This window comes from Allobosea spartocytisi, assembly GCF_014764685.1.
Lineage (GTDB): Bacteria > Pseudomonadota > Alphaproteobacteria > Rhizobiales > Beijerinckiaceae > Allobosea > Allobosea spartocytisi.
The window spans coordinates 112,093-168,552 of record NZ_JACXWY010000011.1 but is presented as its reverse complement, the minus strand read 5'-3'; the positions used below and the strand labels follow the sequence as shown (position 1 = coordinate 168,552).

The window sequence follows — 56,460 nt, the reverse complement described above, 5'->3', positions numbered from 1 at the left end:
GGGACGGGCCGTCGGCGTTCATCAGGGGTCCAGGTCAAGGGCTGGCCTCGTCAAGCGTCCCGAAGCCAGTCGTTTCGTCGATATCTCTGCCGTTCGCATACTCATACAGACAAGCAGGAGAATATGAAAATGAGCGCTGGCAAGGAAGCGATCGGCTTTATCGGCGTCGGGCTGATGGGCCAGGGCATGGCCGCCAATCTGGTCGCGAAGGGCTTCTCCCTGACCGTGATGGGTCACCGCAACCGCAAGCCGGTCGAGGATCTCGTTGCGGCCGGCGCCGTCGAGGCGAAGACGCCGGCGGAGCTGGCGGCGCGCTCCGGCATCATCTTCCTGTGCGTCACCGGCTCGGCGCAGGTCGAGGAGGTGCTCAAGGGCGAGAGCGGCATCATCGCCGGGGCGAAGCCCGGCACGATCGTGGTCGATTGCTCGACCTCCGATCCGACCGTCACGGTCCGGCTCGCCGCCGAGCTCGAGGCCAAGGGGTTGCACCTTGCCGATGCGCCGCTCGGCGGCACGCCGGCCCAGGCCGCGCAGGGCCAGCTTTCGGCGATGATCGGCGCCGCGCCCGAGGTGTTCGCCCGGATCAGGCCGGCCTGCGAGGCCTGGGCGCAGAAGATCGTCCATCTCGGTCCCGTCGGCGACGGGCACAAGATGAAGCTGATCAACAACTTCCTCTCGATGGGCTATGCCGCGATCTATGCCGAAGCGCTGACGCTCAGTCAGAAGATCGGCATCACGCCGCAGACCTTCGACAGTGTGATCCGGGGCAGCCGGATGGATTGCGGCTTCTACCAGACCTTCATGCAATATGTGCTGGAGCGTGACCGCGACGCGCACAAATTCACCCTCGTCAACGCGTTGAAGGATGTGCGCTATCTGGAAGGCGTCGCCAACGCGGCCGGCGTCGCGAACCCGATCGGCAATGCCGTGAAGAACAGCTACGCCACCGCCGTCGCCAGCGGGCGGGGCGGGGATTACGTGCCGATGATCTCGGACTGGATCGCGGAACTCAACGGCGTCTCGCTCGCCGCGAAGGGGTGACGCTTCAGGGGTTTGCCAGCAGCCGCGAGAGGCTGTCGGAGAGGCCGGTGCTGCCGACGGGAGCGGGGAGGGCGAAATCGCCGCTCTGCGGTTTCGCCGGCGGCTCTCGCAGCGTTTCGAGCAGCATCGTCACTCCGGCCTCGGCCGAGCAGATCACCGGCACGGAGACATGCGGCTGGACGCGCGCGGCAAGGCCGGCGAGCCCGGCTCCGCCGAGGATGACGGCGCCAGCACCGTCACGCGCCACGGTCCGGTTGCAGGCTTCCGCGAGCAGGGTGACAGAGCCGTCGGGATCGCGCGCGATGTCGGCGCCGGTCGGCGCTACGGTCTCGACAGCGGCGAGCCGGCCAGCAAGCCCGAGCGAGCCGAGGAACTCCCGCAACATCGGCCCCCAGCGCTCGCCGCCGGTCACGATCGAGAAGCGTTCGGCCTGCCGCGCCGCGAGCCGGCTCGAGGCCTCCGCCATGCCGATCACAGGCACGCGCGCCAGCTCCTTGAGGGCGAGGAGGCCGGGATCGCCGAAGCAGGCGAGATAGACGCCGTCGCAATCCGCGCCGTGCTCGGCGAAGGCGTCGAGCGCCGCATGGGCCGCGATGGCGGCGGCGCTGCGGCTGGCGATGTATTGCGCGCCGAAGCGGCCCGTGACCGGGACGAGCATCGTCTCCGGCGGCAGATGCGGCTGGATAGCCCGCACGACCAGCGCCGTCATCTCCGGCATCGTATTCGGGTTGATGAGGAGGAGGCGCATCTGGGCTTTCGGGGAAGCGTCGAGAGGAGGCAGGGCGGGCTGCTCGCAGCCCCGGTGAGCTCAAGCGCCGGCACCATAATGCGGATCCAGGCGGCCGTCAGCTCAGCCGTGGCCGTGGCCTGCCCCTTGGGGCGATGATGCGCCTAGAAGCGATCGGCCGCGAAGGGCTTGAGATCGCAGAAGGGTGGGGTGCCGGTCATCGCTTCCGCCAGAAGCCGACCGGTGGCCGGACCCAAGGTGAAGCCGTGATGAGCGTGGCCGAATGCAAACCACAGGCTGCGATGCCGGGGAGCCCGGCCGATGATCGGCAGCATGTCGGGCAGGCAAGGGCGCGCGCCGCGCCAGGGCTCGGCATCGAGACGCTGGCCGAGCGGCATGATCCGTCGTGCGATCTTCTCTGCGCGGTCGAGCTGCCAAGTATCCGACGGCTCGTCGCGGCCGGCCAGTTCGATGCCGGTGGTCAGGCGAATGCCGCGCTGCATCCGGCTCAGCACGAAACCCGCCTGCGCATCGCAGAGCGGATATTGCGGCGTCGATTCGTCCGCGGCGGCGTAATGCATATGATAGCCGCGCTTGAAGCCGAGCGGGAAACGGTAGCCGAAGCCTTTACAGACATCGCCTGACCAGGGCCCAAGCGCGACGACGACCTCCGAGCCCCGCCAGGTTCCGGCATTGGTCGGGAGGTGCCATTCCGCGCCTTCCTGACGCAAGGCGAACGCATCCGCCTTCGCCAGCGCGCCGCCGCGCGCGGAGAAGAGTTCGGCATAGGCGCGCGTCACCGCGCCGGGATCGCGGACTGTCACCGGATCGCGCCAATGCACGGCGCCGGCTGTGGCATCGGGCAGCAAGGCAGGCTCCAGGCTGCGCAGGGCCTCAGGCTGGAGCACGTCATAAGCAAGCCCGTAGCCACTCAGCTCTGCCGCCGTTCGAACCGCCTGGGCGAGGGCGCGCGGGTCGCGATAGAGCTCGATCCAGCCCCCGCTCCGCATCAGCGCCTCCGTGCCGGCGGCTTTCGTCCAGTGCCGGTGCTCGTCGATGCTGCGCTCGATCAGAGGCAGGACGGCGCGGCCCAGCCTGTCGAGGCGGTCCGGTGCCGAGTTCCACCAGTAGCGCGCCAGCCAGGGCGCCATCCGCAGCAATGTCGCCGGCCGGTAGCGCACGGCGATGGAGCGGTTCGAGGCGAAGGCGGCGAGTGTCGCGAGATCGCGGGGAAAGGCATAGGGAACGACGGAAGAGCGCTCGATCAGCCCGGCATTGCCATGGCTGGTTTCGGCTCCCGGCTCGCCGCGATCGACCAGCAGGACGGTGCGGCCGCGCTCCTGCAGATGCAGGGCGGTGCTGACGCCGATGATGCCGGCCCCGAGCACGATGACATCCGCCTGTCCTGTCGCCATCGCCATCGCCAGTCGAATCCGTCCCCGAAAGCCCATGTTCGGGGCATAGCCGAGCCCTAATTGAATCGTCTTTGCAAGCCGTTCACCGACATCAAGATGCGCGAGGCGACCGCCTTCGCCGTCAACCGGAAGGAGATCCTGACCAGCCTCTCTGGCGGCAATCTCCTCGCGGCTAATATGTGGGGGGCGTGATGGCGCTGACGATCTCGCTCGGCTCGTCGGCTGCATTGCGGAAGCGGTGCGGTTCGCGGCTGTCGAAATAATAACCATCGCCGGGGTGCAGGATCGCCGTCCGGCCCGAGACGGTCACCTCGACCGCGCCGCGGATGACGAGGCCGCCCTCCTGGGCCGAATGAAAGAAGGCCTCGCCCGTATCGGCCCCGGGAGCGTAGGTTTCATGCAGCATCAGCATCGAGCGATTGGGAAATCCGGTCCCGATCACGCGGTAGGAAATGGCGTCCGCACGACCGATTTCCGCCATCTCCGCAGCTCGGCAGAACGGATTTGGCGGCGATACCGCATTAAAGTCCAGAAAAAAGCCCGATAGGGTCGTGCCGAGCGCGTCGAGCACTGCATGCAGCGTGTCGAGGGACGGGCTGATCAGGTCCCGCTCGATCAGCGAAATCGAAGAGTGGGACACGCCCGAGCGCAGGGCGACGGCGCGCACGCTGAGCTTGCGGCGTTGGCGCAGCTCCCTCAACCGGTCGCCGATCTTCATGGAAGGCCTCCTTCACGCGGGCGCCGCATCTGAGCGCAATTGGTGATTATCTTCAACACACCCAGGTGCCCTCCTTGCGTCGCTGCCATGCGGCGGGGAAGCTTGCCGCCCATTCCCGCCCACTGGAACACGCCGCATGCCCAACTCCGCCCCCGCCCTGGACGCCCGGATCACGCGCATCAAGGCCCCCCAGCGCAGCGCCTGGAGCGACAATACTCCCGTCGAGACCACGGTGAAGGCCGTTCTGGATCGTGTGCGGCGCGATGGCGACGACGCTCTGCGGCATTATTCACGCGAGTTCGACAAGCTCGATATCGAGGCTTTCGAGATCACGCCGGCGGAGCGCGCCGCTGCGCTCGACGGGCTCGAGAAGCAGACCCGTGCCGATACCGAATTCGCCATCGAGCGTGTGCGGGCCTTCGCCGAGGCGCAGCGCAAGACGCTGCTTCCCCTGGAGATCGAAGCGCTGCCGGGGCTGCATCTCGGCCATCGCATCATTCCGATCGCGCGCATCGGCGCCTATGTGCCGGGCGGACGCTATCCGCTGCTCTCGGCGCCGATCATGACGATCGTGCCGGCCAAGGTCGCCGGCTGCGACGAGGTCGTCGCCTGCCTGCCCCCGGGAGCGCATCCGGCGATGATCGCGGGCTGTCACCTTTCAGGCGCCGACCGGATCTTCCGCGTCGGCGGCGCGCAGGCGATCGCCGCCATGGCCTTCGGCACCGAAAGTATCCCCGCGGTCGACAAGATCGTCGGCCCGGGAAACGCCTATGTGAACGAGGCCAAGCGGCAGGTCTTCGGCCTGGTCGGCATCGATCAGCTCGCCGGGCCGAGCGAGATCTTTGTCGTCGCTGACGAGACCGGCGATGCGGTGACGATCGCGGTCGATCTGCTGGCACAGGCGGAGCATGACGTGCGCACCCGCGTCGGCCTGATCACCACGGATCGCAGCCTGGCGGAGAAGGTGCTCGTCGAGATCGAGCGCCAGCTCGGCAACCTCTCGACGGCGCCGGTCGCCGCCGCGGCCTGGCGCGACTATGGCGAGATCGCCGTCTGTGCCGACGAGGCGACGATGCTGGCCTATTCGGACCAGATCGCCGCCGAGCATCTGGAGGTGCATACGCGCGATGCGCATGCAACGGCCGCGAAGCTGCGCAATTACGGATCGATCTTCATCGGCGTCGCCGCGAGCGTGGTCTATTCGGACAAATGCTGCGGCACGAACCACACGCTGCCGACCATGGCGGCCGGGCGCTATACCGGCGGCCTCTGGGTCGGCTCCTACCTCAAGACCTGCACGCATCAATGGCTGGACGAGCGTGGCGTCGCGGCCGTGGCCCCGCCGGCCATGCGCCAGAGCGCCAGCGAGGGGCTCGAAGGGCACCGCCGCGCGGCGGCGCTGCGTCTGGCGCCCGCGCAATTGTTGAGCGAGATCGGCGCCTGATCAGCAAGAAGATTTCCGTAGCGTGATGCTGCGAAGCGAGGTCCAATACGGGCAAGGTAGCCGGCATTCCGCGAGGGGCGGAGCAGCCGGATCAGAACGGGAGAAGACCATGACATCGTTGAAGGCCCTATTCGCAGGCTCGACGCTCGCGGCTGGACTGATGCTCGCCGGCCTCGGCACGGCGGCTGCCCGCGACCTCACCGTCGTCTCCTGGGGCGGCAACTACCAGGACGCGCAGCGCAAGATCTACTTCAAGCCCTTCGCCGAGAAGACCGGCAAGCCGGTGCTCGACGAATCCTGGGATGGCGGCGTCGGCGTCGTCCAGGCGAAGGTGAAGGCGGGGACGCCGAACTGGGACGCCGTGCAGGTCGAGGCCGACGAGCTCGCCATCGGCTGCGCCGACGGCCTCTACGAAAAGCTCGACTGGAACAAGCTCGGCGGCAAGGACAAGTTCCTGCCGAGCGCCGTCAGCGATTGTGGCGTCGGGGCGATCGTCTGGTCGACGCTCTTGTCCTACGATTCCGAGAAGCTGAAGACCGCGCCGACCTCCTGGGCGGATTTCTGGGACACCAAGAAGTTCCCGGGCAAGCGGGCCCTGCGTCGCGGACCGAAATATGCGCTCGAATTCGCGCTGATCGCCGATGGCGTCGCGCCGAAGGACGTCTACAAGGTGCTGCGCGACAAGGGCGGCGTCGACCGCGCCTTCAAGAAGCTCGACGAGATCAAGTCCGATATCGTCTGGTGGGAGTCGGGCGCGCAGCCGCTGCAGCTGCTGAAATCCGGGCAGGTCGTGATGACCTCGGCCTATAACGGCCGCATCAGCGGCATCAACAAGACCGAGGGCACCAAGTTCAAGACCGTCTGGCCGGGCAGCATCTACGCCGTCGACAGCTGGGTGATCCTGAAGGGCAGCCCGAACAAGGACCAGGCGATGGATTTCATCGCTTTCGCCAGCCTGCCGGAAAACCAGTCCAAGCTGCCGCAGGACATCGCCTACGGCCTGCCCAACAAGGCCGCCGCGGCCGCCGTCCCGGCCGACCTCGCCGCGGACCTGCCGACCGCGCCGCAGAATCTCGAGAATGCGATCGCGATCGACGTCGACTACTGGAACGACAACATCGAAGACCTGACCAAGCGCTTCAACGCCTGGGTCGGCAAGTAGGTCGGCAAGCGGATCGGCGAGCGGGGCGGCCAGCAGCCGTCTCCGCTTCGCCGTGCTTCATGCAGAGAGCCCCGGGCGCGCCACGTGCGTCCGAGGCCGCTCCAGCCGATCGCCCGGTGTGGCATCGTCCTTGCGAAGGGCTCCTCGCCGCGGCCAAGACGGCTTCGCCTCATCCGTCACGAGAAGATTGATCCTTTGCGAGATTCGAATCCGTTCATTCATTTCGAGGCCATCAGCAAGGTATTCGGCACGGTCACGGTGGTCGACTCGCTCGACTTCCATGTCGCGCAGGGCGAGTTCGTCAGCCTTCTCGGCCCTTCGGGCTCGGGCAAGACGACACTTCTGATGATGCTCGCCGGCTTCGAGACCCCCACCGGCGGGAGCATCCATGTCGACGGGCGGCGCGTCGAGCATCTGCCGCCCCACAAGCGCGAGATGGGCGTGGTCTTCCAGAACTACGCCCTGTTCCCGCATATGACGATCGCCGAGAATGTCGGCTTTCCGCTCAAGATGCGCGGCGTCGCCCGGGCCGAGCGCGAGGCGAGGGTGAAGCGCGCGCTCGAGCTGGTGCGCCTCGGCCATCTCGCCGACCGCAAGCCCTCGCAGCTCTCCGGCGGCCAGCAGCAGCGCATCGCTTTGTCCCGCGCCCTCGTCTACGAGCCCAAGGTCGTGCTGATGGACGAGCCGCTGAGCGCGCTCGACAAGCAATTGCGCGAGCATATGCAGCTTGAGATCCGCGCCTTGCATCGTGAACTCGGGCTGACGGTCATCTTCGTCACGCATGATCAGGGTGAGGCGCTGACCATGTCGGACCGTGTCGCCGTGCTCAATCGCGGCAAGATCGAGCAGTTCGATACGCCGTCGGGCCTCTATGACAGGCCGCGCACACGCTTCGTCGCCGAGTTCATCGGGGAGACGAATCTGCTCGCCGGCCGCGTCTCGCAGCGTCAGGGCGAGACCGCGACGATCCTGCTCGCATCCGGCGCGAGCGTGATCTGCGACAGTGCGGTGGCCTTCGAGACCGGCCACGACGTGATGATCTCGGTTCGTCCGGAAATGCTGCATCTCGTGCAGGATGCCGCCGCTGCCAACGCCTTGCCGGTGACGATCGAGGACCATGTCTATCATGGCGATCACATCCGCCTGCACCTCGCCTGCGGCGAGAGCCGGCTCGTCGCCCGGGCCGGGCGTCGCGATGCGGCGCCGCCGATCGGCAGCAAGGCATTCGCCAGCTTCGCCCAGGGCGATTGCTCCCTGGTGGCGCCATGAGCGCGCGCCTTAAAGCCCTGCTCCTGATCCTGCCGCTGGTGATCTTCCTCGGCCTGTTCTTCCTCTGGCCGCTCTGGATGATGGTTTCAACTGCGGTTCAGGGCGGCACCGTGCGCCTGGCTTTCCCCCAGACGGCGATCGCGATCGCGAGCTGGGCCGGCAGCGGCCCGCCGCCGGCCCCGCTGCAGGCGGCGCTCGTCCGGGATTTGCGGGCCGATACGCCGCAGGAGCGCTTCGGCGATGCCGTGCGGACCCTCAACAGCCAGCAGGCCGGCTTCCGCACGCTTCTCCCGCGCACGGCGCGTGCGGTGCGGGAGAGCGGCGAAACCGATGCGATCGATCTTCAGGCCGTCGATCCGCGCTGGAGCGATCAGGGTTATTGGCTGGCGCTGAAGCGCAGCATGCCGGCCTATACCGACGCCAACCTGCTGGCGGCGGTCGACCTCAAGCGCAATGACGAGGCGCGGATCGAGCCGGTCGAGCCCGATTTCGCCGTCAACCGCGCGATCATGCTGCGCACCTTCACCATCGCGACACAGGTCACGCTGCTTTGCGCCGCGATCGGGCTGCCCTTCGCGATGCTGGCGGCGAGCGTGACGGGCTGGAAGCGCAATGCGCTGCTCATCGCCGTGCTGCTGCCGCTATGGACCTCGTTGCTGGTGCGCACGGCGGCCTGGCTGATCCTGCTGCAGGATAACGGGCTCATCAACCAGATGCTGCGGGCGATCGGGTTGATCGATTCTCCGCTTGCGCTCATCTACAACCGCACCGGCGTGCTGATCGCGATGACGCATGTGCTACTGCCGCTGATGGTGCTGCCGATCTATGCCAGCCTGATCGCGATCCCGCGCAATCTGATGCCAGCCGCCGCCGCGCTGGGCGCCGCGCCGCTGCAGGCCTTTCGCCACATCCTGCTGCCGCTCGCCATGCCGGGCCTGCTCTCGGGCTCGCTGCTCGTCTTCATGGTGGCGCTCGGCTACTACATCACCCCGGCCCTGACCGGCGGAGCGGGCGACCAGATGATCAGCTCGGTCATCGCCTTCTACGCCACCGGAACGGCGAATTGGGGGATGGCGGGTGCGCTCGGCCTGTTCCTGCTGGTGCCGACGACCGTGCTCTACATCGTCTACAACCGGCTCTCGCGCACGCCGCTGGTGCCGGCATGAGCGTCGCGGCGGTTCGTCCGGGCGGCGCGGCCTTCAACGCGCTGCGGCTCGCCTTCGGGGCTCTGGCGGTCGCCTTCCTGCTGCTGCCGCTGGTCGCGATCCTTCCGCTGGCCTTCACCGACAGCGTCTTCCTCGTCTACCCGATCAGCGGCCCCTCGATGCGCTGGTTCGGGGCGCTGGCGGAAAGCCAGGCCTGGACCCGCGCGATCGTCAATTCGCTGATCATCGGTACGGGCGCGACCGTCGTCGCGACGGTGATCGGGACGTTGGCGGCGCTCGGCCTGAGGCGTGAGCTCGTGCCCTTTTCGGGGCTGCTGCGCTCGATCTTCCTGCTGCCGATGGTGGTGCCGGCGGTCGTGCTCGGCGTCGGCATGCAGATCCTCTATGCCCGCATGGGGCTGGCCTCGAGCTATCTCGGGGTGATCATCGCGCATGCCGTGCTTTGCGTGCCCTTCGTCCTCGTCAATGTCTCGGGCTCGCTCGCCAGCATGGACCCGGCGCTGGAGCGCGCGGCGGCCAGTCTCGGCGCCTCCCCGGTGAATGTTTTCCGGAATGTGACCCTGCCGCTGGCCATGCCGGGCATCCTCACCGGCGCGGTCTTCGCCTTCGCCACCTCGCTCGACGAGGTGGTGATCACGCTGTTCGTCGCCGGCCCCAACCAGACGACGCTCGCCCGACAGATGTTCTCCTCCCTGCGCGAGAACATCAGCCCGGCCATCGCCGCAGCCGCCTTCATCATCATGATCCTCACCTTCCTCCTCCTCCTCGCCGTGAAGGGGGCTGCGCTTGTCCAGGCACTGCGCCGGAAGCGGGGGATCGAGGGCAGCTAGGAGTGTCGTCCCGCAGCGTGATGGTGCGGATGCGGCTTGCGAACCGGGTTCACGCTTTTCAGCGGCGAAGCCAGGTGCGGGATCGTGGAGAGCCGAACTCCACAAGCTCCGTGAAGGAGATGGTGCCCCTGGCCGGGATCGAACCAGCACTCCTTGCGGAACTCGATTTTGAGTCGAGCGCGTCTACCAATTCCGCCACAGGGGCCCCGACGGGCCGGCGGACTATAGCGATCGATCGATACCGGTCAATCGCCGCGGCGACGCAGCCGAGAGGTTTTTCGGTCCCGGCGCAGGATGGCGACGTTTCGGCCTGCCGAAGCCGTTGCGCCACCGGCCGACGCATGCTCTAGAGCCGGATGATTTCAGACGGGATCACAAGGCGACCCCATCCGAAATCTGAATCCGTCTCTCACCAGGGAGTTAGAGCAGGATTATCGCGAAAAACCGGTTCCCGCTTTTTCGCATCCTGCTCCAGAGCCGCCATGCTGAAGCGCCTCTACGAATGGACCATGTCGCTCGCCGCCCGCCCCCGGGCCGAGCTGTGGCTCGCGGTCGTCGCTTTCGTCGAAAGCTCCTTCTTCCTGATCCCGGCCGATGTGCTGTTCGTGCCGATGGCGCTGGCGCGGCCGATGCGGGCCTATCGGCTGGCCTTCATCGCGACGCTGTTCTCGGTGCTGGGCGGCATCATGGGCTACGCCATCGGCTACTATGCCTTCGAGGCGCTGGCGAAGCCGGTGCTCGCCTTCTACGGCAAGCTCGATGCCTTCGACACTCTGCGCGCCTGCGCCGGCCCCGACACGACGCTGATCCTGCTGACGACCTCGGGGCTGGCCCATCTGCCGCCGATCAAGGTGGTGACGATCCTGGCCGGCGCGGTCCATATCGGGCTGACCTTCTTCGTCGTCTCCTGCATCCTTGCCCGCGGGGCGCGCTTCTTTGCGCTCGCCTTCCTGCTCAGGCGCTATGGCGACACGATCCGCCACTTCATCGAACGTCGCCTGAAAGTGATCGCCGTCGTCGCGGCCGCCGTGCTGATTTTGCTTTATTTCGGCCTCAAGCTGGTCGCAGGGTCGGGACAGCTTCTGTCCTGCTGAGCCGACGCCCATGACCAGTTCCACTTTCGAGACCGTCCCCGACCGGAGCCGGATGCTGACGCCGCTGCGGCTCATCGGCGCGATCGGCCTCATCAGCGCCGCCCTGATCGCCGGTGCCTGGTATTTCCAGCTCGTGCTCGGGCTGGTGCCGTGCAAGCTCTGCCTTGAACAGCGCGTGCCGCATTACGCCGCCATCGGCCTCGCGCTCGCCGCGTTGCTGCTGGCCCGCTCAGCGCGGCTGCAATGGCTGGCGCTGCTGGTACTGGCGGTGCTGATGGCCTGGAGCGCCGGGCTCGGCGTCTATCATTCCGGCGTGGAATGGGGCTGGTTCCTGGGGCCGAGCGATTGCGGTGGCGGCTCTTCCGCTGCGGCCGGCGTCCAGGACTTCATGAAGCAGTTGCAGAGCGTGCGCGTGGTCTCCTGCGGCGAAGCGGCGTGGCGCTTTCTCGGCCTGTCGCTCGCCGGCTGGAACGCCGTGGTTTCAGCCGGTCTCTTCCTGCTCGCGGTCTTCGGGCTGACGCGACGCGCCCAGGTCGCGGGTCCGGCGCGGTAGCCTCTTTTCCGGAACCCGCATTCCGCTTTCCGGGCCGGGCTCTAGAGCCTTGTTTTTCTGCATTTTCTTCACGCGAACCGGCATCCACTTCGCTCGAAAATGCTCTAGCGAAAGAAGGTCCAGAGCAGGCTCTCGCTCAGTTCCTTGAGCGCCTCGACCGCATCGGGCCGTTCGCGCGCGACGGCCGCGATCAGCGCATCCGCCAGGGCGAAGACCGCGGTCGGCGAATTGGGCAGGAGATGGCTGCGGGCGGGGGCAAAGAGCGTGACGTCGGCGATCGGCGTCAATGGCGAGGTGGGGCTGTCGGTGAGCGCGAGCACCTGGGCGCCGCGCTTCTTGGCGAAGCTCGCGAGATCCAGGGTCGCGCGGGAGTAGCGCGGCACCGAGATCGCCACGACGAGATCGTCGGGCCCCGCCGACATCATGTGCCGGATGGCGCGCTCAGGCCCGGTGCGGGATGAGGCGAAGATGACATTGGCGTCGAGGTAGAGCGCCAGCCCGTCCTCGAGGAAGGACGCGACATGGTGGCTTGCGCCGGACGCCGCGATGAAGACGCGCGGCGCCTTCAGCAGCAGTTCCACCGCCCGCGTCACGGCGTCTTCCGAGAGCCCGTCGCGCGCTGCCTGGAGGTTTCCGGCCTGATCGGCAAGCGCGGTCGCGAAGGTGGCGAAGCTCGAGCCGGCCTCGGCGCGGGCGCCGGCAAAGCTGTCGACCGGGGCATGGGCGAATTTCAGCGCCGCCGAGAGCGCGCCGCGAAACTCGCCATAGCCGCCATAGCCGAGCGCCCGGACGAAGCGCGTCACCGTGGCGTTGGAGGTGCCGCTGCCTTCCGCCAGCCCCTCGATGGTCATGGTGGCGACGTCGAGCGGATGCTGCAGCACGAAATCGGCCGCACGGCGATGGCCGCTGCTGAGCGACGGGTAGATCTGCGCGATCCGGTTCGAGAGATCCGTCGACGGCTTCAAGCCCTGGGACATGTGCCTCCGACCGGTTGACGTTCAAAAATTTTCATGTTTGCTACTCGACGAAAATAAACCTGTCAAAACGACAAGCGGGAGCGGTTATCGTCATGCGCACATCCTTGTTCCGCGCGGCCCTTGCGGTTGCGTGCCTGTCCACCACGGCGGTCTCCGCGCAAACCCTGCGCATTGCGCTGGCCTCCGAGCCGACGGCTGTCGATCCGCATTATCACGACCTCACGCCGAACAATGCGCTGGCGCAGCATATCTTCGATTCGCTCGTCAGCCAGGACGCGCAGCAGAAGCTGCATCCGAGCCTCGCGGCTTCGTGGGAGAACGACGGCAAGAACCGCTGGACCTTCAAGCTGCGCGACGGCGTGAAATTCTCCAACGGCAAGCCCTTCACGTCCGAGGATGTGGTCTTCACCTTCTGCCGCACGCTGAAGAACGAGACCAAGGTCTCGGATTCCTTCGCAGACGTCACCGGTAATTTCGCGGCCGTCGAGGCGCCCGATCCGCAGACGCTGGTCATCACCACCACCAATCCCGAGCCGCTGCTGCCGAACCTGCTTTCGGCGCTCCCCATCCTCTCGGCCTCCATCGTCGAGCACGGCCCGATCAGCTACGACGTCGCCAAGAGCTGCGGGGTCACCGGCCCCTGGCCGACGGTCAGCGGCTTTAATGACGGCACGCTCGCCATCGGAACCGGCCCCTACAAGCTCAAATCCTATGTGCGGGGATCGGCGATCGAGCTCGAGCGCAACCCGACCTATTGGGGCAAGGCCGAGCCCTGGGCGACGGTCCGCCTGCTGCCGGTGACCAATGCCGGCCCGCGCCTCGCCGGGCTGCTCGCTGGCGACTACGACGTGATCGAGAACCCGGCGGCGCGCGACCTCGGCCGGATCAAGGACGACAAGCGCTTCGGCCATGTCATCACGCCCTCGACCCGCGTGGTCTATTTCCAGCTCGACGTCGCCCGCGACCAAAGCCCCTTCGTCAAGTCGGAGGACGGCAAGAACCCGCTGAAGGACCTGCGCGTCCGCAAGGCGATGTCGCTGGCCATCGACCGCGACGCCATCGTCAAGCGTATCATGGACGGCGCGGCCGAGCCGGCCTACCAGTACCTGCCGACCGGCATGTTCGGCACGCAGGCCAAGCCCGAGAAGCTGGCCTATGACCCGGCGCAGGCGAAGAAGCTTCTCGCCGAGGCCGGCTATGCCAAGGGCTTCCAGCTCACGCTCTCGACCACCAACGACCGCTACATCAACGACAGCCAGATCACCCAGGCCGTCGCGCAGTATCTGACCCAGGTCGGCATCAAGGCCGAGGTCGATGCGATGACGCGGGCGATTTACTTCCCGCGCCGCGCCAAGAAGGAATTCTCGGTCGCGATCGGCGGCTGGGGCTCCGGCACCGGCGAGGCTGCGTCGTTCCTGCGGCAGTGGCCGCCGACCCCGAACGAGGCCAAGACCCTCGGCGGCTCGAATTACGGGGGCTACAAGAACGACCAGTTCGACAAGGTCATCCGCGAGGCCGTCACCACGCTCGACGACGCCAAGCGCGACCAGCTCCTGCAGGAAGCCGGCAAGCTCGTCCTCGCCGACTACGCCTTCATCCCGATCCATTTCGAGAGCGGCATCTGGGCCTTCAAGTCCGAGCTCGACGTCACGGGCCGCGCCGACCAGTACATGCTGGCGATGTCGGTGAAGCCGAAGGCGAAGTAAGCACCCGGCCGAGAGGCCCATCGACAAGCCGGGCCGCCTCTTTCAGGGCGGCCCGCGAACCATTGAGCGGAGCCGGTCGAGCGTCATGAGCGCCTATGTCCTGCAGCGACTGATCCAGAGCGTGCTCGTGCTGCTCGCGGTCTCGGTCGTGGTGTTCTTCGCCGTCTACGGCATCGGCGACCCCGTCGAACTGCTCGTTTCGCCCTCGGCCAGCGCGGCCGAGCGCGAAGCGCTGGTCCGGCGCCTCGGCCTCGACCTGCCGGTCTGGCAGCAATATTTCGTCTTCATGGGCAATGCGCTCAAGGGCGATCTCGGCCGCTCCTTCGTGCATGGCGTGCCGGCGATCGAGCTCATTCTCGGGCGCCTGCCGGCGACCTTCGAGCTCGTCCTGCTCTCGATGACGCTGGCGATCGTCACCGGCGTGCCGCTCGGGCTCTATGCCGGGCTCGACCAGGACAGCCGGCCCTCGCGCATCATCATGGGCGCCACCGTCCTCGGCTTCTCGCTGCCGAGCTTCTGGAAGGGCATGATGCTGATCCTGCTCTTCGCAGTCGTGCTCCACTGGCTGCCGACGGCCGGGCGCGGCGAGACGGTCTCGGTCCTGGGCATCCGGACCAGCCTCGTGACCTGGGACGGGCTCGTCCATCTCGCCTTGCCCGCGATCAACCTCGCCATTCCCCAGATCGCGCTAATGACCCGCCTCGTCGCGGCCGGCACGAGCGAGGCGATGACGCAGGACTACGTCAAATATGCCCGCGCCAAGGGTGTCAGGCCGCGCCGCGTCGTGGGGCGGCACGTGCTGCGCAACATCCTGATCCCGGTCGTCACCGTTGTCGGCATCGAGTTCGGCAGTCTCGTCGCCTTCTCGACGATCACCGAGACGGTCTTCGCCTGGCCCGGCATGGGCAAGCTCCTGATCGACTCGGTCTATCAGCTCGATCGGCCGGTCGTGGTCGCCTATGTGCTGCTGGCGACGCTGCTCTTCGTCACCGTGAATTTCCTCGTCGACATCCTTTACGCCGCGCTCGACCCGCGGGTGAAGCTGACGGGAGAGATGGCATGAGCGCCAAGACGAAAGCGCCCACCGTTCCCGCCTATGCCGACACGCCCTTGCGCGAGAAGGTGCTGCGCCGCATCCGCAGCCGGCCGACGACGCGCGGCGCCGCGATCCTGCTCGGCATCATGGTTGCGCTGGCCCTGCTTGCCCCGGTCATCGCGCCGCAGAACCCGCATGACCTCGCCTCGCTCAGCGTGATGGACAACCGCCTGCCGCCCGGCGAGGCCGGCATGAACGGCATGACCTATTGGCTCGGCACGGATTCGCAGGGGCGGGACATGCTGAGCGCGATCCTCTACGGCCTGCGCACCAGCCTGATGGTCGGACTCACCGCGACGCTGGGCGCGCTCTTCATCGGCATCTCCGCCGGGCTCGTCGCGGCGCAGTTCGGCGGCGTCGTCGACGCCGTGATCATGCGCGTCGTCGACTTCATGCTCGGCTTTCCCTCGATCCTGATCGCGCTCGTGCTGCTCGCCTCGATCGGGCGCGGGGTCGACAAGGTCATCCTCGCAATCGTCTTGGTGCAATGGGCACAATATGCCCGGCTGATGCGCGCCTCCGCCATTGTCGAGCGGCGCAAGGAATATATCGAGGCCGCGCTCAATTTCGGCCTGCCGACCCGGCACATCATGATCGCGCATCTGCTGCCGAATTCGGTGGGCTCGGTGCTGGTCGTCGCGTCGATCAGCATCGCCGGCGCGATCACGCTGGAGGCGACGCTCTCCTTCCTCGGCGTCGGCGTGCCGGTGACGCAGCCCTCGCTCGGCCTGCTGATCGCCAACGGCTTCGAGTTCCTGCTCTCCGGCGAATACTGGATCGCGGTCTTCCCCGGCATCGCGCTGGTGCTGCTGATCGTCTCGCTCAACCTCGTCGGCGACCGGCTGCGCCGCAGCTTCAACGTGCGCTCATGAGTGACCCCTTGCTCGATGTCCGCGGCTTGCGGACCGTCTTCCACGCGCTCGACGGTGCCTGGCCCGCTGTCGACGGCGTCGATCTCAGCGTCTCGCGCGGCGAGGTGCTGGGGCTGGTCGGCGAATCCGGTTCCGGCAAATCGGTGACCGGCTTCTCGCTGGTGCGCCTCATCGATCCGCCGGGCGAGATCGTCGCCGGCACGGTGAGCTTCGGCGGCGAAGACCTGCGTGCGGCGTCGGAAGAGCGTCTGCGGAGTCTCCGCGGCGACCGCATCGCCATGATCTTCCAGGACCCGCTGATGACGCTGAACCCGGTGCTCAGCATCGGCGAGCAGATGAGCGAGGCGATCCTGGAACATCGCGATTGCAGCCGCGAGGAAGCGCTCGGCGAGGCCGCCAAGGCGCTGGCCCGTGTCGGCATCTCCTCGCCGGAAGCACGTCTCAAGCAGTTCCCGCACGAGTTCTCCGGCGGCATGCGCCAGCGCGTCGCGATCGCGACCGCTTTGCTCAATGCGCCCGACCTGATCATCGCCGACGAGCCGACCACGGCGCTCGACGTCACCATCCAGAGCCAGATCCTGTTCGAGGTGCAGAAGCTTGCCCGCGAGACCGGCACGGCCGTGCTCTGGATCACGCATGACCTCGCCGTGGTGGCCGAGCTCGCCGACCGGGTGGCGGTGATGTATGCCGGCCGCGTCGTCGAGATCGGGCCGGTGGACGAGGTGCTCGATCAGCCACGCCATCCCTATACGCTCGGCCTGCTCCATTCCTCGGCTGCCAATGTTCTGCCTGGCGAGCGCCTGAACCAGATCGACGGCGTCGCGCCGCGTATCGATGCCCGGCCCAGCGGCTGCCCGTTCCGGCCGCGCTGCCCGCGCGTCCAGCCGGTCTGTGCCATCAGTGATCCTGAGACGACAGGCGAGGGCGCACATCGCTTCCGCTGCCACAATCCGGTGCCGGTGGGAGAAGCGGCATGAGTGCTTCGACCAGCGCCCCGATCATCGAGCTCAAGGGCATCACCAAGCATTTCCGGCGCAAGCCGACCTTGGCGGAACGCATCCTGATGGCGACCGGGCGCGGCAAGGCGCCACCGGTTCTGCGCGCCGTCGACGGCATCGATCTCAGCGTCAAGCGCGGCGAGGTGCTCGGCCTCGTCGGCGAATCCGGCTGCGGCAAGTCCACGCTGGCCCGCGTCGTCACTGGCATCCTGAAGCCGACGACCGGCGAGGTCGTCTATGAGCAGCGGCCGGTCGTCGGGCTCAAGGGGAAGGAGCGGCTCGATTTCCTGCTGAAGGTCCAGATGATCTTCCAGGATCCTTACGCTTCGCTCGACCCGCGCATGAAAATCAGTCGCATCGTCGGTGAGGCGCTGAGCGTCCACAAGCTGCTGCCGAAGGCGGAGATCGATGGGGCGGTCGACCAGGCGTTGAGCGAGGTCGGGCTCGATCTCGCCTATCGCGAGCGCTATCCGCATCAGTTCTCCGGGGGGCAGCGCCAGCGCATCGGCATCGCGCGGGCACTCGCCGTGAAGCCGGATTTCCTGGTCTGCGACGAGCCGGTCTCGGCCCTCGACGTCTCGATCCAGGCGCAGGTCATCAACCTGTTCATGGATGTGCGCGAGCGCCATGGCCTGACCTATCTCTTCGTCAGCCATGATCTCGGCCTCGTCCGCCATATCAGCGACCGCGTCGCGATCATGTATCTCGGCCGCATCGTCGAGGTCGGCACGGCGGCTGAGATCTTCGCCGAGCCGGCGCATCCCTATAGCGCAGCGCTGATCGCGGCGATTCCGTCAGCAGCGCGGCGCAAGCGCGCCTTCCAGCCGCTCAAGGGCGAATTGCCCTCGCCCCTGGCGCCGCCGCCCGGCTGTCCATTCCATCCGCGCTGCGAGCAGGCCATGCCCGTCTGCCGCGAAGTCCGGCCGAAGCTCATCGAGATCGCGCCCGGCCGCAGCGCCGCCTGCCATCTGCACAAGGCTCCGGAGGCCGCATGATCACCACCACCCTCAACCCGGCGGTCGGCCGGGGCGAGCTGCCCTTCGTCGATGGCTTCCATCCCGGCCGGCCACTCGTGGTGAACTTCTATCGGCCGGCGGGTCACCGGCCGAACGATCCGGTCATCGTCGTGCAGCACGGCATGCTGCGCAATGGCGACGATTACCGCGATTTCTGGATCGATGCGGCCGAGAAGCACAATCTGCTGATCGTCGCGCCGACCTTTCCCGACGAGGCGTTCCCCAAGGCCGAGAGCTACAATAACGGTCTTGTCGTTTCGGAGGACGGGACGATCGCTCCGCGCGGGCAGTGGCTCTACACCGTGCCGGAGCGCGTGCTCGACGCGCTGCGTGCCGGCGGCGCGATCGACAAGCCGGTCATCCGCATCTTCGGCCATTCGGCCGGCGGCCAGTTCGTGCATCGCATGTTGGCGATCGAGGGCGGCGAGCTCTTCGCGGCGGCGATGGCCTCCAATCCGGGTTGGTACACTTTGCCTACGCTGGAGCGGCGCTTCCCGGAAGGGCTCGGCGGGCTCGGGCTCGACCGGGAGGCGCTGGCGCGCTGGCTCGCCTATCCGATGATCCTCTTCGCCGGCGACCAGGACATCGTCACCGACGACCCCAACCTGCCGGCGCAGCCCGAGGCGCTGGCGCAGGGACCGCACCGCTACGGCCGCGCCCATTTCATGCTGGACTTCGCGCGGGCCGAAGCCGTGCGGCTCGGCACCGCCTGCAACTGGAGCCTCATCACGGTCGCAGGTGTCGGCCATGACGGGGCTGCGATGTCGCGCGCGGCCGCGGCCTACTGGTTCGAGGGACGGATCCCCGGCGTCGAAGAGCTGAAGCCCCAGGGCGCGGTGGCCTGAGCCTTCGGGTCGGCAGAGCCGGTCGCCTCGGTGCCCGGCCGTCGCGAGGGCCGGGCGATGCCGGCCTCTACGGCTCTGGTCTCGCCAATGCGACGGAATCGCGCAGAACGAGCTCGAAGGGCATGATCTTGCGGATGGGTCCCGGGACCTTCCCCTCGATCAGGTCGATCAGGATCAGCGCAAGCTCCTCGCCTGCGCTGCGGATCGAGGTCGCTGTCGCCGTCAGCGACGGCACGAAGTCGGCCGCGCTGAAGCCCCTGACGCCGTCATCGTGGCACACCACGGATACGTCGATGCCGACCTTCAGCCCGTGCTCGCCCAAGGCGCGATAGACGCCGCGCGCCTGGAAAACCGAACCGCACAGGAAGGCGGTCGGCCGTTTCGTATCGGAAAGCCGACGCATCGCGGTCTCGTAGCCCGTCGCTTCGGTCATCGAGACGAATTCGATCGCATCCGGCGGCGGCGTCAGCCCGCGCGCGGCGAAGGCACGCCGGAAGCTCGCCGCGCGCGCTGCGACATATCGGAACTGCGCGAGGCCGTTGATCGCGACGATGTGCCGATGCCCGTAATCGAGGAGCAGGGTCGTCAGGCGCTCGAAGGCGTTGTCATTGTCCGTGTCGACGAAGGAATAGGGCTCCTCCACCTCGCTGCGCCCATGCACGACGAAGGGCAGGCGAAGCTCGTTCAGCAAGGCGATGCGGGGATCGTCGACAAGGGGGCGCGTGATGATGATGCCGTCGACCGCCTTCGACGAGGCGAGCCGGCGCAGGACAGCAGCCTCGTCGCCCTGAAAGGGAGACAGCAGCAGATTGTAGTTGCGGCTGGTGATGGCGGTCGAGATGCCCGCCAGCACATCGACGAAATTGGTCTCGGGCAGTTGCAGGCGCTCGAGCGGAAAGGACAGCCCGATCGTCTCGGCCCGGCCGAGCGCGAGGCTGCGGGCACGCGCATTCGGCCGATAGCCGGCCGCCTCGGCCGCCGAGACGACGCGCAGGCGGGTCGTCTCGGGAATGCCGGGATGGGCCCGCAAGGCGCGGCTCACGGTGGATTGCGACAGACCGAGCTGCAGGGCGAGCGTTTTCAGATCGGCGGCATTCTTGTGCAAGCGCTTGCTTTCATCATGCGGCAAGGCGTCAGTCGCTTGCCGGGTGCTTGCCAGAATTAGCCCATATCAGGGCCGGTTGACAAATCTCCGCATCTCCGTAGCATGCAAGCGCTTGCATAATACACTGGCAAACAGTGATGCTCCCGGGAGGATGCCCCAGATGAATTTCATGAAGGTCGCCCGCCGATCGTTTCTGGCCTCTGCGCTGGCGCTCGGCGTCTTCGCCGCCGGCTCCGGCCGCGCGCAGGCCGTCGAGATCCAGTACTGGCAATACGTCTTCGACACCCGCGTCCAGGCGATGACCGAGCTGATCAAGCAGTTCGAGGCCGAGAACCCCGGCATCACCGTCAAGCAGGTCACCTTCCCCTATGCCGACTACCAGACGCGCCTGATCGCGGCCAAGGCGGCCGGGCGCGGCCCGGAGGTGATGCAGCTCTTCTATGGCTGGCTCGACACCTTCATCGCCGGCAAGCTGGTCCAGCCGCTGCCGCAGACGGCCTTCAAGAATGCCGAGATCGAGCGCGATTTCTTCCCGATCGTCTCGGCGATGAAGCGCGGCGACCAGTATTACGGCTTGCCGACGGCCGTGCGCTCCATGGCCTTGTTCTACAACAAGGACCTGTTCCAGAAGGCCGGCCTCGACCCGGAAAAGCCGCCGCGGACGCTGGACGAGTTCGTCGCGGCCGCCAAGGCGATCGCCAAGCGCGACGCGGCCGGGAATTTCCAGCAGGTCGGCATCGCGCTCGACATCGCCCGGCAGGACCATAACTGGTGGCGCGAGATCCTGGTGCGCCAGTATGGCGGCGAATCCTATTCCGCCGATGGCAGCAAGGTCGCCTACAACACCGAGGCCGGAGAAAAGGCGCTCGCCTTCTACACCGGCCTGCAGAAGGTGCACCGTGTCGGCCAAGAGAGCTTCATGGACGAGGGCCAGGCGGCCTTCCGTGCGGGCCTCGCCGGCATGGTGGTGGACGGCACCTTCCGCGTCGCCTCCTACAAGACGATCCAGAGCTTCAAATGGGGCGTGGTCGAGCTGCCGACCCACGACGGCAAGAAGGCCAATTTCGGCAGCTATTTCGCCAACGCCATCGGCGCTTCGGCGACGGGCGAGAAGCTCGCGGCGGCCGAGAAGTTCATGGCCTTCATCTCCTCCGAGAAGGCGATGAACGTCTGGCTGGAGAAGGTCGGCGAATTGCCGGCCCGGCGCGCCGTCGCGCTGACGGAGGCCAATATCAAGGACCCGATCTACGGCCCCTTCATCCGCGGGCTCGACTATGCGGCGACGCCGCCGATGGTCGACGAGGCGGCCCAGCGCCAGGTCTCGATCGACATGATCAACGCCGTGCTGCTGAAGGACACGCCGATCAAGGACGCGCTGAATGCGGCGGCCACGCGTGAGCAGGCCATCCTCGACAAGTTCAAGGCCAAATAAGAGGCCCGCGCATGTCCGTGACATTATCGCCCCGGAGCGCCGGCGCCAGCGGGGTCTGGGGGCGGCTGTCGATTTCGACGAAGCAGATCGTCTGGGCCTGGACCTTCCTCGCCCTGCCGGTGCTGTTCTTCGCCATCGTCCGCTTCTACCCGACGCTGGAAGGCTTCTACCTGTCGACGACCGACTGGGATTTGCTGAACGAGGCGCGCTTCGTCGGCCTCGACAATTATCGCAAGCTCTTCGCCGATCCGGTGTTCTGGCAGGTTTTCCGCAACACCTTCGCCTATCTCGTCTTCGGCACGCCGATCGCGATCCTGCTCTCCTTCGCCATCGCCTATTATCTCGACCGGGTGACCTTCCTGCACGGGCTGATCCGGGCACTCTACTTCCTGCCCTATCTCACGACGGCGGCGGCGATGGCCTGGGTCTGGCGCTGGTTCTACCAGCCGCCGCCGATCGGCGTGATCAACAGCATCCTCGGCTCCGTCGGCATCCCGGCCCAGCCCTTCCTGCGCTCGATCGATCAGGCACTGCCGGCGATCATGCTGACCGCGATCTGGGCGCATCTCGGCTTCCAGATCATCATCTTCATGGCGGGCCTGCGCGCCATTCCGACGAGCTATTACGAGGCGGCGCGCATCGACGGGTTGGGGGAGGGGGCGATCCTGACCCGCATCACCATCCCGCTGCTGAAGCCGACCACCGTCTTCCTCGTCGTGTTCTCGTCGATCGGCTTCCTGCGGATTTTCGACCAGGTCTACAACATGACCAGCAACGACCCCGGCGGGCCGCTCAACTCGACCAAGCCGCTGGTGCTGATGATCTACCAGACGGCCTTTTCCTCCTACCAGATGGGCTATGCCGCGGCCCAGACCGTCGTGCTGTTCGTGATCCTGTTCTCGATCTCGATGGCGCAGCTCTGGATCCTGAGGAGCCGCTGAGATGAGCGAGAGCGCAAAGCCCTCCTACGCCTATGGCAGCACCATCCGTCCCGGCCGGATCGTCGCCTGGACGATCCTCTTCCTCGGCGGCATCGTCATGATGACGCCGCTGCTCTTCATGTTCTCGACATCGCTCAAGACGGCCGGCCATGTCTACGATCTGCGCCTGATCCCCGAGCAGCCGACGCTCGCCAACTACGTCAAGGTCCTGTCCGACGGGCGCTTCGTCCGCTGGTTCCTGAACTCGACGCTGATCGCGACGATCGTCACGCTGTCCTGTCTGTTCTTCGACAGCCTCGTCGCCTACACGCTGGCAAAGTTCGACTTTCCCGGCCGCCGCCTCGTCTTCCTGGCGATCCTGTCGACGCTGATGATCCCGACCGAGATGCTGGTCATTCCCTGGTATCTGATGGCGAGCAAGCTCGGCTGGATCGACACCTATTGGGGCATCATGTTTCCGGGACTGGTCACCGCCTTCGGCGTCTTCCTGATGCGGCAATTCTTCGAGACGGTGCCGAACGACTTCCTTGAGGCGGCCCGCGTCGACGGCCTCAACGAGTTCGCGATCTGGTGGAAGGTGGCGCTGCCGCTGGTCACGCCCGCGCTCTCGGCACTGGCGATCTTCACCTTCCTCGGCAACTGGACGGCTTTCTTCTGGCCGCTGATCGTCACCACCGACCCGTCGCTCTACACGCTGCCGGTGGGGCTCTCCAGCTTCGCCGTCGAGCAGTCGATCCAGTGGGAACTGATCATGACGGGGGCGGCGCTCGCCACCATCCCGACGCTGGCGATCTTCCTGTTCTTCCAACGCTACATCGTACGCGGCGTCATGCTCGCCGGGGTCAAAGGCTAGGCTATGGGTTCCTTACAGACCAACGACCGATCGCGCTTTCCCGATCCGGTCTATCGCGAGACCGTGCTGAGGCCGCTCTTCGACGGCGCCCGCCACCACCATGCCGAGGCGCTGCGCCGCATCGACCGCGCGCATCTCGTCATGCTGGTCGAGACCGGCATTCTCGATGCCGGCCAGGGCGCGGCGATCGCCCGCGCGCTGCTGGCGATGGAGCACGAGATCGACCCGGCCGCGCTCGCCTATGGCGGGGATGTCGAGGACTACTTCTTCTACATGGAGCGTGAGCTGAAGGCGCGCGCCGGGACCGATATCGGCGGGCGGCTGCACACGGCGCGCTCGCGCAACGACATCGACCACACCTTCCTCAAGCTCGACCTGCTGCCGCGCATCGACCGGCTGCTCGCGGCCTGCCGACAATTGCTGGCGGCGCTGATCGAGACCGCCACGCGCGACCGCGACGTGCTGATCGTCGCCTATACCCATGGCCAGCCGGCCCAGCCGACGACCTATGGGCATTATCTCGCGGCGATCATCGAGATCCTGATCCGCGACATCGAGCGGATCGAGGCCGCGCGCGGCATCGTCGATCTCTGCCCGCTCGGCGCGGCCGCGATCACCACTTCGGGCTTTCCGATCGACCGGCAGCGCGTGGCCGACCTTCTCGGCTTTGCCGCGCCACTGCAGAACTCCTATTCCTGCATCGCCGCGACCGACTACCTGACCTCGATCTACAGCGCGGTCTCGCTGCTGTTCCTGCATCTTGGCCGGCCGGTCCAGGATTTCCAGTTCTGGTCGAGCTTCGAGGTCGGGCAGCTCTATCTGCCGAACGCCTTCGTGCAGATCTCCTCGATCATGCCGCAGAAGCGCAATCCGGTGCCGTTCGAGCATCTGCGCCATCTCTCGGGCCAGGCGGTTGGGCGTGCCCGTGCCGTGGTCGACGTGATGCACAACACCCCCTTCACCGACATGACCGACAGCGAGTCCGAGACCCATGAGATGGGTTATCAGGCGATCGATGTCGGGCTTCGCGTCCTCGACCTGCTGACCGCGACGATCCGCGCCGGGCAGATCGACCCGGACCGGGTCGCGGTCAATCTCAGCCGCTCCTGCGCCACGATCACCGAGCTTGCCGACTGGCTGGTGCGCAGCGAGGGGCTGTCCTTCCGGCTCGGCCACGAGATTGCCGCCGATGTCGCCCGGGCCGTCGTGGCCATGGCCGGCGATTTGCCGACCGACGGCTATCCGGCCTTCACCACGGCTTTCGAGCACCATGTCGGGCGCAAGCCGGCGGCGGATGCGGCCGAATTCGCCCGGATGGTCTCGCCGGAGCATTTCGTCGCGGTTCGCGACCGCTTCGGCGGCCCGGCGCCGGCAGCGCTCGATGCCGCCTTTGCCGGCTATCGCGAGGCGCTCGATGGATTCGACCGGCACGCGACGGACATCGCCCAACGGCAAAGCGCCGCGGCCGCCGAGCTCGAACGCCGCGTTCACGAGATCGCAAAGGGTGGATGATGGCACGCATCGAGCTGGAGCAGATCGTCAAGCGCTATGGCAGCATCACCACGGTCCACGGCATCGACCTGACGATCGATGACGGCGAGTTCGTCGTGCTCGTCGGCCCCTCGGGCTGCGGCAAGTCGACGACGCTGCGCATGATCGCCGGGCTGGAGGCGATTTCGGGCGGGACGCTGCGCATCGGCGGGCAGGTGGTCAATGACCGCGAGCCCAAGCACCGCAACATCGCGATGGTCTTCCAGAACTACGCGATCTACCCGCATCTGACCGTGGCGCAGAATATCGGCTTCGGGCTCTACACCTCCAAGCTCTCCAAGGCCGAGAAGCAGGCCCGGATCCGCGAGACGGCGAAGACCCTGAGCCTGGAGCCCTATCTCGAACGGCGCCCCGCCGCGCTCTCCGGCGGGCAGCGGCAGCGCGTGGCGATCGGCCGGGCGATGGTGCGCGATCCCGTCGCCTTCCTCTTCGACGAACCACTCTCGAACCTCGACGCCCAGCTGCGCGGCCAGATGCGGCTGGAGATCAAGCAGCTCCACCAGCGGCTCGGCAGCACCATCGTCTTCGTCACCCATGATCAGGTCGAGGCGATGTCGCTTGCCGACCGGATCGTCGTGATGCGCGACGGCCGCATCCTGCAGGTCGGCGCGCCGATGGATCTCTACAACCGGCCGGCGGACATCTTCACCGCGCGCTTCATCGGCACGCCGGAGATGAACATGATCGACGGGATTGTCGCCGACGGCCATGTGGAGCTGGAGGCCAATGCCGCTGCCGTCGATCTTTCCGGCCTCGGCGGCTTGCCGCGCGGTGTCGAGGCCGGCCAGCCCATCGTTCTCGGCGTCAGGCCGCAGGAGCTGCATCTGCTCGCCGGCGGGCGTGGCGATTTCCCGATCCGAATCGAGGGCAGGGTCCGGGTGGCCGAGCCGCACGGCTCCGAAACCTTCGTCCTGCTCGACTTGCCGGCAGGCCAGCTGGTCGCCCGCGCGCCCTCGACGGTCTCGTTCAAGCCCGGCGATGCGGTCGCCTTCGGGGCCGAGGCGAACAGCCTGCGGGTCTTCGACAAGCGGACGGAGAAGCTCGTCAACTGAGCCCGCGCAGACCGACGCCAGCGAGGCATTGGCCGTTCCGCCGCCGTTGCCGGCCTCATGGATTTCGCAGGAATCCACCCCATATGGATTCCACGGAGTTCTGAGCGTGAGACTCGCGCGGGTGGCCCTTTTCGCGGCGGCCGTCGCGGCCGCGGCGATCCTCTCCTCCTTCTCTCCCGCGCAAACGGTGGCGGGCAGGGTCGCTTTGAGTGTCGCGATCGACGGCGCCATCGGTCCGGCAAGCTCCCGCCAGCTCAAGCAGGCGCTGAACGTCGCTGCCGAGCGGAAGGCCGCGGTCCTCATCCTGCAGTTGAACACGCCCGGCGGGCTGGTCACCTCGATGCGCGAGATGATCGCCGACATCCTGGCCTCTCCCGTTCCCGTCATCGGCTATGTCGCGCCTGCCGGCGGCCATGCGGCGAGCGCCGGCACCTACATCCTCTACGCCACCCATGTCGCGGCGATGGCACCCGGCACCAATCTCGGGGCCGCCACCCCGGTGCAGATCGGCGGGCTGCCCTCGCTTCCCGGCGGCGAGAAGGATAACGGCCCGGGTGGCAATGGGAAGGACACCGGAGCGCACGCGCCTGTCGATGCCATGACGATCAAGGTCACCAATGACGCGGTCGCTCTGATCCGCTCGCTTGCCGAATTGCGCGGGCGCAATGGCGACTGGGGCGAAAAGGCCGTGCGCGAGGGGGCGAGTCTCTCGGCCAGCGCAGCGCTCGATCAGCGTGTCATCGACTTCGTCGCCCGCGACACGGCCGAACTCCTGCAACTGGCCGATGGCCGCACCGTCGAGGTGGCCGGCAAGAAGGAGGTTCTGGCCACGAAGGGCCTGGCCGTTGAGACGCTGGAGCCCGGCTGGTTCATCCAGCTTCTCGCCGTCATCACCAATCCGAACACCGCCGTCATCCTCATGCTGGTCGGCTTCTATGGCCTCGTCTTCGAGTTTGTCAGCCCCGGCGCGGTGGCGCCCGGTGTCGTCGGAGCCATCTGCCTCGTGCTCGGCCTCTACGCGCTCGATCAGCTGCCGATCAACTATACCGGGCTGGCCCTGATGCTACTCGGCGTTGCCTTCCTCATCATCGAGACCTTCAATCCGACGGTCGTGCTGGGGCTCGGCGGCGCAGCCGCCTTCCTGCTCGGCTCCACCATGCTGCTTCAGACCGAAGGGCCGGGCTTCGGCGTGTCCTGGGCGGTCATCGGCCCCGCCGCTGCGCTCAGCCTGGCACTCGCCCTGCTTGCCGGCACCTATCTCTGGACGGCGCGTCGCAATCCGCCGCGCATTGGCGGCGAGGCCATGCGCGGCCTTGCCGTGGACGTCCTCGACTGGAACGGCGGCGAGGGCCATGTGCTGGCGCTCGGCGAACGCTGGCGGGCGAAGGCCGACGAGCCCATCGCACCGGGGGGCAGTGCGGAGGTGACCGCCGTCAGCGGCCTCGTGCTGACAGTGCGGCGGCGCGATGCGGCAAATGACGGAGCAAAGCGATGATCGTCAGTTATGTGGCCTATCTGATCATAGCGCTGCTGGCAGCGCTGTTCCTGTCGGCTGCAATCCGCATCCTGAGGGAGTATGAGCGCGGCGTGGTCTTCACGCTCGGCCGCTTCACCGGGGTCAAGGGGCCGGGCCTCATCATCCTCGTCCCGTTCGTCCAGCAGATGGTGCGCGTGGACCTGCGCGTCGTGGTGCAGGACGTGCCGCCGCAGGATGTCATCTCGCGCGACAACGTCTCGGTGAAGGTCAATGCGGTGCTCTATTTCCGCATCGTCGATGCCGAGCGCGCGATCATCCAGGTCGAGGATTTCATGACGGCCACCAACCAGCTGGCGCAGACGACTTTGCGCTCGGTGCTCGGCAAGCATGAGCTCGACGAGATGCTGGCCGAGCGCGACAGGCTCAACAGCGACATCCAGGAGATTCTCGACCAGCGCACCGATGCCTGGGGCATCAAGGTCTCCAATGTCGAGATCAAGCATGTCGACCTCAACGAGAGCATGGTCCGCGCCATCGCCAAGCAGGCCGAGGCGGAGCGGCTGCGGCGGGCCAAGGTGATCAACGCCGATGGCGAGCAGCAGGCGGCGGCAAAGCTGGTCGAGGCGGGACGCATGCTGGCGGCCGAGCCGCAAGCCATGCAACTGCGCTATTTCGAAGCCCTGCACGACATCGCCGGCGAGCGCACATCGACAGTGGTGTTCCCCTTGCCGATGGATTTGCTGAGGCAATTCCTGCAGCAGCCGGGCGATGGTGGAGGCGCGATGTCGCGCACCCCATAAGTCAAAGCTGGTAGCGGGCTAAGTCGTTGATTTTCGGTGAGGTTGACATCCATAAGATGGTCGCGCTGCACCCCAAAAAACCGAAGCATTCGGCAGTTCGCACCCCATAATTGGAAACCTGCGGTTCGCGAACGATTCGAATCCTCAACGAAAGCGCGGAGAGCGGAACCGCTGTTGCGCCGGCCGAAATCGATGCCGCGACCAAGCGTCGGCGCGCGAGCGATTTCTGGGATCGCGTCATGTTAGCACGAGCATCGCCACCCCAAAGAAGGGCCAGAGCTCGCGCGTGGTCTCGCTGAGCGAGGGTCAGAACCAGCGGCGAACCTCGGCCTTGTAGCGGCGGTAGTCGTCGCCGAACTTCGCTTCGAGATAGCGCTCCTCGCGGGCGATCACCTGCGTCTGGATCGCGATCAGCACCAAGGAGAGCAAGGCGAAGGCGATCGGCCCGTCGAAGCCAATCGCAAGGCCGGCATAGACAAGCGCCATGCCGAGATACATGGAATTGCGGGTCCACCGATAAGGACCGGTCGTTGCGATGAGGGTCGTTGGTTGCGAAGGCGGAACGTTGGTGCCCAGCCGCCGGAACAGCCCCGCCGCCGCAAGCATCATCGCCGCGCCGGCAACGAACAGCAGCGCGCCCGTCGCGACCAGCAACCGCCAGTCGATGCCGAAAGAGCGCAGGGCGACGAACCGCTCCGCCGCCAGCCCCAACAGCAGCGCTCCCAGATAGAGGAAGGGCGGAGGGAAGCGCACACCCGCGCTGTCCGGCTCGACGGCCATGCTCATCCTCCAATCTGTGCTCTCACACCAGCATCGACTGCTGGGCGGAGATCCCCGCCATCGCGCCTTGCCATGATGCCGTGGTCACCGAGGGGATGACGGGGTTGGTGAGGTCCCCCGCAGCGTAGATGCCGGGCATGCTGGTTTCGCGGCGCTCGTCGACCTTGAGGACGATGCCAAGAGGCGTGTCGACTGTGGCGAGACCCAATGCTTCATGCAGGCTTGCGGACGGCTTGTTGCGCGGATGCGCGAACAGGATGTCGACCGCGACATCGGGGCTGGTATCGAGCTTGACGGTGGCGCCATGCTCCCCGTGATGGGCGACCTCGGTGATTCGGCCGTCGACGACAGGTGTGTTGCGACGCCCCAGATCAACCCGGATATCGGGCGGAATGTCGTGACCATCAGCGAAGACGGTCAACCTGTCGGTCCAGTCGTGGAACAGCCTGACCTGGTTCATCGACTGCGGGCCGGACCAGACGAGGCCCCAATGCTGGTCGGCGACTTCAAAGCCATCGCAATAGGGGCAAGGGACGATGGATGTGCCCCAGCTTTCAGCAAAACCCGGAACAGCAGGCATCTGGTCGACAACGCCATAACTCAGGATTAGGCGGCGCGCGCCAAGCCTTTCGCCATCGCCGGTGAGGACGGAGAAATTGTCGATGGTACCGGAGATGCTGTCGGCCCGGGCATTGACCAGCTTGATCGCGGGATAACGCGCCAGTTGCTGCCGCGCCTCGGCCAGGATGTCCAGCGGTGGCTTGTGATCGTGGCCGAGCATGCCATGTGAGCGGCCCGCGAAGCGATTGCGCGGCAGGCCGGTATCGAGAACGGTGACCTTACGGCGGGCACGGCCGAGCTGAAGGGCGGCGGCGAGGCCGGCAAAGCTGCCGCCGATGATGATGACGTCATCCATGGTGATGGGCTCCGTGTTGCGGATAGAGAGGGTTGGGCTGGGCTGGGCGGTGGCCTGGGCGCGGGTGATGCCGATGGTGGAAAGGGCAGCCAGCTTCAGCAGGGTGCGTCGTTGCATGGATCTCTCGTGTTCGGGCCGGCGATCGGCCGGTGAACGCGCTTGCATATTTCCGAAACTGAATGGTATCGTATTTCAGGAATTACGATACTGTCAAGGACTGGAATTGTCGTGACCGAAAATAGTCGAGGCCGGCGCGGCCGGCCCGCCAACGAGGCGCTTGGCCAAACGATCGTCGACACCGCGGGCGAACTTTTTGCGGAACTGGGTTTTCAAGCGACGACTTTGGACAAGGTCGCCCAGCGAGCGAAGATATCCAAGCTCAGCATCTACAGGCACTTCGAGAACAAGGAGGCGCTGTTTGGCGCGGCGTTTGCGGCCCGCTGCCATCAGTTAATACCGCAGGCCCTTTTTGAAGGCGTCGACGGTTCGGCCGAAGACCAGCTCATGGCGGTGGGATCATCGCTGCTTCGCACGCTGTTGAGCCCGGAAGTCCGCAATGTCGAAGCCATGGTCATGGCCGACGTCAGGAGTCAAACGTCGTTGAGCAAGCTCCATTACGAAGCCGGACCCGCCCATATCATCGCCCAAATCGAGGCTCTGTTGCGTCAATTGCACGCGAAGGCACTTCTGAACGTGCCCGACCCACTCCCGTCGGCCCGCTTGTTTGCCGCGCTTTTCAAAGGGGCCGATCTCCTGATGATCGCACGCTTCGATGAGGCGAGAGCAGAGGACGAAAACGAGATCGAATCCTATTGCCGGTCAGCCGTCGCCATGTTCATCGCCGCGCACGGCGGCAAGGACCGCGCGGGCGGATAGCCTAGAAGAGGCCGCGGAGAGCGTGTGGTCATCGTCCTCGATCGAACCTGAGCAGCCAGAACGGTACCAATGACATTGTCATCTGCCGAAGCGCGCAGCGCAAAATCAGAACAAGGATATGGCATGGCACAGCAAAATGCCGATCAGATCGCCGACTGGAGTGGCCAAAACGAGGAGCGCTGGGTCCCTTATCGGACCCGGCTCGATGCCATGATGGCAGTGTTCGGCCCGGCGTGGATCGTCACCGCGCAATCCGGCAAGTTGACGGGGCGATGACGACGGCCGCCACGCGCCAAGACTATCCTCGAGGCTGCAACGGCCGTTGCGCCGAAGCGGCGCTATGCGGCTGGAAAGATGGCGCGCCAGGTAAGTTTTCGGCGCTGCTTCGTCCCGAAATCCGCGTTCGACAAGAGCCTGCGGAAGCAGAACGGGCTGCCAACCTGATGGCGACCTCCGCGATCGGCACGGACGATTGGGACATTGTGGTGAATCCCGCAAGGATCGGAAACATCGGTGCGAGGTCGCGCGGAAAACTCGGCGGCAGCGTCACAAAGTCCGGTGTGCGCTGCTGAAGCTCATAGCGAGATGACGAGGTCTGACAGCGGCACCGCCTGGCAGGTGAGGCATTGGTGGGGATCGCCGTCGAAATCAACAAGATGCGTGAAGCTGCCCTCCAGCACCTTCACCACGCAGCTCTCGCATTGCCCGACGCGGCAGCCGCTTGGGAAAGGCAGCCCGGCAGCCAGCGCTGCATCGAGAACGGGGCCAGCCGCAGGAGACCATTCGAAAGCCTGCCCCGTGCCGACGACCGTTATGCGTCGCGGCATGAGGGAGGTTGGAACCTCGCTCGGCGCGGAAAAGGCTTCGGCAAAGATGTCGAAGCGCGGCATCCCACGCCTGACGAGTTCGGCGATCATCGTGTCGTTGAAGTCCGGCGAGCCGCAGAGATAGGCGAGCGGTCTCTGCGCCAGTACCTTCGCGATCGCTCGGAGATCCAGCCGACCTTCCTGCTGGAAGCGCCCGGTCTTTCGATCCTGCCCACGCGGTCTGGAATAGGCGGTGACGCGCTTCAGCGTCGGGATTGCGCGAGCCAGTTCGTCGAGGCGCTCGGCAAGAGGATGGTCCGCACCGCTACGGCAGCCATGCAGCAGATGGATTGCGTGGTCCGGCTGCGGGCGGAGTTGCGCGATCGTTTCGAGATATCCGACGAAGGGCGTGATGCCGATGCCGTTGGCCAGCAGGATCAGCGGGCGCGCGCTGCGGACGGGGATGGTGAAGGCGCCGGCCGGCGCCTCGAGCAGCACCTCGTCACCCGGACGAAGCGACTGGACCTGGCGCGACACCGAAAGCGATTGCTCCGGGCGAGCGCTGTTCCACCGCACGGCGACGGACAGTTCCTGAGGGGAGCGGGCATTGCCCGTCAGCGAGTAGGCTCTTGCCGGAGACTGGTCCGGGAGCCGCAGAACCACATGCTGGCCGGGTAGGAAATCGGGCAGGCCGTCGTCGTCGCAGGGGGTGAGCGACAAGGCGACGGTGGACGGACCTTCCGGCCGGGCGTCTGCGACGCGGAACCGGCGCGTGCCAAACCAGCGGCCCCGGTTCGCAGCCGACATGGCCTCGATGTCGCAGGTGACCGCGCGCAGCGGTACGGAGCCGCTGATCGGGTCTCGCTGCAGGTCGCTAAGGATGGCGTTGACGTTGACGGTGTCCTTGCCTTCGACAATTCCGCCGTCGCGACCCAGCGGCTCGCAATCCTCCCACCAGCCGAACTCGGCGACGACCGTGCGCGCGTCGAGTCCCGCATTCAGGCGAGCCCGCAGCCGGGCGGTTCCATGTCGCGTATGCACGCGGACCCAGTCTCCAGCGCTGACGCCTCGTGCCGCCGCGAGCTCCGGACTGATGTCGACCGAAGGGTCGGGCGACTTGCGGCGCAGCGAGGCGATGGCGCGGTGGGAGCTATGGACGAAGAAGCCATTCTTGGCGGTCGTCAGCACGAGCGGCAAGCCATCGCCGGAGGCCGGGCCGTCCCCCGGCTCGACGAAATCCGGCAAGGCGTCGTAGCCGTGGTCAAGCAGGCGCTGCGAGTAGAGTTCGACGCGCCGGGTTGGCGTGTCGAAACCCCGCACGCGCCCGCTCTCATCCGCGTCGGCGAATTTTTGATGCGCGAAAGGCTGAGGAACCCGCACGCCGTCCGGCCGGTCTCGTAAATCATCGACGGTGATGCCGAGTGGCGCGAGCTGATGGTTCCAGCCGGCGACGATGTCCCCGCCGAAGAAGAGGTCGCCGAAACCCATGCGCATCGCTAGGGACATGACGATCTCGTAGTCGGCACGGCTCTCGGCGAAGCGCGGGAGCATGCTCTTGCGGAACTGGATGGTCTCTGCCGCAGCCTGCGTGATCTCGAAGCCGATGCGCAGGGCGTCGCGCTCCCAAGGCATGCTGACGGGCAGGACAAGATCGGCGCATTCGGCCGTGGGGTTCATGAACATGTCGGCATGGACATGGAACTCAAGCGCGCGCAGTGCCGCGAGGTTGCGGCCGGTGTCGATCTGCGAGACGGCGAAGTTGGTCCCGAAGCTCACCAGAGCCCGGACCGGATAGGGGCGCTTCTCGATCACCGCCGAGGTGAAGTCGCGGGCGGTGATCCAGCCATGGGCCGGAGGCCCGAGCGGCAGATCGGTCAGCCCCAGCGCCTTCCCGATCTGGCCGGGCGGCAGCAGCGAGAGGTCGTTGATGGCGTTTGCCGGCGGCGGCACCGTCCAGATATTGCCGCCTTCGCGATCGCAGGAGCCAACCAGGGCGGCGAGCGTCGCGATCGCGCGTTCGGTCATGGTGGCATTGCTGTGCTGCCCGACGCCGGTCCAAGTGTAGTAGGCGAGGCGAGGCGCGCCTTCCAGAAAGCTGTAGAAGGCCATGATGTCCAATTGCCCGAGCCAGGTGAGCTCGGCGACGCGCTCAGGCGAATAGGGCTGCGCCCGCTCGGCGAGGAGCGTGAAGGCCGTGGCGGCGTTCACCTGCCGGCCATCCCGCGCGATCAGCGTAATGCGCGCTTCCAGCGTCACCGATGTCGCATCGGACAAGCTGGCGCAGGTATCGTAGGGCTCTACGCGGCCATCGGTGCGTAGGAGGAGAAAAGTGTCACTGTCGGCGCCCTCGATGACTTCGTGGGCCTTGATGAAGGCGCCGGTCCGCTCGTTGACCAGGAGAGGTGCGTTGGTCCAGTTGCGCACGAAGGTGTCGTCATAGCGGCGCGTCTCGATCAGATGCCGGATTGCGCCCATCGCGAGCGCGGCATCCGCGCCCGGGCGCATCCGCAGCCAGAGATCGGCCTGCTGTCCCGATCCGTCCGGCTTCGGATCGATGACGACGACCTTGGCGCCGCGCCGCCGCGCCTCGGCGATGCGGCTCGCCTGGGCAAGCCAAGTCCGCGCCGGATTGTGACCCCAGAGCAGAATGAACTCGGCCTTGTCGTAGTCCGGCACGCCGAGGCCCCGGCCGAAGGTCAGCGCATGGGCATAATCCTTGTGCCAGCCACAGACCTCGATGGCATAGATCAGGTTGGGGCTGCCGAAGCAGCGCACGAACCGCTCGACCCATTCGTAGCTGTCGACCACCGGCGTGCCGCTCGGCGTGGTCATGGCGAAGGCGACGGATTCCGCGCCGCTTTCCGTATGGATCGTCAGCAGTTGCCGCGCGATCTCGTCGAGGGCCTCGTCCCAGCCGATCTCCGCCCAGCGGACCGGGGTCTCGCCCTTCGCGCTCAGCCGGCGCAGGGGGCGGTGCAGGCGCTTCGGACTATGGACCATCTCCGGCGCGGCGCGCCCCTTCGCACAAAGTGCGCCGCCGGTCGGATGATCCGGGCGCGGTTCGACGCCCACCATCCGATCGCCCTTCACGAGCGTGATCGAGCCGCAGCGCGAGCGGCACAGCGTGCAGTATCCCGGATGCCTCTCGACCATGATGCGCGCCTCCATCGACCGCGCATGCGCAGTCCAGCCGCTCTGCCGGCGGCTCATCGTGTATTTTCGAGATCGGTTGCCTTTGGCCGAGCGTTGGGGGCGCCGGTCAGAACAGCATCGCCGCTCCGGCCGGCCAGGATGCGACGACCGGTTGACCCGGCCGCAGCTCGTTCTCGCTCGGAAGCTCCGCGTTCTGGCGATGCACGACGATCGGCATTCCGGAGCTCGTCCGCACGACGACCTCCGTCAGGGAGCCGCGATAGATGACGTCCTCGACGGTCGCCAGCAGGGCGCCAAGGCCGGGGGCGGCGCTCGAGCCGAGGCCGTTATGCAGCGAAATCTGCTCCGGCCGCACGGCAAAAGCGGTGACCCCGGCCGCGCCCCGTTCGGAAGACACCGCGAAGCGTTCGCCTCCCTCGGTCAGGAAGTTGCCTCCCGCCTCGATGCTGCCTGCGAAGATGTTGGTGAGACCGATGAATTCCGCAACGAAGCGGTTGGCGGGACGCTGATAAATCTCGCGCGGCGTGCCGACCTGTTCGACCTTGCCGGCGGACATCACAACGACGCGGTCCGCGACCGCGATTGCCTCGTCCTGATCATGCGTGACGAAGATCGTTGTCAGGCCCAACCGGGATTGGAGGCGGCGGAGATCGGTCCGCACCTCATGCCGCAGCTTGGCGTCGAGCGCCGAGAGCGGCTCGTCGAGGAGCAGGACCTCCGGTTCGTAGACGATGGCGCGGGCGAGTGCGACGCGCTGTTGCTGGCCTCCGGAAAGCTGCTTCGGCAGGCGGTCAGCGAAGTGATCGAGCTTGACGAGTGCCAGCGCTTCCTGCACCCGGCGCTGGGCCTGCGTGCGGTCGACCCCGCGCATTTCCAGCCCGAACGCGACGTTCTGCGCAACCGTCATATGCGGGAAGAGCGCATAGCCCTGGAAGACGAGGCCAGCATTGCGCAGATAGGGCGGCAGATCGGTCACGTCGCGCGTGCCGAAGCGGATGCTGCCTTCGCTCGCCAACGTCAGCCCGGCGATCATGCGCAACGTGGTGGTCTTGCCGCAGCCCGACGGACCGAGGAAGGCGACGAACTCGCCTTGGCCGATATCGAGCGACACACGATCGACCGTCGTCAGATTACCGTAGCGCTTGGTGACGTTCTGTAGGGATATTTGCGACATCGGAGGCCTCTCAGAAGGCTCGCGCCAGCTTGAAATAGCGATCGGTGATGATGAGGCCGGTCGCGATCAGAGCGATCTGGACAGTGGCGACCGCGGCGATGGTCGGGTCGACGCTCCATTCCAGATAGTTCACGATGACGATCGGCAGCGTGGTCGTGCCGGGACCGACCAGGAAAAGCGACTTCTCCAGATCGACGAAGGAGACGACGAAGGAGAACAGTGCGCCCGCGACGACGCCCGGCCGGATCACCGGCCAGGTCACGCGCCGGAAGGCGGTGAACGGGCGCGCACCCATCGTCAGGGCTGCTTCGCGCAACTGCGGATCGACGCCGAGCAGCGAGGCGGTCACGAGCCTGACCGTCCATGGCAAGGCGATCAGGCTGTGCGCGATCGCGAGCCCCGTGAAGGTGGTCGCAACCTGGATACCGGTCACGATCTCGACCTCGATCAGGAACATGTAGAAGGCCGCGCCCGCCACGATCCCCGGCACGATCAGCGGCGCCAGTAGCAAGGACTGGATCGCTTCGCGCCCCGGAAAGCGTCCGCGCGCCAGCACCACCGATGCCGGGATGCCGACCGCGAGGCTGATCGCCGTCGCGAGCACGCCGAGCTTCAGGCTGGTCGCGAAACCGTCGCGGAAGCGCGGCATCTCCCAGGCCATCGCGTACCAGTTCAGCGTGTAGCCGGTCGGCGGGAAGCTGATGATCTTGTTCTCGAAGAAGCTCACCCAGATGATCGCGACCAGGGGGGCGAGCACCATGACGAAGGCCAGGATGCAGCCGCCGATCATCGCCGGCCTGAACGAACGGGTCACCGACATGTCTGAAATCCGCATGGTCATAGCGCCCCGTAGCGCTTCTGCAGGGTGATGCTGGACAGCAAGGTTAGGGCCAACGTCACGCCCATGAGGATGAAGGCCAACGTCGCGGCGAAGGGCCAGTTGTAGACCTTGATCGCCTGCTCGTAGACCTTCGGGGCCATCATCTGGAAGGACGGACCGCCGATCAGCACCGGCGTCGCATAGGCGTTCACCGCCAGCACGAAGCAGAGCAGGCAACCGGAGAAGATGCCGGGCATGGCGAGCGGCAGCGTCACGCGGAAGAAGGTCGTCCAGGGGCGCGCGCCCATGGTCGCGGCCGCTTCCTCATAGGTCTCGCCGATGCCCTCGAAGACGCTCTGCAGTGAGATGATCATGAAGGGCAGCAGCACGGCGATCAGGCCGATGACGACGGCCGACCCCGTATAGAGGATGCGCACGGGCTCGGAGATGACGCCGGTGACCAGCAGTGCGGAGTTGATCAGCCCCTTATCGGCGAGCAGGACCATCCAGCCGGCGGCGCGAACCGCATTGCCCATCAGCAGCGGAATGACGGCCGCCAGGATCAGCGCGGTCTTGAGCCTCCGGTTCGACACCCGGCTGATGACATATGCGGCTGGCACGCCGAGCAGCAGGCAGATTGCCGTGCAGGCCAAGGCCACCGTGAGCGTGCGCGCCAGGATCCAGAGGTAGAAGGGGTCGCCGAAGAAGCGAACATAGTTCTCCACGCCGAAGCCAGACACCTCCGTCGCGGCCGGGTCGAAATGCGCGAGGCTGTAGCGCGCCATCAGCACCAGCGGCAGGATCAACCCTGCCAGAACCAGCGCCAGGCTCGGCGCCAGCAGCCAGCCGACACCGGATCGAGGCGTACGTCGAACGCGGCGGCCCGGCGCATGGGCCGCGCTGCCCTCGTCGATCATCGAGGCGGCGGTCAAGCCTTGAATTCCTTGTTCCACCATTCGACCCATTTCGGGTCGCTCTTGGCCGCATAGGGGTAGTCGACGAAGTTGAGCTTCGCGATCTGGTCCTGCGTGAATTCGAGGTGCTTGCGTTCCTCGGGCGGAAGCTCGGCGTTGTTAGTGACCACCGAGTACGAGGTGGCCAGCGAGATGGCGCCCATCGGCTTGGGCTGCAGCATCGCCTCGAGATAACTGTATGCCGCTTCGACATTGCGCGCCTTCTTCGGGATGCCGGCGCCGAAGGAGATGAAGATCGCGCCTTCCTTCGGATAGGCCCAGCGGATCGGCAGCCCTTCCTTTTCCCACTGTACGGCACGCGCGCTATAATTCGCCGAGATCCAGATCTCCTCGGACTGGAACGCCGCCGCGAGGGCCTGATGCGAGGGGTAGAGCCGCGGCTGCACCGCCTTCTTCATGTCCAGCAGCGCCGGGAAAGCCTTCGAGACGTCGCTCATGGTGCCGCCATGGCTCAGCGAAGCTGCGTAGATGTAGTTGAAGTGCAACTGGTCCATGACGCCGACGCGGCCGGCATATTTCGGATTCCAGAGATCGGCGAAGCTGGTCGGCGGCTCAGGAATCTTCGCCGGGTTGTAGAGCACGACGACACCGCCATAGATCGCCGGCACGAGATAGGGCAGGCGCAGCTTCTCGACGATGTTCTTGCCGCTGGGAAGACGGGACATGTCGAGCGTTTCGAGCACGCCCTGCGCGTTCATCTCATAGGCGTCGGCGTCGCTGAGCCAGGTCACGTCGATACTGCCGCGGGGCAGGCGCCGCTCCGCCAGGAGCTTCGTCTTGCGCTCCGGGACGGGAGCCAGGTCGTGGACGATGCGTAGCTGCGAGCCGCCGAAGGCCGGCGTCTCGAACCCCTTGACGATGCGGTCGTTCCAGTCGCCGCCCCAATTCGAGACGACGAGCTCGCCAGCCTGGGCCTGCGCGCCGCGCGGCAGCATCGCCGCCGCGCCCAGCATCGTACCGGCCGCAAGGAACCGACGCCGGTCGAGCCGGCGCGAGAAAGCTGTCAGGTCTGTCACGGTTGTTCCCCTGCTTGCTGGCCGGCAGTCATGCCGGTCGCGCGGGCTGCTTCGGCCCGGCAGACATACTAGGCTGACGAGGTTTCCATAATGTGTTGAAAATGTTTCATAAAGATTTCATGTTCGAGAAAGCTGGCCGGATTTCCAGCCGGCGCTGCCAGTCAGGGGAGGCGGGCGATCAAGAAGATTCTGCTGATCGAGGACGACGACACGTTCGGCTTGCTGCTCGCCGCCTATTTTAGAACGGCCGGCTACGCGACGGACCGCGCCACTTCGGCCAAGGAAGGCCTGCGCAAGCTCGATTCCGGTAGCTGGGATGCCGCTATCGTCGATCTGACGCTGCCGGACGAGGACGGCATCGTGCTGACGCGGATGCTGCGCGCCCGCTCGTCGATCCCGATTATCGTCTCGACTGGCCGCAATGGCCGCGAGGACCGGCTCGCCGCGCTGGAGCTCGGTGCGGATGATTTCGTCACGAAGCCGTTCGAGCCGCGCGAGCTGGTGCTGCGGCTCGACAACATCCTGCGCCGCGGCGAACGGCGCGGGCGCCCGTCGGGCCCTCGCCTGCTCTGCGCGGGCGGCGAGCTGGATCTGGCTGGCCATGCGCTCGTCGCTCCTTCGGGAGAATGCCTCGATCTCGGCGCGACCGAGTTCGCGCTGTTGAGATTTCTGGCCCGCAATCCCGATCGCGTGCTCACCCGCGCCCAGATCATCGACGCCATCGCGGCAGGCGAACCGCCCGAATCTGAGCGTGCGGTCGATATCAGGATGTCGCGGCTGCGCCGCCGCCTGAAATCGATCGGTCTCGATGCCGCCCTGCTGAAGACGGTTTACGGCGTCGGCTACAAACTGACCCTGCCGCGCCGGCCGCTCAGTCCGGCGGGGCGGTGACCTCGAGGTCCAGTGCGTAGAGCTTGATCTGTACGATCGCCTTTGCGAGCGCATCTTTCAGATCGTCGCGCTGCTCCGGCGAAAGCGACGAGGCGTTGCGCTCGTCGCGCCGTGCGCTGCGTGCCAGTTCGTCCAGCCCGAGCAGGCCGGCGACCGCGTGAACCTTGTGCAGCAGCCGTTCCAGCGCCTCGCCGTCTTCCGATGCGAGCATCTCGATGGTCTGGCCGAAGGTCACGATGCCGGTCGCGACGATCGAAGCGACGCTGTCGTGACCAATGTCGGCCACCATGCGGTCGAGCGGCGTCCTGTCGAAGGCACGGGCGCTTTCGGCGCGGGGAAAGCGGACACGTTCGCCGGGTCCGAGCACACCATGCCCCGCGAGATCCCGGCGCACCGAGACGAGAAGCTCGCCGAGATCGTCGAACTCGACCGGCTTCTCGATGAAGCCGGTGAAGCCTGCCGCGAGATAGGCCTTGATGTCTTCGGGCATGACGTTACCGGTCATGGCGATGATCGCGAAACCGGGGCCGCCCAGCTTTTCCGCTGCGATCCGGCGCGCGATCTCAATGCCCGATATCTCCGGCATCGAGATGTCGAGGAGCACGGCGTCGTAGCAGCCCGCGCGCAGTGCCCTCATGCCTTCCTGCCCGTCACGCGCGGTCGTGACGCTGTGTCCGAGCCGCTGCAGCAGGGCGTCCGCCACGATGAGATTGGTCTGCTCGTCATCGATGACGAGGATGTTGAGCGGCGGCCCTGGCCGGAGCCCCTGACGCGCCGCCGGCATCACACGCGGATGGCCCGGCTCGCCGGCCGCCCCGATCGGAATGGTGATCCAGGCGCGCGTTCCGCCGCGTGGCCCCGGTTCGATGCCGAGACGAGCGCCAATCGCGGCGGCCAGCTCCTCGCTGATCGAGAGCCCGAGGCCCAGGCCCTCTACGCCGGCCGTGACATGCTCCCGCTGTCGGGCATAGGGCTGGAGCACCCGGTCCGTCAGCCGTGGTGAGATGCCCGGTCCGGAATCCGTCACGGAGATATCGAGGACGTCCTGGCCACCCGAAGGCGAACGCAGCGAGCATGCCAGCGTGATCGAGCCGGAGGGTGTGTATTTGACGGCGTTGCCGAGCAGATTGAACAGGATCTGCCGCAGACGCCGCGGGTCTGTCACCATCCGATCCGGGAGCGTTGTTTCGATGCGGGAGCGCATGGCGAGACCCTTCTGCGCCGTCATGGTCCGGGCGATGTTGACCATCTCCTGCACGAACGGCTTGGTCTCGATGCTCTCGAGGCGGATATCGACTTGCCCTGACTGCACCTTGGCGATGTCCAACACGTCGTTGAGCACGTCGCGCATCGCCCGCGAGGCGCCGACGAGGCTGTCGATCAACGCCCGCTGCCGCTTCGGCAGGGCTTCGCCCGCGAGAATCTGGGCGATCCCGAGGATAACGTTGAGCGGGTTACGCAGCTCGTGCCCGACTTTGGCGATGAAGGCCGTTCGTGCCGTGGCCTCCGTCTCTGCCTTGGCGCGCGCCGCTCGCAGATCCCGCTCACGCTCCTTCAGCACGGTGATGTCTGCTCGGATGCTGGTCGTGCCGCCGAAGGCGGTCCGCCGCTCGCTGACCTGAATCCAGCGTCCATCCGAAAGGTGTTGCTCGAAGAAACCGATGCCGGCCTGGTGGAAGGAGATGCGCCGTTCCGCCCAAGTCTTGCTATCCTCGTCGATCTGGAAGACGCCGCGCGCGACGCTCTCATGCACGACGTCGCTGAAGCGCATGCCGGGCTTCATCATGTCGGCGACCAATGGGTACAGGCGCCGGTACTGCTCGTTGCAGATGATCATCCGATCCTGGTCGTCATACAGGACGAATGCCTCGGGCAGCGCCTCGATGCCCTCGATCAGCGCTGCTGTCAGCTCGTTGGGGCTCGCTGCGAGGGAAAGATCCCTCCACTCCACGACGCCGCTCGCTACGACGTCACTCCTGAAGCCGGAAAGACGAACGTCCTCAAGTTCTGGGCGTTCAGGCCACGTCACGATCGTCGCGGTGAGGCCGCGACCCTCTTTAAGCGAGGCCAAGGCTTCGCTTAACGGAACCGGCTCTGCCCCAACCGTGACCAGGGGATCGCCTGCAAGAGCTCCTCTAAAGTTCGGGAATGCTGCTTCGTCGAAGCCGTCCTGCCCCGACTTCCACGCTATCCGCCCAGTGGCGGCTTCCCAGTGCCAAAAAATGTGCACCTACAGGGCCCCGTGACTCTGCCTCAACGTGGCCAGCCAATGCCACCTGATCATCACGCTCGGATTCCAGGCGCGCGTCAACGCAGAGCGGCACGGTCGCCGGGCGCGACTTGTCGCGGGGACCGATAAAGTCAATTCAGTTGTCGGGCCGAGGACACGCCGCGCTTGCGGCGGACATCCGCCTTCGCCGCTCCGGCATCCTGCTCATTCAGCATGCTGATGAGTTGCTCTTCCGTGAACCGCAAGGAGCAATCGTCCGTCGCCTTGACCAACGGGACTCCATTCAGGAAAACGGCTCTTCGGTCACTGCACCGCCGATCCAGAATTGGTCTTGGATCGGCGGAGGCCCTGATTTACGGGCGAAGATACTCAAACACGGGTTTCGATTATCCGAGTGCCCAGGCGCCGCTGTTCTATGCCCGAAGCTTAGCCCCCTCGCGGCGCTCCATAGGCAGAGGTGCAGCGTCTCACCTGCGCCCTGCCAAGGTGAGTTAGGTTCAGCTCAAGTCAGCCGGGAAGTCGCTGCGGAATCGAGCGACAGTACGCGGGATCTCAATGAGCATGTTTTCAGCTCTGATTTGGCATAAATTTGCATGCGAAACGCGGGATGCCCCCCTTCCGACGATCGCCCTGCAGATCGCATAGCGGTTCAAGCGGAAACCAGACCGAATCCTGACACCGTTTCGGCGATCTCTCCGACAAGATGGCGCAGTTCGATACAGAACTCTCGTGAGGCGGCGGTCGGCTGAGCGCCCGCAGCCAGGACGAGCCGTCCGACAATGCGCTCTTCAGGGCGCAAGGGAACAAATTTGAGAGCGTGGCTTGTCGGGCTGTAGAGAATACTCAGCCTGTCCAGCAAGGCGATGCCTGCTTGTGCCTCGACCAAGGCACAGGCAACGCTCGACTGGGTAACCTCCGCCGCAGGTCGCAACAGGCGATCCTGTTCGGCGAAGAGGATGGTGATCTGGGAAGTCCAGCGCAACGGCTCGCATGGGGCGATGCGCCCCGGTTCCCTTGAACAGCCTTGGAGTCAAAAGCTTCGAAGCTGACGGACGACTAATTGATCATTTGATTGTCGATCGACTGCCTGAGTTTGCGCACGTCGCGGACGGGTGGAGCCCCGAACTGCCGCAGATATTCGCGGCTGAACTGAGAGGCGCTTTCATAGCCGACCGCATAGGCGACGTCGGATGCACTTCGGTCGCCGGCGAGCAGCAACTGGCGCGCTTCCTGAAGGCGTAGCTGCTTCTGATATTGGATCGGGCTCAATCCAGTCAGCGCAACGAAGTGGCGATGCAGGCTCGCGCGGCTCATGCCAGCGGCTTCGCACAGCGCCTCGATCCGCAGCCGCCTATTGCCGTGGTCGCGAATCCATTCGACCGCGCGGCGGATACCGCCGATCGCGCCTTCTGGGCGGGCGATGTGACGCAACAGTCGCCCCTGCGGGCCCTGCAAGAGACGATAGAGCAATTCGCGCTCGGCCATCGGCGCGAGCGCCGGGATGTCCGCAGGCGTGTCGAGCAACGCCAGCAGCCGCAGCAGCGTGTCGCGCAGCAGAGGCGTCATCGGGTTGATCGCGATGCCGCTGCCTGGTGTGTCCGCATCGCGCACCGCCGGCATCGTCGATGCGACCTCGGCGAGAAGCGCCGGATCGAGGACCAGCGAAACCGACACATATGGACTGCCGTCGTCGGCATCGTGAATCTGCCCGCTCAAGGGTAGATCGAGTGCGCTGACCAGATATTGAGACGCGTCGTAGCGCAGCAGCTCGTCGTGGATGGCCACCTCTTTCGATCCCTGCAGAATGAAGCAGATCATCGAACGGTAGAGACATGGCGACGTGCCCGAGGTCGCCTGTCCCACGCCGATTTCCAGGCGCGGGATCGGCGTAATGGTCATTCCGGTTCGCCCGTGGCGGAGCGCGAGATCGCAAAGGGGCTTCAGGCTGTCGGTCATGCCAAGGCATATGACATCAATCCTCCTGCCCGCAAAGAGCCTGAGACAATCAGGCAAGTAATTGAGAGCATCAGGCGGGGCTTCGGACACAGCAAGCGCCTATCTGACCGGCAGCGAACGCGACGCCTAAGCGGCGCGCCGTCCGGAAAATCAAAATCACAAGGAACGCAGCCATGTCTCAGAAGATCGCACTCATTACCGGCGCCAGCCGCGGCCTCGGTCGCAACATGGCGCTGCATCTCGCCCGTCGCGGCGTCGGCATCGTCGGCACCTATCGCCAGGGCGCGGCGGAAGCCGATGCGCTGGTAAGCGAGATCGAGGCGCTGGGCGGCACGGCGGCGATGCTCGCGCTCGACGTCACCAAGGTGGCGAGCTTTCCGGCCTTCGCCGCATCTTTCGCCGAGACGCTCCGGAGCCGCTTCGGCAGCGACCGGTTCGACTATCTGGTCAACAACGCCGGTGCCGTCGTCCACGTGCAGGTCGCTGACGCAAGCGAAGAACAGTTCGATATGATGATCGACATGCACCTGCGCGGACCGGTGTTCCTGACGCAGGCATTGCTGCCGATCATCGCCGATGGCGGACGCATCCTCAACGTCTCGACGGGCTTCACGCGCACGTCGATGGCCAGCTTCGGCCTCTATGCCGCGGCCAAGGCGGGGCTCGAGACGCTGACGCGGTTCATGGCGCTTGAGCTCGGCGCGCGGCAGATCCGCGTCAACGCCATCGCGCCCGGCGCCATCGCCACCGATTTCGGCGGTGGTAGGGTCCGCGATGACGAACAGGCTCATGCCTTCGTCGCGAGCAAGATCGCGCTAGGCCGCGTCGGTCAGCCCGACGACATCGGCGGCGCAGTCGCAGCGATCCTGTCCGACGATTTCGGCTGGGCCAACGGCACGACGTTCGACGTGTCGGGCGGCCAGTCGCTCTGATCTCCGTTCCAGCACATCGAGACACCGTCATGACCGAGCAATGCCTCACTCTCGTCAGCCATCCGCTGTGCCCATTCGTCCAGCGCGCCGCGATCGTCCTTCTCGAAAAGGGGGTGGCGTTCGACCGGATCAACGTCGACCTGTCGGCCAAGCCCGACTGGTTTCTGGCCCTGTCGCCGACCGGCAAGGTGCCGGTGCTGAAGGTGCGCCAGTCGAGCGGTGAGGATGCGATCCTCTTCGAAAGCGTGGTCATCTGCGAATATCTGAACGAGACGCAAGGCGGCGCGGCGATGTACCCCGATGATGCGCTGCTGCGGGCCCGGCATCGCGCCTGGATCGAATTCGCCACCCAGACCTTTGCGGAGGGCTGGCAGTTCCTTCACGCCAAGGACATGGCGACCGCCGACGCCAGGCGGGCCGCCTTCCAAGATCGGCTGAGCAAGATCGACGCGGAACTGGGCGACGGCCCGTATTTCGCCGGGCCGGACTTTGGTCTGGTCGATGCGGTCTACGCACCGCTGTTCCGTTATTTCGGGATCATCGATCCGGAAGTGGCGGACCCGATCTTTGCTGGCCTGCCACGGGTGACGGCGTGGCGCGCGGCACTCGCCGAGCGATCCAGCGTCAAGAGCGCCGTGATCGACACCTATCCCGACCTGTTTCGCGACCACCTGCGCAAGCAAGGCGCGATGATCGCCGCCTGACCCTAACCACCATCCCAGGAGTTATACCATGACCGACGCATCCAAGAGCGCGCTGATCCTGATCGAATATGTCAACGACTGGCTCTCTCCGACCGGCGGCATTTATCCGGCGTTTCAGGATCGCGAGCAGGTCGACAGATGAAGGATGCGGCTTACGGCTCCAGCTCGGAATCCCAGTAGAGATAGTCGAGCCAGCTCTCATGCAGGTAGTTCGGCGGGAAGAGCTTGCCGTTGCGATGGAGGTCGTTGACCGTCGGCGCATAGGGCTTCTGGGCCGGGAACATCTCGACATAGGCCGGCATCTTGTCGCCCTTGCGCAGGTTGCAGGGCGAGCAGGCCGCGACGACGTTCTCCCAGGTGGTGAGCCCGCCCTTCGAGCGAGGCACGACATGGTCGAAGGTCAGCTCGTCGCGCGTGCCGCAATATTGGCAGGCGAAGCGGTCACGCAGGAAGACGTTGAAGCGGGTGAAGGCCGGTGTCCGCGATGGCTTGATGTAGCTCTTCAGCGAGACGACCGAGGGCAGCCGCATGTCGAAGCTCGGACTGCGGACCACCGTATCGTATTCCGAGACGATGTTGACGCGGTCCATGAAGACCGCCTTGATCGCGTCCTGCCAGCTCCAGAGAGATAGCGGATAGTAGCTCAGTGGCCGAAAATCGGCATTGAGGACGAGAGCCGGACAGCCGTCCGGCGACGCCATCGGATGCATCACATGCGCCGTCAAACCCGTCGCACCTCCGCTTCGTCAGCGGGACGAATCCCGCCTGACGATCAATGTAAGCGCGAGACGACAGGAATGTGAAGGAACTTGTTGCGGGTGCGACATGCCTGTGCGTGACCGAGAGGCATTTCCCCTCGCCATGACGCGTAGGGAAACCCGCCGTGTTCGCGGCGCAGGAGGTGCCGCAAGGCTCGCTCAGCGGGTCGGGACGGGTTTCTCGCCGCGATAATCGTAGAATCCGCGCTTGGTCTTGCGGCCGAGCCAGCCGGCCTCGACATATTTCACCAGCAGCGGGCAGGGGCGATATTTCGAGTCGGCGAGACCGTCATGCAGCACCTGCATCACCGACAGACAGGTGTCGAGGCCGATAAAGTCGGCGAGCTGGAGCGGACCCATCGGATGGTTGGCGCCGAGCCGCATGGCGACGTCGATCGCCTCGACCGAGCCGACGCCCTCATAGAGCGTGTAGACGGCTTCGTTGATCATCGGCAGCAGGATGCGGTTGACGATGAAGGCCGGAAAATCCTCCGACACCGAAGCCGTCTTGTGCAGCTTGCCGACGAAGTCCTTGGCGAGCTCGAAAGTGCCGTCATCGGTGGCGATGCCGCGAATCAGCTCGACGAGCTGCATCAGCGGCACCGGGTTCATGAAATGAATGCCGATGAAGTGCTCGGGCCGGTCGGTCGCGGCCGCGAGCCGGGTGATCGAGATCGAGGAGGTGTTGGAGGCCAGGATCGCCTTCGGCCGCAAATGCGGACAGACGGCGGTGAAGATCTTGCGCTTGACCTCCTCGTTCTCGGTCGCGGCCTCGATGACGAGGTCGCACTCGCCGAGATTCTCCAGCCCTGGGGCCGCCTCGATCCGGCCGATGGCCGCGCGGCGTTCGTCCTCGGCAAGCGCGCCTTTCATCACCTGACGCGCCATGTTGCCGTCGATCGTCGCCAGCGCCGCATTGATGCGCTCCTCGGCGAGGTCGTGCAGCTTCACGTCGAACCCGGCCACCGCCGCCACATGGGCGATGCCGTTGCCCATCTGGCCCGCCCCGATGATGCCGATCTTCCTGATCGCCTGGTCCGACATGATCCGATCCCGATATCTTTCCCGCTCCCCGCGGGAGCGAACGGGCCGCCCATGGGGGCGGCCCGGCACGTTCAGTCCAAGTCTTACTTGCCGGCCTTGCCGAGCTCGGCGTCGAGCTCCGGCAGGACGGTGAAGAGGTCGCCGACGAGGCCGTAATCGGCGATCTGGAAGATCGGCGCCTCCTCGTCCTTGTTGATGGCGACGATGACCTTGCTATCCTTCATGCCGGCGAGATGCTGGATCGCGCCGGAAATGCCGACCGCGATGTAGAGCTCGGGTGCGACCACCTTGCCGGTCTGGCCGACCTGCCAGTCGTTGGGGGCGTAGCCGGCATCGACCGCGGCGCGCGAGGCGCCCATCGCGGCGCCGAGCTTGTCGGCGACGGGCTCGATCACCTTGGTGAAATTCTCGGCCGAAGCCAGCGCGCGCCCGCCCGAGATGATGATCTTGGCCGAGGCCAGCTCCGGACGGTCGGACTTGGCGACCTCCTCGCCCTTGAAGGACGAGTTGCCGGGGTTCTCGGCGGCCGAGACGCTCTCGACGGCAGCCGAGCCGCCTTCTCCGGCCGCCTGGAAGGAGGCGGTGCGGATCGTCAGCAGCTTCTTCGCGTCGGCGGATTGCACCGTCTGGATGGCGTTGCCGGCATAGACCGGGCGCTCGAAGGTGTCGGGCGAGACGACCTTGGTGACGTCCGAGACCTGCATCACATCGAGCAGGGCGGCGATGCGCGGCAGCACGTTCTTGCCGGTGGTGGTGGAGGGGGCGACGATGGCGTCGTAATTGCTTGCCAGCTTGACGATCAGCGCGGCCAGCGGCTCGGCCAGCGCGTGGCCGTAGGCCGCGTCGTCGGCGAGCAGCACCTTCTCGACGCCCGCGAGCTTCGCAGCCGCCTCGGCCGCGGCCTTGGCGCCCTCACCGGCGACGAGGATATGGACGGGTGCGCCGAGCTGGGCGGCGGCGGTCAGCGCCTTGGCGGTGGCGTCCTTGACGGAAACGTTGTCGTGTTCGGCGATCAGCAGTGTGGTCATCAGATCACCCCGGCGGTCTTGAGCTTGGAGACGAGTTCGGCGGCATTGGCCACCTTGATGCCGGCGGAGCGGCCGGCCGGCTCCTCCGTCTTCAGCACCTTCAGGCGCGGCGAAACATCGACGCCGAGCGTCTCGGCCGAGGTCTCGTCGAGCGGCTTCTTCTTCGCCTTCATGATGTTGGGCAGCGAGGCGTAGCGCGGCTCGTTCAGGCGCAGATCCGTGGTGACGATCGCCGGCAGCTTGAGCTGGACCGTCTGCAGGCCGCCATCGACCTCGCGGGTGACGTCGACCGAGCCGTCGCCGACCACGACCTTGGAGGCGAAGGTGCCCTGCGGCCAGCCGAGCAGCGCGGCGAGCATCTGGCCGGTCTGGTTGGCGTCGTCGTCGATCGCCTGCTTGCCGAGGATGACGAGGCCGGGGCCTTCCTGCTCGACGACCTTCTTCAGGAGCTTGGCCACCGCCAGCGGCTCGACCAGCCCATCGACCTTCACGAGGATGCCGCGGTCGGCGCCCATGGCCAGGCCCGTGCGGATCGTCTCAGCGGCTTGAGCCGGGCCGATCGAAACCACGATCACCTCGGTCGCCTTGCCGGCTTCCTTCAGGCGCAGCGCCTCTTCGACGGCGATCTCGTCGAACGGGTTCATCGACATCTTGACGTTCGCAAGCTCGACGCCAGACCCATCCGCCTTCACGCGGATCTTCACGTTGTAATCAACAACCCGCTTCACGGGCACCAAGATCTTCATCGTCAGATCACCGTTCAGAAGAAATGCGCCTTGCGCCGCGCCGCCGGAGAGAGCGGGATGGCGGCATCGCGGCCTTCGGCTGGAATGCGGTCGGACCGTAGCGATGGGCATTTGCGCTTGTCAACGCCGTCAGCCGGCGCAATCCGGGCGGAATCGAAGCCGGGACGGGCAGTGTCATGGCTGCGCGGCCCGACGCCCGAACAGGGTGACGCCGCGGCGGATGAACAGGGGCGTCAGCGCCGCTCCGGTGGCGAGCCCGCCGAGATGGGCCCACCAGCCGATATTGCCTTGCGGATCGAACCAGGCCGAGGCGGCCTGGAAGACGATCCAGCCACCGAGCGTATAGACGGCCGGGACGTGGACCGGGATCCATTTGAAGGCGAGACCCCAGATCCGAACGCGCGGGTAGAGCATCAGATAGGCGGCGATGACGCCCGAGATCGCGCCGGATGCCCCGACCAGCGGCTGCTCCGAATCCGGATAGACCAGCGCATGCGCGAGCGAGCCGCCGAGCCCGCAGAGGAAGAAGAAGGCGAGGAAGCGGGCATGGCCCATCGCGTCCTCGACATTGTCGCCGAAGACCCAGAGGAACAGCATGTTGCCGATGAGATGCGCGAAGCTGGCGTGGAGCAGGATGTTGCTGAAGGGGGTCAGCCAGGCGGGCGCGTGAACCAGCCCTTCCGGCAGCACGGCCGTGCCGAACAGCACCGAGGGAATCATCCCGAAGCCGGCCATCATGGCGATGTCGCTCTCCTGATGCGGCCAGTACCGGAGCGCGATCTGGATCACCGTGCAGGCCGCGACCAGCCCGTAGGTGATGAAGGCTGAGCGGGTGAAGCGCAGCGGCACGCCGTCATAGATCGGGACGAACATGGCCGGCTCAGCGATTCTGTCCGGGAATCCAGAGAACGTCGCCGCCGGCCTTCGCATTGAGGAAGCGGGATGCAACGAACAGGAAATCCGAGAGCCGGTTGATGTATTTGAGGGCCGGGCCCGAGACCGCCTCGCCTTCGGTGGCGGCGAGCTCCGCCATCAGGCGCTCGGCCCGGCGGCTGACGGTGCGGGCGAGATGCAGATGGGTCGCGGCCGGCGTGCCGCCCGGCAGGACGAAGGAACGCAGCGGCGCCAGCGTCCCGTTGAGCCGGTCGATCTCGTTTTCGAGCCGGTCGACCTGGGACTGGACGATGCGCAGCGGCTCGAAGGCGAGGGGCTTGTCGGTCTCCGGCGTCGAGAGATCCGCGCCGAGATCGAAGAGGTCGTTGCTGATGCGGCCGAGCATCGCGTCGACCTCGGCATCCTCGGCTGCGGCATGAAGCCGCGCCAGGCCGATGCAGGCATTGGTCTCGTCGACGGTGCCGTAGGCCGCGACCCGCAGGTCGAATTTCGGGCGGCGCGGGCCGGATGTCAGGCCGGTGGTGCCGTCGTCGCCGGTGCGGGTGTAGATGCGGTTGAGCTTGACCATGCACCGCTTATAGCGCGGCGCGGGTTCGACGGAAGCAGGCTCTTCGCCGCCCCGTCCTCATCCTGATGTCAGAAGGTGTAGCCGAGCTTGGCGCCGATATTGGCCGGGCCGCGCGGCGAAGCCGTGCCGGGCTGGGCGGAGCAGCCCGCCGTGCTGAAATGCTCGAGCGTCGTGACGAGGTTCCAGCGATCGGACAGGCGGAAGCCGAGCGCCGCCGCCTCGCGCGTGCCGGCGTTGCAGCCGAGGCTCAGGCGATTTTCCGGGATGATCGCTCCGGTCTTGCCGTCATGGACCGCCGCCGCGAGGCTCGCTTCGACGAAGATGTCCTTGCTGATGTCGAAGGTCCAGGCCGCGCCGGCATAGGCGTAGCGGGTGCCGTTGAGGTTCACGCTGGAGCCGATGTTGAAGCGCGGGATGAAGGCGGCGGCGATGCGGTCGCTGAGCGGGACGAGGCGCGGCGACAGGACCTCGCCGGCGATATTGGCCAATCCGCCCTCGCGGCCGCCCGGATTCGCGAGGCCTCCGCCGATGCGCGCCTCCCAGGCGGGAGCGGGCGGTTCCGCGGCGGGCGCGTAGCTCGACACGGCCGGCGACAGTGATCTCGATTGTGCCCAGCCCGGCGAGCTGAGCAGGCAACCGGCAACAAGAAGCAACGCGACGCGAACCATGACCACCGGCGGAGAAGGGAAACTGGCGTTAGTGAAGCGCACACACTCGTGTTCGGATTGTGGCAAAGCCCTTCCTGAAGGCCTCGATCCACAGCGCCTTCGATTCGGAAAGTCAAATTGATTCAAATGTTTGCAACATCGTGGCCAATCACGGCCCGCTGCGCCACCAGAGCACGAAGACGACGATGACGATGGCAAGGAACTGAAGCTGGACGCGCAGTTGCATCAGCTTCTGCGAGGTGTTGGCGCTGCCGCCGCGCATCATGTTGATCAGGCCGAGCAGCAGCACCACCGCAACGGCACCGACGGCGATGGGGACGAGCGAATTCGAGAGCGTCATGACTGAGGCTTAATCCGCCAACCGGCACTTTGCCAGCATCGAGATGGCTGCCGCGATGGTTGCAAGATGTCGCAGCTCAGCTCAAGGCCACGCTCGGGGCCAGGGCACGCGTCCGCACCGGCGAGGAGAGGTTCTCGGCGAGCGCGCGACAGATCGCAGGCAGGCCGTCGAGCAGATCGGGCACGAAGGCCTGTGACGGCGGCAGCCGCTTCGGCAGGGCGTGGAGCGCTGCCGCCATGACCATGGGGTCGCGTACACCGTCGCCGTCCTGGGCGGGGTCGGCCAGGACGTCGATCAGCCCCAGCTCCTCGGCGCGATGGGCGCGGATCGCCTGTTCCAGCCGCGGCCGGACTCGCGGCACGACGAGCGCCGGCTTGTCGAAGGACAGGATCTCGCAAAAGGTGTTGTAGCCGCCCATGGCGACGACGCAGTGGGCGCGGTTCATCAGCAGTTCGAGGCGCGGCTCGAAGCCGAGCCCTTCGAGCTTGGGATTGCGCGCGATGCGCTCGGCGAAATCCTTGCGCTTCTCGCGGGACATGAACGGACCGAAGACGATCAGCGCGGGCAGCGCGATCGTCGGGTCCGCCTCATAGGCCGAGATCACCCAGTCGATGACGCCGGCACCGTCGCCGCCGCCGCCGGGCGTGACGAGGATGAAGGGCTGCTTGGTGATGCGCGGATAGCGGTTGGGCGGCATGGGCGAGGGCACCGCGCGCTTGAGATAGCCGAGATAGCGGGTCTTGGCCGAGAAGTGCTGTTGATCCGGCAGCCCGGCGAGCGGCTCGTAGACGCTCTCCAGCCCATAGACGAAGACGTCGTCATAGATGGTGTCGAGCGCTTCCAGCGCACCGCTGTGGCGCCATTCCTCGAGCAGCTTCCCTGGCTCGTCGAGCACGTCGCGCAGGCCGAGCACGATACGGGCGCCGCGCCGGCGCAGGATGTCGAGCGCGGGCTTGAGCTCGCCGCGCAGGCCGACGGGCTCCTTGTCGACGATCACGACGTCCGGATCGAAGGAGAGCACCGTCTGCTTGATGATGTCGGTGCGCAGGCGGATCGTGTCGTCGAGCTCGAGATTGAGGTGATGCGGGCCGTAATGGCCGTCGCTCTGCTTCTCGACGCCGGGGATGCGGACATAGTCGACGCCGTCACCGAACTGGAAGCTCGAGATCACCGAGGAACCCGAGACGATGATGACCGAGATGTGCGGAAAGCTCGCGACCAGCGCGTTGGCGATGGCGCGGCAACGCCGGATATGGCCCAGCCCGAAGGTGTCGTGGCTGTAGATCAGCACACGCGGGGCGTGGGAACTGCGCGGGCTCCGTTCGGGGCCCACCAGATCAATGACATTGGACGACATGGGAACGCCGGCCTCCACAACGGGTCAGACGACTTCCTGGCGGGGCCGAGCACACCAGACAGCCATGCTGCAGCATGGTTGTACCCACCTATAGCGTGGCGCCGAGGGCGATCCAAGCCTGCCTGACCGAGGGAGATGCCGCTTTTTTCATGCCGTGCCGCCCCGGCCTATCAGGCTGCGCGGATCGGCGAGCGCGACGGCAGAGTGGCTGTCCGCCAGCGCAAGCAGGTCGCTGAGAAAAGCCCAGGCGGTTTCGTCGTGATCGCGATGGTGCAGGAGGAGGCCGAGTGTGTCGGGCCCTTGCGGCCGCCCGCGCCATTCCATCAGCAGATCCGCGATTTCGGCGATCAATCCGGCGGGATTCCGGCCGATGCGCCCGCCATGCCAGTCCATCACGTCGATATGGGTGTTGAGGAGTTGAGGCCCGCCATCGGGGCCGTTGCGATGATCGCGGAAGCAGGACAGCGCCGTGAAGCCGAGCTCCGGCAGGCGGGCGGCATGGCCCGGATCGATGCGGTTCCAGGGCGGCACGAAGACCGGCAGGACGGCCTCGCCCAGCACGTCGCGCAGGCGCAACGAGGCTTTCACGATCTCGGTATCGACAGCCTCTGGCGGGCGATCCGGCCCGAATTCGGATTTCTTCGCCCCGGCGGGGGAATGGTTGCGATGCCAGCAGCCGTGCTGGCAGGGCAGGAGCGCCGGGCTGTCGCGCAGGCTCCCGGCAAGGGCGGTTTCCGCCAGCATGGGGATGACGGCAAGCAGGACCGGCACATGAAAGCGCTCGGCACAGGTTGCGAGCCGGTCGAGCGCGGCGCTGGGGCCGACGGCGTCGTCATCGCGCAGCCAGAGCCGAAGCTTCCGGCCGGCGGCGTGCCAGTGGTCGAGTTCCTCGATGAGGGGAGACCAGAGGGCGGCGCTCATGGAGCCTCCCTTCCGGTCGCGGCGCGGCGCTTCAGGCTGCGGTTGCGGCAGGCGATGACGAGGCCCGCCGCCAGCCTTTCGGCGGCCCGCTCCGTGGTGCGCTCGGTCAGCACGAAGCGACGCGCCTGCGCCCCCATGGCAGCGCGCCCGGCGCCGTCGCGCAACAGGGCCGAGAGCGTGGCGGCGAAGGCGGCCTCGTCGCCTTCCGGCACCAGCAGGGCGGTTTTCCCGGCCTCGACGGTGGTCGAGACGCCGCCGCTGTCGAAGGCGACGACGGGCAGTCCTGTCGCCTGCGCTTCGAGATAGACCAGCCCGTAAGCCTCGCGCATGCCCGGCCAGACGAAGACGTCATGAGCCGCGAGCTCGGCCAGCGCCCGTTCGCGGTCCAGCAAGCCGAGCCAGGCGATGCGCCCGGCGGGCAAGCCGGCGAAAGCCCGTTCGATCTCGCCGCGCTTGCGCCCGTCGCCGATGACGCTGAGGCTCCAGTCCTCGTCGCGGATGCGTTCGAGAATGCGGGCAAGCGCGAGATAGCTGTTCAGCTTGGTGCCCTCGCGCATCATCGCGATGGTCACGAGGCGCGGCGCGCCGCTGCGGGCGATGTGCCGGGGCGGCCCGCGGTCGAAGGCGACGAAGGGCGGCAGCGGCAGGAGCGCGGTCCCTTCCTGGCGCCAGGGCTCGAGCCCTTGCCGGTCGCGGTCGGTGAAGAAGAAATGCGTGTCGGCGGCCTCGAGTCCATGGCGCACGAGCGCCGTGTGGCGCGCCCATTCGCCCTGGGCGCGCTGCGCGGCGTCGCTTGCTTCGGCCGTGACATAGGGGATGCCGAGCGCGGCCGCGATCTCCGGGCCGAGCAGGTCCGGGGCGCGATAGTAGTTGTGGTAGGTGAACCAGAGATCGGGGGGCTCGGCCGCCCCGTCCCGCCAGGAGGTGAGCAGGTGCTCGCGCAATCCGGCGGCGTCGGCTTCGAGCCGGGCGAGGGCGGTCGCGTCTGAATCGGCCAGATAGCCCCGTCCCGCCTTCACCGGCTCGACGACATGGCCGAGCGAGCGCAGGGCCGCGACGAGCTGGCGCGCCATGCGGCGGTCGCCGGAGACGCCGTCATCGTCGTACAGGTTGAGCGGAGTGTGGAAAGCGATGCGCAAAGTCGGTTCGCAGGCGGCGTGGCGATGTCTCAGCGATAAGGATCGGCCGCGTCGCGCAGGCCGTCGCCGAGGAAGTTGAAGGCAAGGATGATCACGATCACCGGGATGACCGGATAGAGCAGCCAGGGATAGAGCGCCACCACATTGATGTTCTGTGCCTCGTTCAGCATCACGCCCCAGCTCGTGATCGGGGGCCGCAAGCCCAGGCCGAGGAAGGAGAGCGCCGTTTCGCCGAGGATGGTGCGGGGGATGGTGATCGTCGCCGAGGCGATGAGATGGCTCATGAAGCCCGGCACCAGATGCAGCGCGATGATGCGCCGCGGCCGCGCGCCCATGAGCTGGGCGGCAACGACATAATCCTCCTCGCGCAGAGAGAGCAGCTTGGAGCGCACCGAGCGGGCGAGCCCCGTCCAGTCCATCAGGCCGAGGATCACGGTGATGCCGAAATAGACCACCACCGGGCTCCAGGACGGCGGCATGATCGAGGCCAGCGCCAGCCAGAGCGGGATATGCGGCAGCGACTGCACGATCTCGATGATGCGCTGGACGACGAGGTCGACCCGGCCGCCATAGTAGCCGGCGATGCCGCCGATGATGACGCCGAGCACGAAGGAGATGCTGACGCCGATCAGGCCGATCGAGAGCGAGATCCGCCCGCCATAGAGGATGCGGGAGAGCATGTCGCGGCCGAGCCGGTCCGAGCCGAGCCAGAAGAAGGTGCCGCCCTCCGGCGGGCAGACGAGGTGCAGATTGCCCGGCACGAGCCCCCAGAAGCTGTAGCCGTCGCCACGGCAGAAGAAGCGCAGCTTCTCCGGCCGTTCGCGATCCTCCGCATATTCGCGCTTCAGGTTCTCCATGTTGAGATGGAGCTTGAAGGGATAGACGAAGGGGCCGATGAACGCGCCCTCGTGGAAGAGGCGGACCTGCTGGCCGGGCGCGCGGATGAAATCCGTGTTGCGCGTGCTGTAGTGATAGGGCGCAAGGAACTCGGCGAAGGCCGCCATCGCATAGATCACGAAGATGAGGACGGCCGAGATCACCGCGAGCCTGTGCTTGCGGAACTTCCACCACATCAACTGCCATTGCGAAGCGAGATAGACCCGCTCCTGCTCGGCGGTCATCTCCTCGGTGGCATAGGGCTCGAACGGGGCCGTCGAGACCGCATGCGGCAGCGGCGCGCCCTCGGGCGGCAGATCCTTGAGCGAGTTCGCGGTCACTTCGTTGCAGCCCCCTGCAAGCGAATGCGCGGATCGAGGATGGCCAGCGCGATGTCCGAGATCAGCACGCCGATCACGGTGAGGAAGGAGAGGAACATCAGGAAGGAGCCGGCGAGATACATGTCCTGGCTCTGCAGGGCGCGGATCAACAGCGGGCCCGTCGTCTGCAGCGACAGCACGATCGCCACGACCTCGGCGCCCGAGACGATCGAGGGCAGGATGTCGCCGATATCGGAGATGAAGAAGTTGAGCGACATGCGCAACGGGTATTTGCGCAGCGCCTTGCCCGGCGGCAGGCCCTTGGCGCGGGCGGTGGTGTAGTACTGCTTCTGCAATTCGTCGAGCAGGTTGGCGCGCAGCGCCCGGATCATGCCCGCGGTGCCGCCGGCACCGATGATGATGACCGGGATCC

General features: G+C 66.3%; 55 protein-coding genes, 1 tRNA gene and 3 pseudogenes (1 of these 59 only partly in view). 29 read left to right on the top strand and 30 right to left on the bottom strand.

Annotated elements, in window-relative coordinates; translation table 11 throughout:
- The coding region (locus tag IED13_RS18075; protein WP_263858893.1) for an NAD(P)-dependent oxidoreductase at nt 1–1,041 on the top strand (1,041 nt) is incomplete at its 5' end.
- 4 nt (nt 1,042–1,045) lie between these two features.
- Here the strand turns inward: IED13_RS18075 and IED13_RS18070 are convergent.
- A complete protein-coding gene (locus IED13_RS18070; RefSeq protein ID WP_113253672.1) occupies nt 1,046–1,789 on the bottom strand; it encodes an aspartate/glutamate racemase family protein in 744 nt (247 codons plus the stop codon).
- 143 nt (nt 1,790–1,932) lie between these two features.
- The gene (locus IED13_RS18065; RefSeq protein ID WP_113253673.1) at nt 1,933–3,183 is read right to left on the bottom strand and encodes an NAD(P)/FAD-dependent oxidoreductase; all 1,251 of its coding nucleotides are present in this window, start codon (nt 3,181–3,183) and stop codon (nt 1,933–1,935) included.
- A 60-nt stretch (nt 3,184–3,243) separates the two neighbouring features.
- Here IED13_RS18065 and IED13_RS29105 point away from each other — a divergent pair, with 60 nt between their 5' ends.
- Nucleotides 3,244–3,375 carry a hypothetical protein gene (locus tag IED13_RS29105; protein WP_260368441.1) on the top strand — a complete coding sequence of 44 codons (132 nt, stop codon included), beginning with the start codon at nt 3,244–3,246 and terminating at the stop codon, nt 3,373–3,375.
- Here IED13_RS29105 and IED13_RS18060 read toward each other — a convergent pair.
- Nucleotides 3,356–3,901, bottom strand: coding sequence for a cupin domain-containing protein (locus tag IED13_RS18060; RefSeq protein ID WP_038363650.1), 546 nt, complete (start codon nt 3,899–3,901; stop codon nt 3,356–3,358). The two genes, IED13_RS29105 and IED13_RS18060, sit on opposite strands and share 20 nt — an antisense overlap.
- Nucleotides 3,902–4,037: 136 nt before the next feature.
- On the opposite strand from IED13_RS18060, the gene hisD reads away from it, so the two are divergent.
- The 5 genes from hisD to IED13_RS18035 all read left to right on the top strand — a co-directional run bounded on the left by hisD (nt 4,038) and on the right by IED13_RS18035 (nt 9,772).
- Entirely contained in the window at nt 4,038–5,345 is a 1,308-nt protein-coding gene (hisD, locus tag IED13_RS18055; protein ID WP_191124977.1) for a histidinol dehydrogenase, read from the top strand.
- A 160-nt stretch (nt 5,346–5,505) separates the two neighbouring features.
- A complete protein-coding gene (locus IED13_RS18050; protein WP_051988178.1) occupies nt 5,506–6,507 on the top strand; it encodes an ABC transporter substrate-binding protein in 1,002 nt (333 codons plus the stop codon).
- A 195-nt stretch (nt 6,508–6,702) separates the two neighbouring features.
- The gene (locus IED13_RS18045) at nt 6,703–7,776 is read left to right on the top strand and encodes an ABC transporter ATP-binding protein (protein ID WP_191124976.1); all 1,074 of its coding nucleotides are present in this window, start codon (nt 6,703–6,705) and stop codon (nt 7,774–7,776) included.
- Entirely contained in the window at nt 7,773–8,942 is a 1,170-nt protein-coding gene (locus tag IED13_RS18040) for an ABC transporter permease (protein WP_191124975.1), read from the top strand. The genes IED13_RS18045 and IED13_RS18040 overlap by 4 nt, the downstream gene beginning before the upstream one ends.
- Nucleotides 8,939–9,772, top strand: coding sequence for an ABC transporter permease (locus IED13_RS18035; protein WP_191124974.1), 834 nt, complete (start codon nt 8,939–8,941; stop codon nt 9,770–9,772). Before IED13_RS18040 ends, IED13_RS18035 begins: the two co-directional genes overlap by 4 nt.
- Nucleotides 9,773–9,892: 120 nt before the next feature.
- On the opposite strand, the gene IED13_RS18030 is transcribed toward IED13_RS18035, so the two are convergent.
- Nucleotides 9,893–9,977: transfer RNA gene (locus IED13_RS18030), tRNA-Leu, on the bottom strand.
- A 277-nt stretch (nt 9,978–10,254) separates the two neighbouring features.
- Between IED13_RS18030 and IED13_RS18025 the strand changes: the two genes are divergently transcribed.
- A complete protein-coding gene (locus IED13_RS18025; RefSeq protein WP_113253678.1) occupies nt 10,255–10,866 on the top strand; it encodes a YqaA family protein in 612 nt (203 codons plus the stop codon).
- Between the two features lie 10 nt (nt 10,867–10,876).
- The gene (locus IED13_RS18020; RefSeq protein WP_113253679.1) at nt 10,877–11,419 is read left to right on the top strand and encodes a disulfide bond formation protein B; all 543 of its coding nucleotides are present in this window, start codon (nt 10,877–10,879) and stop codon (nt 11,417–11,419) included.
- 104 nt (nt 11,420–11,523) lie between these two features.
- Here IED13_RS18020 and IED13_RS18015 read toward each other — a convergent pair whose 3' ends face one another.
- A complete protein-coding gene (locus IED13_RS18015) occupies nt 11,524–12,396 on the bottom strand; it encodes a MurR/RpiR family transcriptional regulator (protein ID WP_191124973.1) in 873 nt (290 codons plus the stop codon).
- A 92-nt stretch (nt 12,397–12,488) separates the two neighbouring features.
- Between IED13_RS18015 and IED13_RS18010 the strand changes: the two genes are divergently transcribed.
- From IED13_RS18010 to IED13_RS17985, 6 genes are all read left to right on the top strand, one after another.
- Entirely contained in the window at nt 12,489–14,102 is a 1,614-nt protein-coding gene (locus IED13_RS18010) for an ABC transporter substrate-binding protein (RefSeq protein ID WP_191124972.1), read from the top strand.
- Nucleotides 14,103–14,187: 85 nt separating this feature from the next.
- On the top strand, nt 14,188–15,165 hold the full coding sequence (locus IED13_RS18005; RefSeq protein WP_191124971.1) for an ABC transporter permease: 978 nt from the start codon (nt 14,188–14,190) through the stop codon (nt 15,163–15,165).
- Nucleotides 15,162–16,070 carry an ABC transporter permease gene (locus tag IED13_RS18000; protein WP_191124970.1) on the top strand — a complete coding sequence of 303 codons (909 nt, stop codon included), beginning with the start codon at nt 15,162–15,164 and terminating at the stop codon, nt 16,068–16,070. The genes IED13_RS18005 and IED13_RS18000 overlap by 4 nt, the downstream gene beginning before the upstream one ends.
- Entirely contained in the window at nt 16,067–17,047 is a 981-nt protein-coding gene (locus IED13_RS17995; RefSeq protein WP_191124969.1) for an ABC transporter ATP-binding protein, read from the top strand. The genes IED13_RS18000 and IED13_RS17995 overlap by 4 nt, the downstream gene beginning before the upstream one ends.
- Nucleotides 17,044–18,063 carry an ABC transporter ATP-binding protein gene (locus IED13_RS17990; RefSeq protein ID WP_191124968.1) on the top strand — a complete coding sequence of 340 codons (1,020 nt, stop codon included), beginning with the start codon at nt 17,044–17,046 and terminating at the stop codon, nt 18,061–18,063. Before IED13_RS17995 ends, IED13_RS17990 begins: the two co-directional genes overlap by 4 nt.
- Nucleotides 18,060–18,929 (top strand): alpha/beta hydrolase family protein, encoded by an 870-nt coding sequence (locus tag IED13_RS17985; RefSeq protein ID WP_191124967.1) that lies wholly within the window; start codon nt 18,060–18,062, stop codon nt 18,927–18,929. Before IED13_RS17990 ends, IED13_RS17985 begins: the two co-directional genes overlap by 4 nt.
- Before the next feature lie 67 nt (nt 18,930–18,996).
- Here the strand turns inward: IED13_RS17985 and IED13_RS17980 are convergent, their stop codons facing one another.
- Nucleotides 18,997–20,034: a substrate-binding domain-containing protein gene (locus tag IED13_RS17980; RefSeq protein WP_191124966.1), complete on the bottom strand. Its 1,038-nt coding sequence runs from the start codon at nt 20,032–20,034 to the stop codon at nt 18,997–18,999.
- Between the two features lie 169 nt (nt 20,035–20,203).
- On the opposite strand from IED13_RS17980, the gene IED13_RS17975 reads away from it, so the two are divergent.
- The 7 genes from IED13_RS17975 to IED13_RS17945 all read left to right on the top strand — a co-directional run bounded on the left by IED13_RS17975 (nt 20,204) and on the right by IED13_RS17945 (nt 28,140).
- Nucleotides 20,204–21,466: an extracellular solute-binding protein gene (locus IED13_RS17975; RefSeq protein WP_191124990.1), complete on the top strand. Its 1,263-nt coding sequence runs from the start codon at nt 20,204–20,206 to the stop codon at nt 21,464–21,466.
- A gap of 11 nt (nt 21,467–21,477) precedes the next feature.
- Entirely contained in the window at nt 21,478–22,407 is a 930-nt protein-coding gene (locus IED13_RS17970) for a carbohydrate ABC transporter permease (protein ID WP_051988112.1), read from the top strand.
- A gap of 1 nt (nt 22,408) precedes the next feature.
- Nucleotides 22,409–23,260 carry a carbohydrate ABC transporter permease gene (locus IED13_RS17965; RefSeq protein WP_038363673.1) on the top strand — a complete coding sequence of 284 codons (852 nt, stop codon included), beginning with the start codon at nt 22,409–22,411 and terminating at the stop codon, nt 23,258–23,260.
- Nucleotides 23,261–23,263: 3 nt separating this feature from the next.
- Nucleotides 23,264–24,772 (top strand): argininosuccinate lyase, encoded by a 1,509-nt coding sequence (locus IED13_RS17960; protein WP_191124965.1) that lies wholly within the window; start codon nt 23,264–23,266, stop codon nt 24,770–24,772.
- Nucleotides 24,772–25,863 (top strand): ABC transporter ATP-binding protein, encoded by a 1,092-nt coding sequence (locus tag IED13_RS17955; protein WP_038364392.1) that lies wholly within the window; start codon nt 24,772–24,774, stop codon nt 25,861–25,863. The genes IED13_RS17960 and IED13_RS17955 overlap by 1 nt, the downstream gene beginning before the upstream one ends.
- A 106-nt stretch (nt 25,864–25,969) precedes the next feature.
- The gene (locus IED13_RS17950; RefSeq protein ID WP_191124964.1) at nt 25,970–27,358 is read left to right on the top strand and encodes an NfeD family protein; all 1,389 of its coding nucleotides are present in this window, start codon (nt 25,970–25,972) and stop codon (nt 27,356–27,358) included.
- Nucleotides 27,355–28,140, top strand: a complete 786-nt coding sequence (locus tag IED13_RS17945; RefSeq protein WP_113253689.1) for a slipin family protein — start codon at nt 27,355–27,357, stop codon at nt 28,138–28,140. The genes IED13_RS17950 and IED13_RS17945 overlap by 4 nt, the downstream gene beginning before the upstream one ends.
- Nucleotides 28,141–28,446: 306 nt before the next feature.
- Here IED13_RS17945 and IED13_RS17940 read toward each other — a convergent pair whose 3' ends face one another.
- Nucleotides 28,447–28,920, bottom strand: a complete 474-nt coding sequence (locus tag IED13_RS17940) for a methyltransferase family protein (protein WP_191124963.1) — start codon at nt 28,918–28,920, stop codon at nt 28,447–28,449.
- A gap of 22 nt (nt 28,921–28,942) precedes the next feature.
- Nucleotides 28,943–29,836, bottom strand: coding sequence for an NAD(P)/FAD-dependent oxidoreductase (locus tag IED13_RS17935; RefSeq protein ID WP_191124989.1), 894 nt, complete (start codon nt 29,834–29,836; stop codon nt 28,943–28,945).
- 228 nt (nt 29,837–30,064) lie between these two features.
- Between IED13_RS17935 and IED13_RS17930 the strand changes: the two genes are divergently transcribed.
- The 3 genes and pseudogenes from IED13_RS17930 to IED13_RS28910 form a co-directional block, all read left to right on the top strand.
- Nucleotides 30,065–30,712, top strand: a complete 648-nt coding sequence (locus IED13_RS17930; protein ID WP_191124962.1) for a TetR/AcrR family transcriptional regulator — start codon at nt 30,065–30,067, stop codon at nt 30,710–30,712.
- 123 nt (nt 30,713–30,835) lie between these two features.
- Nucleotides 30,836–30,961: pseudogene (locus IED13_RS28915) on the top strand (SAM-dependent methyltransferase); the annotation flags it as partial.
- A gap of 42 nt (nt 30,962–31,003) precedes the next feature.
- Nucleotides 31,004–31,156, top strand: a pseudogene (locus IED13_RS28910) (oxidoreductase); the annotation flags it as partial.
- Between the two features lie 131 nt (nt 31,157–31,287).
- Here the strand turns inward: IED13_RS28910 and IED13_RS17915 are convergent.
- The 5 genes from IED13_RS17915 to IED13_RS17895 all read right to left on the bottom strand — a co-directional run bounded on the left by IED13_RS17915 (nt 31,288) and on the right by IED13_RS17895 (nt 38,655).
- Nucleotides 31,288–34,671, bottom strand: a complete 3,384-nt coding sequence (locus tag IED13_RS17915; RefSeq protein ID WP_191124959.1) for a molybdopterin-dependent oxidoreductase — start codon at nt 34,669–34,671, stop codon at nt 31,288–31,290.
- Between the two features lie 106 nt (nt 34,672–34,777).
- Nucleotides 34,778–35,845, bottom strand: a complete 1,068-nt coding sequence (locus tag IED13_RS17910; protein ID WP_191124958.1) for an ABC transporter ATP-binding protein — start codon at nt 35,843–35,845, stop codon at nt 34,778–34,780.
- A 10-nt stretch (nt 35,846–35,855) separates the two neighbouring features.
- Entirely contained in the window at nt 35,856–36,665 is an 810-nt protein-coding gene (locus IED13_RS17905; RefSeq protein ID WP_038363695.1) for an ABC transporter permease, read from the bottom strand.
- A gap of 17 nt (nt 36,666–36,682) precedes the next feature.
- Nucleotides 36,683–37,597 carry an ABC transporter permease gene (locus IED13_RS17900; protein ID WP_248312649.1) on the bottom strand — a complete coding sequence of 305 codons (915 nt, stop codon included), beginning with the start codon at nt 37,595–37,597 and terminating at the stop codon, nt 36,683–36,685.
- Nucleotides 37,594–38,655, bottom strand: coding sequence for an ABC transporter substrate-binding protein (locus IED13_RS17895; protein ID WP_191124957.1), 1,062 nt, complete (start codon nt 38,653–38,655; stop codon nt 37,594–37,596). Before IED13_RS17895 ends, IED13_RS17900 begins: the two co-directional genes overlap by 4 nt.
- Before the next feature lie 108 nt (nt 38,656–38,763).
- Between IED13_RS17895 and IED13_RS17890 the strand changes: the two genes are divergently transcribed.
- Nucleotides 38,764–39,546: a response regulator transcription factor gene (locus IED13_RS17890; RefSeq protein WP_318652283.1), complete on the top strand. Its 783-nt coding sequence runs from the start codon at nt 38,764–38,766 to the stop codon at nt 39,544–39,546.
- On the opposite strand, the gene IED13_RS17885 is transcribed toward IED13_RS17890, so the two are convergent.
- The 4 genes from IED13_RS17885 to IED13_RS17870 all read right to left on the bottom strand — a co-directional run bounded on the left by IED13_RS17885 (nt 39,527) and on the right by IED13_RS17870 (nt 43,732).
- Nucleotides 39,527–41,497, bottom strand: a complete 1,971-nt coding sequence (locus IED13_RS17885; RefSeq protein ID WP_191124955.1) for a response regulator — start codon at nt 41,495–41,497, stop codon at nt 39,527–39,529. The genes IED13_RS17890 and IED13_RS17885 overlap by 20 nt on opposite strands.
- Nucleotides 41,498–41,907: 410 nt before the next feature.
- Nucleotides 41,908–42,048, bottom strand: coding sequence for a hypothetical protein (locus IED13_RS17880; protein WP_191124954.1), 141 nt, complete (start codon nt 42,046–42,048; stop codon nt 41,908–41,910).
- 377 nt (nt 42,049–42,425) lie between these two features.
- Nucleotides 42,426–42,758 (bottom strand): type 2 periplasmic-binding domain-containing protein, encoded by a 333-nt coding sequence (locus IED13_RS17875; RefSeq protein WP_191124953.1) that lies wholly within the window; start codon nt 42,756–42,758, stop codon nt 42,426–42,428.
- A gap of 74 nt (nt 42,759–42,832) precedes the next feature.
- Entirely contained in the window at nt 42,833–43,732 is a 900-nt protein-coding gene (locus IED13_RS17870; protein WP_191124952.1) for an AraC family transcriptional regulator, read from the bottom strand.
- Between the two features lie 173 nt (nt 43,733–43,905).
- On the opposite strand from IED13_RS17870, the gene IED13_RS17865 reads away from it, so the two are divergent.
- The 3 genes and pseudogenes from IED13_RS17865 to IED13_RS17855 all read left to right on the top strand — a co-directional run.
- A complete protein-coding gene (locus IED13_RS17865) occupies nt 43,906–44,664 on the top strand; it encodes an SDR family NAD(P)-dependent oxidoreductase (protein ID WP_191124951.1) in 759 nt (252 codons plus the stop codon).
- 29 nt (nt 44,665–44,693) lie between these two features.
- The gene (locus IED13_RS17860; RefSeq protein WP_191124950.1) at nt 44,694–45,368 is read left to right on the top strand and encodes a glutathione S-transferase family protein; all 675 of its coding nucleotides are present in this window, start codon (nt 44,694–44,696) and stop codon (nt 45,366–45,368) included.
- Nucleotides 45,369–45,396: 28 nt separating this feature from the next.
- Nucleotides 45,397–45,504 (top strand): annotated as a pseudogene (locus IED13_RS17855) (cysteine hydrolase family protein); the annotation flags it as partial.
- Between the two features lie 16 nt (nt 45,505–45,520).
- Here the strand turns inward: IED13_RS17855 and IED13_RS17850 are convergent.
- The 13 genes from IED13_RS17850 to IED13_RS17790 all read right to left on the bottom strand — a co-directional run.
- Nucleotides 45,521–46,078 carry an HNH endonuclease gene (locus tag IED13_RS17850; protein ID WP_038364399.1) on the bottom strand — a complete coding sequence of 186 codons (558 nt, stop codon included), beginning with the start codon at nt 46,076–46,078 and terminating at the stop codon, nt 45,521–45,523.
- Nucleotides 46,079–46,285: 207 nt separating this feature from the next.
- Entirely contained in the window at nt 46,286–47,170 is an 885-nt protein-coding gene (locus IED13_RS17845) for a 3-hydroxybutyryl-CoA dehydrogenase (RefSeq protein ID WP_038363715.1), read from the bottom strand.
- An 83-nt stretch (nt 47,171–47,253) separates the two neighbouring features.
- Nucleotides 47,254–48,198 (bottom strand): electron transfer flavoprotein subunit alpha/FixB family protein, encoded by a 945-nt coding sequence (locus IED13_RS17840; protein ID WP_191124949.1) that lies wholly within the window; start codon nt 48,196–48,198, stop codon nt 47,254–47,256.
- Entirely contained in the window at nt 48,198–48,944 is a 747-nt protein-coding gene (locus tag IED13_RS17835) for an electron transfer flavoprotein subunit beta/FixA family protein (RefSeq protein WP_191124948.1), read from the bottom strand. The genes IED13_RS17840 and IED13_RS17835 overlap by 1 nt, the downstream gene beginning before the upstream one ends.
- 174 nt (nt 48,945–49,118) lie before the next feature.
- On the bottom strand, nt 49,119–49,817 hold the full coding sequence (locus tag IED13_RS17830) for a rhomboid family intramembrane serine protease (RefSeq protein ID WP_038363723.1): 699 nt from the start codon (nt 49,815–49,817) through the stop codon (nt 49,119–49,121).
- Between the two features lie 7 nt (nt 49,818–49,824).
- On the bottom strand, nt 49,825–50,406 hold the full coding sequence (locus tag IED13_RS17825; RefSeq protein ID WP_191124947.1) for a cob(I)yrinic acid a,c-diamide adenosyltransferase: 582 nt from the start codon (nt 50,404–50,406) through the stop codon (nt 49,825–49,827).
- A 68-nt stretch (nt 50,407–50,474) separates the two neighbouring features.
- Entirely contained in the window at nt 50,475–50,990 is a 516-nt protein-coding gene (locus IED13_RS17820; protein ID WP_162720107.1) for an acyloxyacyl hydrolase, read from the bottom strand.
- 232 nt (nt 50,991–51,222) lie between these two features.
- The gene (locus IED13_RS17815; RefSeq protein ID WP_038363727.1) at nt 51,223–51,414 is read right to left on the bottom strand and encodes a twin transmembrane helix small protein; all 192 of its coding nucleotides are present in this window, start codon (nt 51,412–51,414) and stop codon (nt 51,223–51,225) included.
- Nucleotides 51,415–51,490: 76 nt separating this feature from the next.
- Nucleotides 51,491–52,771, bottom strand: coding sequence for a glycosyltransferase family protein (locus IED13_RS17810; RefSeq protein WP_113254924.1), 1,281 nt, complete (start codon nt 52,769–52,771; stop codon nt 51,491–51,493).
- Nucleotides 52,772–52,918: 147 nt separating this feature from the next.
- Entirely contained in the window at nt 52,919–53,692 is a 774-nt protein-coding gene (locus IED13_RS17805) for a polysaccharide deacetylase family protein (RefSeq protein ID WP_191124946.1), read from the bottom strand.
- The gene (locus IED13_RS17800; RefSeq protein ID WP_191124945.1) at nt 53,689–54,831 is read right to left on the bottom strand and encodes a glycosyltransferase family 4 protein; all 1,143 of its coding nucleotides are present in this window, start codon (nt 54,829–54,831) and stop codon (nt 53,689–53,691) included. The genes IED13_RS17805 and IED13_RS17800 overlap by 4 nt, the downstream gene beginning before the upstream one ends.
- Nucleotides 54,832–54,860: 29 nt before the next feature.
- Nucleotides 54,861–56,048, bottom strand: a complete 1,188-nt coding sequence (locus IED13_RS17795) for an ABC transporter permease (RefSeq protein ID WP_248311181.1) — start codon at nt 56,046–56,048, stop codon at nt 54,861–54,863.
- Nucleotides 56,045–56,460: the final stretch of an ABC transporter permease gene (locus IED13_RS17790; protein WP_191124987.1), read on the bottom strand. 550 nt of this gene lie beyond the right edge of the window; 416 of the gene's 966 nt are visible here — the last part of the coding sequence; the start codon falls outside the window, past its right edge; the stop codon is at nt 56,045–56,047. Before IED13_RS17790 ends, IED13_RS17795 begins: the two co-directional genes overlap by 4 nt.

Coding starts and splice junctions, on each gene's coding strand:
- IED13_RS18065 (WP_113253673.1), bottom strand. CDS start 3,183: ATGGCGACAGGACAGGCGGATGTCATCGTGCTCGGGGCCGGCATCATC.
- IED13_RS17960 (WP_191124965.1), top strand. CDS start 23,264: ATGGGTTCCTTACAGACCAACGACCGATCGCGCTTTCCCGATCCGGTC.
- IED13_RS17835 (WP_191124948.1), bottom strand. CDS start 48,944: ATGAAGATCTTGGTGCCCGTGAAGCGGGTTGTTGATTACAACGTGAAG.
- IED13_RS18000 (WP_191124970.1), top strand. CDS start 15,162: ATGAGCGCCAAGACGAAAGCGCCCACCGTTCCCGCCTATGCCGACACG.
- IED13_RS18015 (WP_191124973.1), bottom strand. CDS start 12,396: ATGTCCCAGGGCTTGAAGCCGTCGACGGATCTCTCGAACCGGATCGCG.
- IED13_RS17805 (WP_191124946.1), bottom strand. CDS start 53,692: ATGAGCGCCGCCCTCTGGTCTCCCCTCATCGAGGAACTCGACCACTGG.
- IED13_RS18050 (WP_051988178.1), top strand. CDS start 5,506: ATGCTCGCCGGCCTCGGCACGGCGGCTGCCCGCGACCTCACCGTCGTC.
- IED13_RS17830 (WP_038363723.1), bottom strand. CDS start 49,817: ATGTTCGTCCCGATCTATGACGGCGTGCCGCTGCGCTTCACCCGCTCA.
- IED13_RS18025 (WP_113253678.1), top strand. CDS start 10,255: ATGCTGAAGCGCCTCTACGAATGGACCATGTCGCTCGCCGCCCGCCCC.
- IED13_RS17905 (WP_038363695.1), bottom strand. CDS start 36,665: ATGTCGGTGACCCGTTCGTTCAGGCCGGCGATGATCGGCGGCTGCATC.
- IED13_RS18035 (WP_191124974.1), top strand. CDS start 8,939: ATGAGCGTCGCGGCGGTTCGTCCGGGCGGCGCGGCCTTCAACGCGCTG.
- IED13_RS17850 (WP_038364399.1), bottom strand. CDS start 46,078: ATGCATCCGATGGCGTCGCCGGACGGCTGTCCGGCTCTCGTCCTCAAT.
- IED13_RS17940 (WP_191124963.1), bottom strand. CDS start 28,920: ATGGCCGTCGAGCCGGACAGCGCGGGTGTGCGCTTCCCTCCGCCCTTC.
- IED13_RS17990 (WP_191124968.1), top strand. CDS start 17,044: ATGAGTGCTTCGACCAGCGCCCCGATCATCGAGCTCAAGGGCATCACC.
- IED13_RS17975 (WP_191124990.1), top strand. CDS start 20,204: ATGAAGGTCGCCCGCCGATCGTTTCTGGCCTCTGCGCTGGCGCTCGGC.
- IED13_RS17970 (WP_051988112.1), top strand. CDS start 21,478: ATGTCCGTGACATTATCGCCCCGGAGCGCCGGCGCCAGCGGGGTCTGG.
- IED13_RS17810 (WP_113254924.1), bottom strand. CDS start 52,771: ATGTCGTCCAATGTCATTGATCTGGTGGGCCCCGAACGGAGCCCGCGC.
- IED13_RS17965 (WP_038363673.1), top strand. CDS start 22,409: ATGAGCGAGAGCGCAAAGCCCTCCTACGCCTATGGCAGCACCATCCGT.
- IED13_RS17840 (WP_191124949.1), bottom strand. CDS start 48,198: ATGACCACACTGCTGATCGCCGAACACGACAACGTTTCCGTCAAGGAC.
- IED13_RS17870 (WP_191124952.1), bottom strand. CDS start 43,732: ATGACCGACAGCCTGAAGCCCCTTTGCGATCTCGCGCTCCGCCACGGG.
- IED13_RS17865 (WP_191124951.1), top strand. CDS start 43,906: ATGTCTCAGAAGATCGCACTCATTACCGGCGCCAGCCGCGGCCTCGGT.
- IED13_RS17910 (WP_191124958.1), bottom strand. CDS start 35,845: ATGTCGCAAATATCCCTACAGAACGTCACCAAGCGCTACGGTAATCTG.
- IED13_RS17935 (WP_191124989.1), bottom strand. CDS start 29,836: ATGGATGACGTCATCATCATCGGCGGCAGCTTTGCCGGCCTCGCCGCC.
- IED13_RS17955 (WP_038364392.1), top strand. CDS start 24,772: ATGGCACGCATCGAGCTGGAGCAGATCGTCAAGCGCTATGGCAGCATC.
- IED13_RS18010 (WP_191124972.1), top strand. CDS start 12,489: ATGCGCACATCCTTGTTCCGCGCGGCCCTTGCGGTTGCGTGCCTGTCC.
- IED13_RS18070 (WP_113253672.1), bottom strand. CDS start 1,789: ATGCGCCTCCTCCTCATCAACCCGAATACGATGCCGGAGATGACGGCG.
- IED13_RS17995 (WP_191124969.1), top strand. CDS start 16,067: ATGAGTGACCCCTTGCTCGATGTCCGCGGCTTGCGGACCGTCTTCCAC.
- IED13_RS17815 (WP_038363727.1), bottom strand. CDS start 51,414: ATGACGCTCTCGAATTCGCTCGTCCCCATCGCCGTCGGTGCCGTTGCG.
- IED13_RS17985 (WP_191124967.1), top strand. CDS start 18,060: ATGATCACCACCACCCTCAACCCGGCGGTCGGCCGGGGCGAGCTGCCC.
- IED13_RS17860 (WP_191124950.1), top strand. CDS start 44,694: ATGACCGAGCAATGCCTCACTCTCGTCAGCCATCCGCTGTGCCCATTC.
- IED13_RS17915 (WP_191124959.1), bottom strand. CDS start 34,671: ATGGTCGAGAGGCATCCGGGATACTGCACGCTGTGCCGCTCGCGCTGC.
- IED13_RS18060 (WP_038363650.1), bottom strand. CDS start 3,901: ATGAAGATCGGCGACCGGTTGAGGGAGCTGCGCCAACGCCGCAAGCTC.
- IED13_RS18040 (WP_191124975.1), top strand. CDS start 7,773: ATGAGCGCGCGCCTTAAAGCCCTGCTCCTGATCCTGCCGCTGGTGATC.
- hisD (WP_191124977.1), top strand. CDS start 4,038: ATGCCCAACTCCGCCCCCGCCCTGGACGCCCGGATCACGCGCATCAAG.
- IED13_RS17845 (WP_038363715.1), bottom strand. CDS start 47,170: ATGTCGGACCAGGCGATCAGGAAGATCGGCATCATCGGGGCGGGCCAG.
- IED13_RS18005 (WP_191124971.1), top strand. CDS start 14,188: ATGAGCGCCTATGTCCTGCAGCGACTGATCCAGAGCGTGCTCGTGCTG.
- IED13_RS17825 (WP_191124947.1), bottom strand. CDS start 50,406: ATGGTCAAGCTCAACCGCATCTACACCCGCACCGGCGACGACGGCACC.
- IED13_RS17945 (WP_113253689.1), top strand. CDS start 27,355: ATGATCGTCAGTTATGTGGCCTATCTGATCATAGCGCTGCTGGCAGCG.
- IED13_RS18020 (WP_113253679.1), top strand. CDS start 10,877: ATGACCAGTTCCACTTTCGAGACCGTCCCCGACCGGAGCCGGATGCTG.